This is a genomic window from Streptomyces sp. NPDC031132 (assembly GCF_055570595.1).
Genome location: NZ_JBVIGX010000043.1, coordinates 1 through 52,784, shown reverse-complemented (window position 1 = coordinate 52,784; position 52,784 = coordinate 1). Strand labels below are relative to the sequence as shown.

Here is a 52,784-nt window from a genome sequence, read left to right as displayed (position 1 = left end):
TCTAAGGCCGGCCCTTCGGGCCGGTGTCCTTCGCCTCGCTCCCGACGGGTTCGGGGTTCCGCTTCGCTCCCCCCGAACGGCCTGCTCCGCAGGCCAGGGTGACCCCGTTTCACGGGGTCCGGGCCTCCGGCCCGTTGGGCGAGTCCGCTGCGCTCCCCCGCCCTTCCGGCTCCGCCTCCAGGACTGAAGCCCGCTTCGCGGGCCTGGCTGGCAGCAAGGTGGGGTGTGTTGGACGTCTGCTGTATCGCGGCTCTCGGTCAGGGCGCGAAGTACCAGCAGTACAGAGGCTGGCGAGAGCCTTCTGCCCTGCGGGCCAGATCTGCCAGCTCCATCAGGATCTCGGCCGCTGTCTCGACTCGCACGCCCTCGTCCTTGACTGCGGCTAGTCCAGCCCATGCACCCGCAACCTCGACGAGCCGGCCACTGCTCGCCTGGACCAGAGCGGAGCACAGCCGGGCAGGAAGCTCGAACACCGTGAAGCCGTCATTCTTCATCGGCACCACATCACGCGAGCCTGTAGCTACACCCCCTGTCAGCAGGACCTCCCAGTCCTCCACCGCATCGTCGGGGTAGAAATCCGCGCACGCGAACGCAGGAAACCCATGCCGGCGCTGCCGCGGCCCGACCTGAGCAGCCACCTCATCATCCGGTGCCACGAAGAACTCGATAGTGATAGGCATAACCCGATCATGCCAGCTCACCCCCCGCAGAGATGATTCATTCTGTTCTCCAGATTGAAACTGGCCTAGGGGGTATGCCGCGCTGAGGCCCAGCTCGCAGAGCGGGCTCGCCGAGCACGGTTCCTGGTCGCGGTGCCCGATCGGCTCCAACTCTCAGCGTGGGGGGGTGGAGTTCGGGTAGGCCGTAGTCTGGTGGCAGCCACCCGTTCTTCTTCCTGGCGATGGTCTTCCGGGTGTGAGGGGGCGGGTACGGGCAGCCGCACATCAGGTCAGGTTCACGCTCGGCCCAAGCCAGTCCGTAGTGGACGGTGCACACCGGCCAGACTGTCTTCTCCTGCGGCTTCGGCCGCAGCGCTGTCGCGGCTTTTCTCTTGCGTGGTGCGGACCTGGGCGGCTGGGGAGGCCGGAGCTTGCAGCTCTCGGCGAAGGCGGTCAGGGATGGCAGGCCAGTACTGCCCAGTGGATCGGCGAAAAGGGGACCGCTGGTACCAGTCACGATGTCCCAGACGCGGCGGGCCGCCATCAGCAACGGACGTGCCCACAGCGGGACCTCGTGGGTCATGCAGCCCCGGCGGAGCCCGTCGTCGTGGAGAGTAATGGTGGCGGCAACCGGGCCCAGGTCGTGGACATGGGCCGTGCGCAGCTGAGTGGTGGACGCAGCGGTGAACACCGCGGTAGCCAGTTGGGCGGCCAGATGAGGATGGGCAGTGGCCCGGTGCAGGCGCCAGGCGACCTCGGCCTCGGTGGTGTGCGGGATCACTGGCGGGAAGAAGTCGCGGTCAGGCGCCAGTGGTGCGCTGCAGCGGCAGGGGCGGGTCGGTTCGTCGAAGGCCAGCAGGGTGGTCAGGGCCGGCAGGGCGATCCAGCGGTTGGCCAGCGGGCGCGGCAGCGGGCAGTCGGCGGTGGAAGGGCTGTCGGCGGCGGGCAGGAGGGCCGTGGCATCGGCGAGGTGGTGGCGGACGCCGGACAGGATCCGGTCCACGCCGGCGGGCAGGCGCGAGGTGTGGACGACGAGGGTCAGCCGCCAGGCCGGTGCGGCGGCGCAGGAGCAGCAGGGCGTCCAGGCGGGGTTGGGTGAGGAAGTGTGCCCGCAGGAGCAGCAGGTGCGTCGTGCCCGTCGCGAGGATCCAGGCTGCGGCGAGGGCCCAGGCCGGGCCGGTGTCGTGCCCGCGGTACCCGGCCACCGGGACGGGCTTGCCCAGAGCTGCCAGGACGTCGTATGCGAGTGCCAGCGTGGAATCGGTACCCGGCGTGGGGTGGACGGTGATCCGGCCCGCCAGCGGGTCATGTGCGGCCAGAGCAGCGCGGGTGTGCACCAGGTCATCGCCCGGGTCGACGATCACGGTCACCGGGGGTGGATCGGGGCAGGTCAGCATGATCAGGCCGCCTGCCGGGAGCTGAGCTTGCTGTAGGACCAGCGCAGGAGCTCCTCGTCCACACGGCTGCGGTCGGCCCGCTGCAGGCCGACGGTGAGATGGTGGGTAATTTTCGCCCAGGCGCGGAAGTTCCCGTGCGCGGCCTCCTGGTCGCAGAGCGCGATGAGCTCCGGATCGGCCCTCGGACCACACAGGGTGGAAGGCGGGGATGACGTCCAAGACCTCGTCCAGCGGCATCCGGCCGATCTCCTGCCACGCGTACACGCGGGACTCCAGCATCGGCTCGCTCAACAGCATCTCGAAGCAGCCGTTCCCGCCGGTGAAGACGATCGTCAACGCGGAATCGGTGTCATCCCAGAGATAGCGCAAATATTCGAAGCAGAGCTTGGAAAGCCACTGCGCTTCATCGCATACCAGCACCCGCGGCTCGACAAGAGCGCCGCGCAGCATCCGGTCGAACTCGATCGCGTGCGCCGGCGGGCGGCCCTGCAGGCCCAGGGCGTAGAACAGCTCATGGCGCAGGTCGCGGGTCGAGGGGCGGGCCCGGAACTGGATCCTGCGCGTCAGCTTCGGGGCGAGCTCGCGAAGCGAGGCGTTGACCGCGAAAGACTTGCCATGACCGGCCTGACCGTAGATGCAGATCATCGCTTGTGCCTCAATCGCGGCCCGGATGTTCTCCCTGGCCGCAAGCAGGGCCCTGGTGGAGACGACCTGGGCGTCGGCCAGACACATGAAGTGGTCCTCGCGCGCTGCGGGGAGCCGTCCCCGGCGGGTGGAAGCAGACATGCCCGACTCACTCCTTGCTGCCGGGACACTCCCCGGCCTCTGGCCCGACTGCGGGCGCAGCGGGCTCCGTGGCGGTCTTTGGGGCACCCGGACCGGACCGCTTGCGCGGACGGGCCCAGTCGGCAGGCGGCTCCCGCGGAGGAATCAAGTCCGGCAGCGCCCGCGCCGCCAGGTCCACCGCCCGGGCCCGGACGATCTCCGCCTCCGCCTCACCCGCAGTCTCACCCGCCGGCCCGGCACGACCGCGGTCGTGGTAGCCGCATAGCGGGCACGGCGCAGCTTCTCCGCCGCCTTCAAGTCCGCTTTCAGGGCATCGGCTTTCCTCTCGCGGACCCGGGACAGCGCGCGGCGCTGAGCCGGTGTCGCGGCCTGGGCGAGATAGGCGCTACCCAGATGCCGGCCCCCACCCTCGGCGGAGAAAACCTCGATCATGCCGTCGAAGTGCGGCAGGTAGCGCAACCGCACCCTGGCCCCGACATGGCCGGCCATCCACGGCGCGATGTAGGCACGCCGCCGCCACGCCACCCCGTTCGTCGTGATCTTCCGGATACGGCCGTCGTCCTCCAACGCAAAGAACGCCAACTGCTCCTCAGGGACATCCTCGAGGGGAGTCGGATCCGCCTCCCACGCCTGCGCGGGTGTCCGGCCGTCAGTGAGGCCGGCCGGACGGTGCTCGGCGTTCCACCAGGCCACCCACTCCAGCAACACCTTCACGAAGTCGGGGTACGCCAGCAGGTCCCCCACCGGGTCGGGACGGTAGGCCTCCGCGGGCCGGGCACGGCGGGTATACCCCGGCAAGGAGACCAGCAGCATCTCCTCCAGCGCACCGTTGAGGGCCTCGACCGTGCCCTTCCGATACGGCTTGTACGCCGGCAGATCATCAACCGGAACCGCGAACCCACCCAAAGCCTTCGCGACCGCCTTCGACAGGAAATCCTTGCCCCGGTCCACCCGCACCCGCCCCGGCAGACCCCCGAACGGCCCGTACGGATCGGCACGGCTGATCCCCGCCCGCAACGCCGCCAGCACCGCATCCCGCGCCGGCTGATGCGGAGTGACCGCCACACCCACGATCACCTTCGACGCCACATCGATGAACCACGTCACCCACGGACACACCGCAGAGCCTTCGAGGTCCACGCGGACCGGGATCCGCTTGTGATCACCCTCCCAACACGCATTGCGATGTGTCGGCGGGCGCTTCCCGTAAACGTCATACCGACGCCGAGCCGCCTCCCCGCCCCTCAACCCCGCCCGCTCCCCCACCGACAGATCCCGCACCACCGCCCGGTGGAACACCGACAGCGACGGCACCGGACCCAACAACGGATCCCGCGCGGCACGGGCCACGAGCTCGCGATGCACCGCGGAGACGTTCCCGCCCCACAACGCCAGCGAACGGCGCATCTCGTCGGTCACCATGAAGCGCGAACGCGTTTTCCGGCCGGTCCGTCCCTCGGAACGAGCAGCCGCCAGCCAGCTCCACACCGTCCGCTCCGACACCTGCAGAGCTCCCGCCACCAAGCGAACGTGCGCACTCGTCAACTCATCGCGCGCGTCCAGAACCAGCAGGCGTGAGACCGCTCCCTCACGTCCCCACCCAGCCGACACATCCAACCCCGCTGAACCGGATCCAAGACCTTCCTCCACCGACCTCACCCCCGAACCGCACGCTCATTACCAGGGGGACGCTGTCCAGGAACCCGAAGACCACACGGACACATCACACGAAACACCCAAACGGGGTATTGGGTCTCACGACAACGTAAGGATCGCGTTCCCAGGGCCCAGCTCAAGCAAGGTGTCTACTCACACAACTGACATGAGTTACCCGCCGCTGGGAAGCGGTGAGGAGAACGATCGACGAGTAAGCACGCCTGGGCTCAACCGGGCGATTGTCAGTGCCAGGAGGGAGGATAAGGGTGTGAAAGGAGGTCTCGTGCCCCAGTCGGATCCTGCTCAAAGCGACGTTTCTCCTGCGCCCAGCGGATGCAGATGGTGCGGCATAGAAGCCTCTGTACATGCCCGGCAATGGGTGGAAGGAGCGGGGTGGCATGCCTGGACAGCACCCACCCTCGCTCAACGCAAGGAACGCATGATCAAACGACGGCAGAGCCGCCGACCGGCGAGCCAGTAGCCAGTGCTTGGACCTCAGTAAAGAACTGTCGCAGCTGTTCGGGTACCTCATGTGCAGTCCGCAGGTTTGTCGCCAGCCCGAAGACCATATCCGGCTTGCCGTTAGGGCTCGTCTCCCCAGCTTGTTCCTTAATCATCCTGAGAATGTCTGAGCTGAACTTCCCTCCTCGATGCGCAGCGAAGTCTGACGCCTTCCAGTTCAGCGGAGCGGCACGGGGCCAGCGTGCATTGGAAGCGGCAGCCCACTGCTCGTCGCTGAACAGCTCTTCCAACTCGTTGTAACCAGCCGCCTCGCCCACATAGGAGACCTGAGTGTGCAGATCGAGGCCGGCTCGGCGGATTCGATCGGGCTTGAACAGCTTGTTGTCCCGGCTGTCGGCGTCGACCATCAGCATCACGGTTCGCTGGTGCTTGACGAGGTAGCTGGCCAGGTGCAGAGCGCCCTCGTTGTTCTCGCATCCCCAGAGAGCAACACCGGCTGCCTGGAGAGACAGCCCCTGCGACAAGCGGAAGAGTAGGGGGATGCTCTGGCGCTCGGTGTCCCCCTCCACTGCCAGGAAGCAGCGTTCATGGAGCAGCACTGAGTTTCGCAGACCGAGGGCGGAGGCGATCTGGCCGAGGTGGAAGTCGATGCCGTCGTGTGAGTCGGCGGCGAGACGTTCGACGACTGTGCGGCCATCGTGGCCGAGCCTGAGATGGACGACATCGGCGATGTCGACGCCGTCGATGAGGTTCATGGAGTGTGTCGCGACGAGCACGCTGACATGCGGCTGCGCGCACTGCTTGCGAATGATGTCCATCACGGTGCGCTGATGGCGGTAGTCGAGGTGCGTGTCGGGCTCGTCATAGACGACGATCGTCTGGGTGGGTTCTTCGACGTCTTGCTCTGAGGCTGCGGCCAGTTCGTTCTTCTCCAGCAGGTTGCTAGTCCACTCCCACACTGCGAGGGCGATACGGCGTGTGCTGCCCTGTCCGGAGCGCGCCAGGTCCACTAGCTCTCCGTCGGCCCGCGAGACGTGCAAGGGGGCCCCCTTGAATCCACCTCTGAAGGAGACCTCCGGCTTGACCTCAACGCCGACGAACTCGGCGCAGTGTTCGCGGATGTGCCGGCACAAGGAGTCAGCCTCCTTCTCCAACCGCTGAGTGATCTCTGCTTCGATCTCCTTCACCCGGCCCTGGACCGTCTCATCCTGCAAGTGCAGCTCGTAGCAGCTGCTCAGCGCCGTTCGGACGGCGTCGTCGGGACTCTCATCCTTGCCTCCGAATGCCAGCAGCCTAGGCAGCCGCTCTACCAGCTTCTTGGGGAGCGGCTGCCACATCTCAGACTGCGGCGATGCCGCCGCATGCACTGCCAGAGCAGCAAGGAGGTCGTCCTTCAGGTTGCCCCTGGCTACAAGATTGAACTCCTCGACCAGAGCTGCGAGTGCCGGTCGGAGCAACCTGCTGAGATCACGCAGGCGCGGGTCGTCGGGCTGCGTTCCCAGGTACTCCAAGGACACGGCTTCGCCCGCTCGGGCTCGACGCCGGATACGCATCACTGCCGGCAGGTCACCCTCACTGCGCTCGGCCAGGTTCAGAGCGAAGGTCCCCTCCACCCAGGTTTCCGCACACCGGCCCGACTCCGAACCACTCCCGACCTGGTACGTACGGTCTTCGTCAACCAAGCGGTAAGTGCCCAGGAGGAAACCGAGCGCTGCCAGCACGCCGCTCTTACCACCGTCGTTGTGACCCGCAAGGATCGTCGGTGAACTGACAGGGATGTCCTCAACGCGGGACAGTGAACGAAATCCGTAGACGGAGAAGCTGTTGAGGTGCACGAAGAGCTGCTCCGTATCCCCGCCCGGACCCCACCAGACGGTTGTGCCTTATGAGTTCGTGCAAGCTGCGCCACTGGGCAGTCATGCAGACCGCTAATACTAGGGTGCTCCAGCGCGGCACCTGAGGTGCTTTCAGTCAGTTCCCATGCCTCTGGGCTTCTTCTCGTCGGAGCAATCTGAGGAGCGGTCCGACTCACCTGATTGCCGGATCGGCAAGCAGGGCAGCTCTTCCAGCATCACGAGGGGGGCTGATGGCACCGAAAAGGTCGTTGACGGCGCAGCTGATGCAGGCGTACCGCGATGCACAGAAGGCCAAGGCAGCAGCTGCCAGGCAGGCAGAGGCTGAACGGGTCCGGCAGGCTCGTGCCGCGGAACGGGAAGCGGCACAGCGTGCCAAGGAGGAGGCGCGGCGGGAGCGGGAGCAGGCGCAGGCCTGGATGCGGGCCAAGAAGCAGAACGAGCGGGCTCGTGCCGAGGAGGCGCGCAAGGCCGATCAGATCGTCCGGGATCTGGAGAAGCGTGAGGCGGCCCGGGTGAGGGCTGCCGAGCAGAAGAAGAAGGCCGCGGCTCGTGAGAAGTCCGAGGCGGATCGGCACGCCAGGCAGCAGGTGAGCGAGGATCTACGCCGCGAGGCCGCGGCGAGGACAGCCGAGCTCGAAAACCAGGTCCAGCGCGTGGAATCCGTGCTCACCACCAGGACTACGGGACTGCATGCTCACCGCCTGCCAGTGGAGGAGGCCCTGGTCAGCGGCGGCCCGGACGCTATGACCGACCATGTCGAAGCCGCGCTCGTCCAGATCGTCTACCCGCCAGGGCTCCGCGGAGTGTGGCGCACCGCGTTCGCGCCGGAATCACGAGAGCTGGTGCTGGAGGTCGAGCTTCCCGGCCAGGCGGTAGTACCAGCGGTCACGCAGTACCGCTACAAGGCGTCGACCCCGCCGACGGTTGTGCCACAGCCGCGGAAGGAAGCCGACACCAAGGCCATGTACAGGGACCTCGTAGCCAGACTCGCTCTACGCGCCATTGACGAGACCCTCGCCGTGACGCCACCCGCGCTGGTCGATGTCGTGGCATTCAACGGACACGTCAACGCCAAGGACCGCGCCACCGGAAAAGCCGTCCGCCCTTGCCTGATCAGCCTGCGTGCCAGCAGAGAGACCTTCGAAGAGCTCGTCCTCGACGAACCAGAACTCGATCCCGTCCAGAGCCTGCGCTACCTCAACGCCATCGTCTCCCAGCACCCGTACGACCTCGAGCCCGTCCGCCCCGTGGTCACCTTCGACCTCACCAAATACAAACTGGCACCCGAACAGGACGTGATCGCCGGCCTCGACAGCCGCCCCGACCTCGTAGCACTCGACCCGATCGAGTTCGAACACCTCATCCGCCGACTGTTCGAAGCAATCGGGCTCAAGTCCTGGGTCACCCAGGCCTCACGTGACGACGGAATCGACGCCGTCGCCCTCAACGAAGAACCCCTCATCGGCGGACTCTGCATCATCCAGGCCAAACGCACCAAAAACGCCGTTCCCGCCGAAGCTGTCCGCGCCCTCGCCGGCGTCATGCACGACAAAGCAGCAGCCAAGGGCATCGTCGTCACCACCGCCTGGTTCGGCAAAGCCAGCCACGACTTCGCCCACCGCACCGGCCGCATGGAACTCATCGACGGCCGACACCTCAAAGCGCTCCTACTCGAACACCTCGGCATCGACGCCCTCATCGGTCTCCCCAAACTCCCACCCGGCTGGGAAACACGAGACCTCACCTAACCCCCGCACGAAGCAGGGGACCATCCACCACACAGGCTGCTCCCCGACAACACAGCAACCGCCGCACATCAGGAGGCACTCACACATCGGCCTACCCACAGACTCGGCGCCAACCCCACCCCCGCTTCAGCTCCGCTCTTCACTGGTAAATCGGCGTCAAACCGTCAGTAAAACCATCCCCGCCGCTACAAAGCAGCAGGTCACAGGGCCGCAACATCCACTGAGGACAAGACGCCGAACCACTGAAGAGCAACCGCTGAATAGCAGCTGGCTGCTCTCGAATTGCCTGCAAGGTCGTTTCTGCCCGAACGAGGGCTTCGAACGCAAGTGATCATGGCGACCGGATCCGGGAAGACGAGGGTGGCAGTCCGGAGCGCAGAGGAGCTCCACGCGGGCCGGGTGCTGGTGCTCGTGCCCTCGCTGGACCTGCTCGCCCAGACCGAGGCCGCGTGGCGCGAGGGCGGCCGTAGGGGCCCGATGATCGGGGTGTCCTCGCTCCGGGGCGAGGAGGTCTCCTTCCCCAACACCACGGACGTGAACGAGCTGGTGGAGTGGACCCGGGGCCTGGACAAGGTCACCGTCTACGCCACGTACGCCAGCCTGGGCCTGGGCACGCTCGAGAAGGCGCACAACGCCGGCCTCGCAGCCTGGGACCTGATCGTCGTGGACGAAGCTCACCGGACCTCAGGCCGAATCGGGAAGCCCTGGGCGGTCATCCACGACAACACCCGCATCCCCTCGCTGCGCCGGCTGTACATGACGGCCACACCCCGGATGTGGCAGCTCGGGGACGAGGAGGAGGTCGGCTCGCCGGGCGAGCTGGTCGCGAGCATGGACGACGACCCGGACGGGCCGTTCGGCAGCCGCTGCTACACCCTGTCCCTCTCCGAGGCCATCGACCGGGGCATCTGCGCCCCCTACCAGGTCGTCTGCGTGGACGTCACCGACACCCACCTCCAAGCCGCGCAGCTCCTGGGCGCCGAGGCCCGGTCGGACGAAATCCGCGGGGCCCGCATGGCGGCCCTGCAGACGGCACTGGTGAAGGCGTCGGCCGAGGAGGGCTTCCTCGGCTCCGTGAAGGCGTTGGGCGAGGGCGTCGACACCCGGTACTGCGACTCCGTCTACTGGGCCGACGTCCGCGGCTCCATGCCCGACCTCGTCCAGGCCGTCGGCCGGGCCCTGCGGATGCAGCCCGGCGAGGGCAAGGTCGCCTCTCTCGTGGTGCCGATCCTCCTCGGGCCCGGCGAGACCGCCGACAACATGCTCACCAGCCGCGCATACGGCGGCCTCGCCAAGCTCCTCGAAGCGCTCCGGGCGCACGACGCCCGGGTCGTGGAGACCCTCGCCGAGCAGCAAGCCCCGAGCCGCTACAAGCCCGTCAGCGAGGACGACAGCCGGAAGAGCGGTAACGCGGGGACCGGCAGCAGCTCCGGTAGCGTCAGCGCCCCCGCCAAGGCCCTCCTGAAGTTCAGCACGCCCCGAGACCCGGCCGCGCTCGCCGCGTTCATCAACCTCCGCGTCCTCAACCCCGAACACGAGTACTGGCGGCGCGGGGTGGAAGCCGCCGTCATCTACGCCCGTATGCACGGGGACCTGCGGGTCCCGTTCGTCTTCCGCGTCCCGGCCATCGAGGACGCGGAGGCGGCCGGGTGGCCGACTGCCCTGGCGGGCTTCCCGCTCGGGCAGTGGACCGCCGACGCCCGCCGCTTCTACAACCGCGGCGACATGAACCAGGAGCGCGCTGCCCAGCTGGAGAAGCTGGGCATGGTCTGGTCCCACGCCGACACCGCCTGGGCCGAGGGCCTGGCCGCCGCGCGCGGGTGGGCCGCCGAGCACGGCCACCTCCTCGCGCCGCTGGATGCCGCCTACCAGGGCGCAGCGGTGGGGATCTGGCTGAAGAACGCGCGGGCCGCCGCGCGGAAGGCACAGCAGATCGAGCGGCGGCGGGCGGAGGGGCTGCCGGTGGAGTCGTCGGCCGGGGCGATGACGCGGGCGCGGCGTGAGCAGCTGGAGGAGATCGACCCGTCCTGGTGCCCGGTGTGGCCGGTGACGTGGCAGCGGCGCTTCCATATCGTGCGCCAGCACCTGGACACCGGCCAGGCACTGCCCACTGTGGTGGGTGAGGTCGTGCGCCAGGGCGAGGACCTCGGCCGGTGGGTCACCTCCGTCCGGCAGGGGTGGGACCAGCTCACCGGCGTGCAGCAGTGGATGTGCGAGCAGATCCTCGGGATCGAGCCCGCCGGCGAGGACGAGAAGCCGAAGGCGCGCACCAGTCAAGCGGACAAGTGGGCGATGCACTACGCCGCCGCGGCACAGTTCTTCGCGCGCGAGGGCCACCTCACGGTGCCCCGCAAGCACATCGAGACGGTCACCACCGGCGACGGCCAGGCGCAGCAGGACGTGGTGCTGAAGCTCGGAACGTGGGTCGACAACCAGCGCCGCCGGGCCGCGGCGCTGGCGCCGGAGCGGGTCGAGCTGCTCTCCAAGGTGGGGATGCGTTGGGCGTAGAGCGCGTCGTCGCCCTTGTAGCCAGCGTGTCTCTCCACGGCGTCTGTCCTGATCTTCCCGTTGTACGCGCATGAAGACAGGACCTCTCGGTAGCTCAGGGATGCGAATGTGACCGAGCAGTACCGGGAGGCCCTAGTGTCCTTGTTGTGTACGTGTCCGAGCCCGTCCAGTTCAACTCGGCTGCACCATCGTGTGATTGCCTCGCGCACGTGTACGGCAAGGCGGCCGACCATCCCGTCCGGGTACGGCAGTATCCGTCGGACGTGACGGACGCGGATTGGGCGGCTGTCAGCCGTTGCTGCCGGTGCCGGCCTGGCTGAACGGGCGGGGCGGACGCCCCGAGTGCGCTGGACGCACCGGTCCATGCCAGTTGGTGGCGTCCTGCGCTGAGGGCGCCTGGGCGCTGCTCCAGGACAAGAGCTGAACCCAAGCGCCGAGGAACGCACACAGGGGTGCGGCGCGCAATGCGCTGCACCCCTGCATGTGTCCCGACTGATCGTCGGCGACTACTTGGCCTGCTTCACGATCTGCTGGATCGAGCGTGCGATCACCGCAAGGGCGGCCACTGCGGCCAGTGTCTTGACGATCACCGACACGTCACTTGTGATTGCCTTTGCGGCAAGAGTTATCACCAGGATGATTGATATCCAGGGGATCGCCCGGGTGAGGATTCCGTCGTCACCAAGTGGGTTCTTCATCGTTCCCTCTCTTACGCGCACCGGGCGAAGGTGAACCAGTTGGCTCCGGTCCAGTACACAACGTGGATGGCCAGGCACCGGTTGTAGAGGCTGGCCCAATACGCCCCCCACCCGTAGTAGACGAACGAGTAGTAGGCGATTCGTCCCACAAAGCCCATCTTCTTGAGTCCGCCAATGGCGGCGGCAGCCCAACTCCCGTGACTTGCAAGGACACCGTTTTCCCACGAGGTGAGAGTGATCGTCACCCACGACCAGCCCCAGTAGACGCGGTACATACCGGTTAGATCGTACATTCGAATCGGATCGGCCGGATAGACGTAGCTGTTCTCGTTTCCGCCGACGACCGGGTCGGTCTGCAGGAAGCGACCGGTGCTCGGGTCGTAGAGGCGCACGCCCATGAGGGTAAGGCCGGTCAGCGTCTCGTCGGAGCGCTGCTTACCGCCGAGCCAGCTGTAGCGGGCCGCCGCCTGTCCGGCACGGGCGTTGCCGTACTCGTCGGAGTCCAGGACGGTGGGTGCCAGGGCGGTGTCGGCCGGAAGGGCCAGAGCCACGTCGCCGTGAAGGTTCACCAGTTGCAGGATCGTTGCGCCCGTCTTCGCGGTGGTGGCGGCGAGGTTGCCGTCGATGCCTCGGATGGTGCGGGTGAGTGATCCGGTGGCGGTGTCCTCCACGGTCCAGCGCGGAGAGTCGCCCTCGGAGTCGTAGTGGTTGAGCCGGGAGGCGGTCTGGGACCATGTGCCGGACGCGTTGGATTCCACGGTCCACGAGCGGATCCGCAGGGCGGAGTCGAGTGCCCAGGTCTGGCGCTGCGTGCCGGCGGTCTGCTGCTGGGCCAGGTCGTTGGCGTAGTAGGCCAGGGTGGTGCCCGGCTTGGCGGTGGTGCGGCCGAAGGCGTCGTAGGTGTAGCCGGTGTTCACCAGCCGGTCGGCGCTGTCGTAGGTGTAGTTGGTGGTCGTCCCGCCGGTGGTCGTGCAGTCTGCATTCACCGCGGCACTGGCGGTGCCCAACGACCTGCGGTTGCTGTTCTTGTCGAAGGTGTAGGTGCGGGTCGTGCAGACGGCGTCGGTGCGGGTGTCCTGCGTCTGGGTGAGACGGCCCGCCTTGTCGTAGGCGTGGGCCTGGGACGCGGTGACGCCGGGGGTTCCGGTGTGGGTGGCTACCTGGCCGTGCACGGTGTCGGTCACGCTGTCGGAGAGCAGCACGGTGGCATCGCTGTCGCGCGTGTAGGTGCGGGCGACAGCCTGGCCGGTCGGGTCCTGAGCGTCCGTCATCGTGTAGCCGCCGGGCAGGCCCTGGGAGACCACCCTGCCGTCGGCGTCGTAGCGGGCACTGAACGTACCGGCGACCGAGTCGGTGACCGACGTGGCCACTCCGCGGGGATCAACAGCCGTGTCGTAGGCGTAGGTGGTGGTCGACGGCACCGAGTCGGTGACCGTAGTGGGCCGGTCGAGCGCGTCGTACTTGGTGGACGTAACGCCTCCGTCCGCGTCCGTGTACGACATGAGGCGGCCGAGCTGGTCGTACGCCTTGGTGATGGTGCCGCCGGCCGTGGAGGTCTGCTTGTAGGACTGGCCGGTGGCGGAGTCGTAACTGGTGGTCACCGCGGGTACGGTCGCACCGACGCCGCCTGTGACCGTGTTCGTCGTCTGTCGGCCGGCACTGTCATAGCCGGTGGTGACGGTGCGGGTGACGCTGTTGGCGGTCTCGGTGACCTTGGTTATCTGACCGAACTGCCCGTACTCAACGGTCTTGGTCGGTAGTTGGCTAGGGTTGGTGCCGCCACCGGTGATGGCCGCAGCCGGACCGGTCTGGCAGATTTCGTCGGCCCACTCCGGCTTCCCGCCACAGGTGCCGGTTCCATCGCCGGTGTAGTAACTCGTGAGGGTGGCGCCGGCATCAGTGCCGTCAGAGGCTGGCTGAACGGACTTGGTGACCCGGCCCTGGCTGTCGTACTCGGTCGCCCTGGTGATCGCCAGGCCGCCCGGGTCCGTAGTGCTGCTGGTGGGCAGTCCCTTGGCCCAGTCGTACGCGGCGGCGGTGACACGCGGGTCGGCGAGCAGGTCGGGCCAGGACCGTGGCTGGGCACCTACGGTTTGCTGGGTGACCTGGTTCTTGACGACGGCGGTGCCGTCGGTGGGACGGCCTTGATCGTAGGTCTTGACCGTGTGCTGCCGCGCCGTGAGCTGTTGGCCAGCGGTGGCAACGGTGGTGGCGCCGCTGGTCAGCGCGCCCGCGAGGGTGACCTCGTGTAGCGGGCCGTAGACGTCGGTGAGGCGGGAGCCGGTGGCGTCGTAGACCGAGGTGTCCGAGAGCAGCTGGGCGCGCTCGCCGGAGGGCAGGGCGTTGATGCCCAGGTCGGTCAGTCTGCTGCGCTGGGCGGTGGTGGCGCCCAGGGCCAGTTCCCGGTTGGCTGCGGTCAGCGACCGTACGGTGTTGCCGGACCTGTCGTACTCGGTGACGGACAGGTGGTTGCCCGGGGTGGCCTCGTTGACCTTGCGGCCGGAGGCGTCCAGGTAGTGGATGACCGCCCGCTGGTAGTCGCCCGCGCCCATGGAGGCGCCGTCGTTGGAGGTGGGCAGCTGATCGGCGGGGAAGACCGCGGTCCCGTCGGTCGGGATGTCGCTCTGGCCCCAGGAGCCGGCGGCCGTGGTCCCGAGGTCGTTCGGGGCGGCGCTGCCGGTCAGTGGGACGCCGTAGACAACAGTGGTGTCGGCGGTGCCGTTGGTCTGGCCCGCGGTGCCCGGAGCGAGGGTGGCGCGGGATGCCTTGAGCAGCATTCCGGGCCCGGCGGCGGGGTTGGAACCGGTCTGGCCGTAGGTGTACGTCCAGGGCAGTTGTCCGGGCGGGGCGAGCGAGGTGACGCGGCCTGAGCTGTCGTAGGCGTACGCCGTCTTCAGCGCGGGCGAGATCCTCGGGTCCCAGGATTCCCGCAGACGTCCGCTGCCGTCGTAGGCGTAGCGGGCGACGGATGTCGCGGTGGCGGCCGAGGCGCCGGGAGCGGTCGCCCACAGCTTGATCTCGCTGACTTGGCCGGCTACGTCACCGAGCACGAATGCCGTGGCGGTGGTGAAGGTTGCGTAGCCGAACTCCAGTGCCCTGCAGCCCTTGGTCGACGGGGTGGCCTCGCAGGTGGCCAGGGTGGTCGCGCTGGTGGCGGCGATGACCCGCTTGGGGCGGGCCAGGGTCTTGCCGCCCACGGTGACCGCTTCGGAGACGACCTTGGTGGTGGAGTTCGCCAGGCCGTCCGCGAGTGAGCTGGTCACGGTCCAGGTGGTCGCGGCCGGAGCGACCTTGGCGAAGGTCGTCACGGCGCCGGCGGTGTCGGACAGTGTGAAGTCACCCGAGGCGAAGGCCCCCTTGAGCGTCAGGCCCTGCGAACCGGGCTCCGGAACCCAGCCGTTGTTGGCCGAGTTCGCGGTGAAGGTGGTCGCCGAGCCCTCGGCGGTGACGAGGTCGAGCGATGTTGCGGACGTCTTGCGGATTTCGGTGTAGGCGGAGTGGACCGTTTCGGCGACGGTGCCGGACAGCCATTCCTTGCCGAAGATGGCTGCCTGTCCCGCTTGGTCTGCCGCCTGCGGGGAGCGGGAGGAGGCGGTGCGGGTGACCGACATGCCGAAGAAGGAGGCGTCGGTGCTGGTGAGGGTGTGGTCGCCGGTCAGCAGGTTCACCGAGCCGGGGCCGATGTCCTGCGACGCGGCTCCGTCGGCGTTCCGGTCCACGACAACCGTCACGGGGTCGGAGGAGGCGGTGGCGCTGCCCGGGCCGGTGAAGTCCGCGCGGACCTGCACGGTGCCGTCGGGGTTGACGGTGGACGTGGCGTTCCAGGTCAGCGCAGGGCTCTTGCCTGCCGTAAGGCCAGCCGGCCACGCGGTGAGAGCCTGGCCGCCCAGGACGACGTCGCCGGCCGGGATAGTGGTCCAGGCGTCGGCGTCACCGCGGCGCCAGGAGAAGGTGACGTTGTCGTACTTGGTGCCGTCGGCCTCGCCGGACAGGGGGACGCGCGCGGCGGTGCGGGTGCCGTCGTCCGGGAGCGTGGCACCGCCCGGTCCGGCGTGGAAGGTGTACGAGAGCGGCTCGGACTTGTTCTCCGCCTTGTCCGTGGCGCGGACCTGGAGGGTGTTCGTGCCGGCCTTGGCGGGGGTGACGGTGATGTTCACGGCGTTGGTGGTGCCGCCAGTGGCGACCTTGGTCCAGGTCGTGCCGTCGAGCGACCACTCGATGCCGTTCTGGTCACCCGTGGGCGGGGTCACCGTGAAGGTGCCGGGTTGTCCTGCCCCCTTGACCCAGGCGTTGCCCGGGTAGTCCGTCGAGGTCACGGACGCCGGGGCGGAAGGGGCAGAGGTGTCGACGGTGAACTTCGCGTACGCCGACCAGCCGGTGTTGTAGTTCGTGCCGTCATACGGTGAGGTGCGGAACTTGTACGTCTTTCCGTTCGTCAGCACACCCGCTGGCACGGTCACCGACGTGGGCTGGCCGGACGGCACGAACGGTGACACCAGGACATTGCCGACCTGCGTGCCGGTGACGTCGTCGAAGATCTGGTAGGTGCCGTCGACCTTGTCGTTGTTCGGGTCGGCGAACGTGTCGCGCAGTGTCGGCGTCGTGGTGTTCACGAACCAGGTGCCGGTGGTGTCCTTGAAGAACGGCGGACCGGCCTGCTGGTCGGTGCCGGTGCGCGGCCGATAGTTGTACGTCAACACCAGCTTCGGCGGATTCGCGGCGGCGTTGGCGGAGTTCACCCGCTTCCACTGCGGGATGACCGTCTCGCTCGCGGCGCGCAGGCCCATGCCCGAGGTGGTGTTCTTCGCCGAGGCCCAGGTCTGGGCGAGCGCAGTGACGTCCGCGTTGATCCACCCGTCCGGCGCGGCCGTGCAAGCCGGGTTCCCCTTGGTCTCGGTGGAGGTGGCGTACTTGGTGTTCCAGGCCGGCTGCGCGGTCCAACGGGAAGACGTCGAGGCCTTGCCCGCGTCCCACACTTCCCACGGGTAGGACACGCAGTCGGTGTTGCCCGAGTGGAAGTTCCACAGGCTCACCTTGGCATCGGAGACCAGCGCATCCGAGATCGGTGCCGTGTTCCAGGTGATGAAGGAACGCGCGACGCGGTAAGTTCCGTCGGCGTTCTGAGTGCCAGGGTTGCCTAGGTCCAGCTCAGTGTCCGCCGACCAGTCGACGGTCTCGCCCTGCTGGACATACGTGTCGAACACGCTGCTCAGCGACGCGGTCGAGGGGTCTACCGTGACCGGGTACTTCGTCGCCGTATCCGAGAGGAAGGCGGCGTCCGGGGTGATGACGAGGTCGGCGCCGTCCTTCGTCTTGACGACCTTCAGCGCGGCCTTGGCCCGGCGTCTGTGTTCACCTGAGAGCGGGTCGATGCTCGCGTCCCACATCACGGGAGCTGGCATCATGGCCGTCTTCTTCGACTTCTTGTCCGTGAAGAGCACGCCGCCGTCCGGTTGCTGCTCGACCCTCAAGCCCTTGGTCCTCAGCGGCAGCGTGTACGAGAAACCGGCCTCCGGCTTGGCCTTCACCTCGACGAACTGCTCGAAGCCGGTACGCGTCGCCTCGACGACTACATCCGCGCCCGGCACCACATCGGTGTATGTAGCCCGAGTGCCGTTCAGTGTCGGCGTCGGCAGCCCGCCACGCCACTGCAGTGTGATCGCCTCGTCGCCTGAGCCCAGGGTCACCAGATCGGTGGCCGCAGCCGACTGAGCGTCCTTCAGCGACGCGGCTTTCGTTCCCGCCTTCCCAGACAGCCGCAGGCCTTGCGGATGTGCCTTCGAGGCGACCGAACCGTCCGGGGCAGCAGCGAAGTCCACATCGACGTCCCGCCATTCGCCGGTGGCCGCGTCCTTAAAACGGATCGGTCCGGCCGCCACCTCAGTGGTCAACGACCCGTTTTTGTTCACCCACGTCGTCGTCGTCTCCGAACGCTCCGACAGTGCCTCCACCCGCTTGCCGGACAGCCGAGCGGTGACACGGGCGGACGCAATGTCGGCGGCCGCAGTCGGATACCGGTCCGCTGTCTTCTGCTGTGGGGCGCCCGCCGCGGTGGTGCCGTACAGCAGCGTGACGGACATGGTCAATGCGACGGAGGTGGCCATGCGCCGAGTCCAGACGCCACTGGGGTTGGGCCAGGTGCGCCCGCGCCAAGCCCGAGTTCTTGTTGCTCTCATGAATCCCTACAGCTCTTGCCGGCCCAGGAGTCGGGCCAGCTCAGCAGAACCGTATCTGCGCAGAAAAGAGCCTCTTTTCAGCCAATTCGGACTCTCGGTGATCTTTACATCTTACGTACATGCGGAATCGTTATGCGCCGGACGGAACGAGACGTTCATGATGCCCTTCATGGCAGTGACCAGGGCATATCGCGTGCGGGAGCGACGTACACGGCCCACATGCGGAAGATGGCAACCGGTGCGCAGGCGAAATGTGCCAACACGAGGCGGCTGCCGTCGTTCCAGGGTCAGGGGTGGCTTGCAGATCCCGGCCGGTCTGCAAAGCACGGACGGCAGATCGTCCTCAAACTTCGGCTTCGCCGGTTCAACTGGTCGGCCCAATCGTGCCCACGGCGCACCTTTCGTCGAGCAAGTTGCTGAGCAGGCGCCCCCGACGCCAGTCCTGCCCGCTCGGATCGAGCCCGGTCAGCGCCCGCAGAGGGACAGCTTCAGCATCACGGCGCCGCTCGCACGGGCGGCGTCGATCGGCGCAGGTTGGTCGTCGCGAACCGCTTCCGGCTCGGAGAACGCGCGACGGCTCGCCTCACGACGGACTCGGCTCTGCCGCTCGACCGCGGCCGCGATGCCGGGTCTACCCTGGCGCTGTGTGTGGACATGCTGGTGGGCTTCGAGTACACCGTGGTAGCCAGCCGCCGCCGTCTCACGGGTGCACACCATGCCCGGCGGGGCCGCCGACCTGACCGGGTCCAGGTCGGCGGCCGCGCTGGGGAGGGATAGAGGACCGAGTGACAGCACGAGGGTCCTTCCGACCGCGTCGGTACGTGCGGACCAGTTGGCATGGGCCGGGATCCCCCACGTTTCCGCTGGCGGCAGCTCGCGCAAGGACGGCAGACCCGCATAGCGAGCACCGGTGACCCGGCACACCCGAGGATTCGCGACGCGGCCGGGCCGTGATGAGATTCAGCCGATGATGGCGACAGGTCCGTCCCAGGCGTCCTGATCGACGGTGATGGTGTAGCCACCGCGGCTTTCCTTGCTGTTGACCAGGTACTGGTGGCCGCGGCTGTGGTCGGTGTACTGAGTGGGGTTCCACGGCCAGTCGGCAGTGGTGGTGTTCTGGTTGTCCCACAGCGCGTACCAGAGGTTGCCCGGCAGGTCGGTGCGGTCGGTCGCCGTGGCGATCGCCTTGGCGCTGGAGCTGGTGAAGCCGTAGAAGCCAGCGCGGTACGTCTTTGCGCGCAGCGTTTTGGTGAAGGACCTCACGTACGTCAGCACGGCGTCATTGCAGGCCTTGTTGGTGATGTCGTACGGCTCCATGTCCAGGAAGATCGGGCTGCCCGGCTTCATACCGAGCGCCGCAGCCTTGGCCACCGCGTCGTTGGCGTCCGTGACGCCGAGGGACGCCGCGGTCGAGGCAGTGAGCTTCTCGGGGTTGGCGCTGGTCTGGCACGACGGCTGGGCGCCGACGTAGAGGGGGATGAGTTTCCAGCCCACCGCTTTGACCGACTTCACCCAGGACGCGGTGAGGTTGGGCTGGGAGCAGCCGCGGTTCTGGCCCCCGATGTATACCGCGGCACCGCCGTAGAAGCCGGTGTTCCATGCTTTCATCGCTGCCAGAGAAGGGGCCGCGCACGTGTCGAAGGCCCGACCGGTGAACGTCTGCTGTGCAGGCCACACCGTGGCTGCCATCGTGGTCTGCGCCGCGACCATGGAGCCCGCAACAGCGACGGCACCTCCGGTCGCCGCGGCGATGTACAGACGCTTCTTCGACAGCCGATGTCTGGCCATACCCCACCCATTTCACGAAGCGGCAATCTGCCGCAGTCAGTGCACCGACCAAGGGAAACGGGTTTACGAAACGGAAAAACTGAGCCGTTGACGCCGTGAGCGTCGCCACATGGAGAGATGCAGTGTTGCCACGCTCCACACATGCGGAGCAGACCGCACTGTAGTGGACGGCTCTCAGGCGGTTTCAGTCCGCTCCTGGTAGCGCCTGAGGAGTTCCTTGCGGCCGATGCGCCCTAGGCGGGAGCGCCTGACGTTGGTTGAAGCCTCTCGGTTGGCAAGCCGAGATACTCATGCAGATCGCGGACGCGGAGCACCTCCCCGGGGTGCCGTTGAACACGGTCACATGAGCTGGTGGACGGGGCGGTGGCGGCCTCCGCGGGGGTGAGGCTGCTGATGACGTTCTATGTGGCGGCGAGCTCGGCCAAGCGGGCTTCGGCCATAGTAAGGGTGGCAGTCTCATCGAGTTCGGTCTGCAGCCGCCGCAGAAATTCGGCGGCTACCTGTCCCCCGCTGTCCCGGGCGCCGGGCAGCTGGCCCGGGCCCGCTCCTCAGTCACCTTGCGGAGGAGAGCCCGCAGCCTCCGTCGGCTTGAGCTCGACAACAGGAGTGATCTCCGGCGCCGCAAGGGACCACCAGTACTGAGGCGGCCGGACCCCTGCGGCCCAGGGGCCAGGTGGTCACGAAGGCATCAACCTCGTTCTTCATACGGGGCTCGTCATCTTCCAACCGCTCGTCAATCCAGGCTGCGACCTCCGCTGGTACAGCCTTCGGTTCAATCCACTCCTGAAGCGCCTCGGCCAGGGAGTCAGGCAGTCCAGGGATCGGATCGGCTTCGGGGAGCACCGTCTGCTCTGAGAGGTTGTCCACCAAGATCCAGCAGTCGTCCGGATCAGCCTTCGCCACGGAGGCCGAGCAGCCCTCGCAGTCGTCGCAACCCGAGGCCAGCACGGCCCCCGTGCGCCAGTCGGTTTCCGCCACCCTATGTGCGAACTGCTCTTGCACGTGCTCGTTGGCATCGAGCCACTTACGGACGAAGAGTCTTGTCAGGCCGTCAGACCACCGTTCTTACTCCAGAACAGTAGGAGTTGGTCCGCGTGGCCAGCCAGCAGATCGGACCCATGAACTCATCGTCCTCGGACGCCGCCTGACCGCGTCAGGTAGCAGTATGGCGGCTCACTCGATGAGGCGAACCCTGCTTGGGAAGTCAGCACTGCCGAGACAGGCTTGCCCAGGGTCACCTTCGGCTTGCCCACGCTGTCGGCGGGAGGCTTTCCCAGCCATCAGAGGGCTTGCCCAGGGCGGAAGCGGGAGCGCCAGCCGCGTGCCTTGTCGACGGTCGCGGCGGCCTCCGCCTCCAGGCGGTCGCGCTCGGCCTGGTCCGCGGCCGCGACCGTCTTGTCCCCGCACGGATCGCACAGCGTCGGGTGCCACCGGTGGCCCGGATCCGGGGACAGCTGGGTGTTCTCCCACCGGTCGTTGTCGAACTTCGTCCCGCAGCCGGCGCAGGCAGGGCGGGCGGCCTCGCGCTCGGCCCTCTTCTGCTCGGCCGCGCGGCGCAGCTGCTCCTGGTACTCCGCCTGTTGCGCCTTCATCTGCTCTGCCCGGCGGGCGAGGACGGCGTCCCGGCGGGGGTTGCCGATCGCCTCGCGCAGCGGCTGCATGTCGGTACGGCCGAAGCGGAGGAAGACCGGGCCGCCCGGGCCGTGCTCGCGCAGGTTGCGCAGGCCGGTCGCGATGATCGGGATCTTGCGGTCGTAGCTGCTGAACCCGTCGGCCGGTTCGCCCGCCCACAGCGGCCGGGTCAGCTCCTGCAGCCTGGGGACGGTGCGGTTGGGGTCGCGGGCGCCGATGTGGTTGAAGACGATCAGCACGGGCGGGTGCGGGGCCTCCCCGCGCTCCGTGACGCGGGCCATCCAGCGGGTGCGCCGCATCGGCTTGTCCTTGCCGTCGGTGTCCTTGATCTGCCGCTTGAAGAACCTGGAGTACTTCAACAGCTTTGCCGCGATCTCCTCGGCGGTCTCGTGGCAGTTGTCGACCTCGATGAACAACAGCGGGATCTGGTCCTGCGGGGCGGTGAGCACGATGTCGGCCTGGGCGCCGCCCTTGCCCGGCGCACCCCACGTCCCGGTCGCCGGGAGCGGGACCTCGGTCGCGTACGAGGCGATCGTGCCGACACCGGCCGGGGCGTCGACAGCGGCCTGCGCGGCCGCCTTGGCTTCGGCCGGCTCCTCGGTGAGCAGCCGCAGGTCGGGCTTGGGCCGGAGCATCGCGATGACGGTCTCGTTGACGGCCATGGGGTGGCTGGCCCAGCTGGAGCCCGCGCCGCGCGCAGTCGAGCCCATCTCCGACGGGGGGGGCGCCCGAGCTCGTAGGAGGCGGCCTCCAGGCCCTTGGTGGTCAGGTTGCGCAGCGACTCCCCCGCCCGGGTGGTGCCGCAGTTCTCGGCGAGACCGTGCTTGCGCAGATCGGAGAGCGCACCCGCGTGCGAGGCGGTACGGGCAGTCTTCCGCTCAGAGGCGGTCGCCTTCGTGGTGTGCCGGTAGGTCAGGTGCGGTGAGGCGATGCGCTGGATCTGGTCGGCCGTGGCCACCTTCAGCACCCCGAGCGCGCAACACGTCGCCCCGCAGGTCGTTCGAGGATCCCGCCGGATTCGTCAGCCGCTTGCCTGCCATCAGCTCCACCCCTTCGCCGCTCGCGACCAGCTGCACCGGTCGGCCGCAAGCCGGACCTGCCTGGTCGGGGAGGGCGCCGGGCCCCCCTGGAACCCGATGATCTCCTCCCATACGGACAACAAGAGGGGAGAAGAGGGGTGTGACGACGGGTCTTTCACGCTGATTCGCGGGCTGACCTGCATGTTTTCGACCCTCACCGGTGTCGGCCCCCCAAGTGGGTACCGAAGGAGGGACTGAAGTGCCCTCTCAAGGAGCCCACTTCGGCTTGCCCAACCAGTGCGGGGCTTGCCCGCGTCCAGCTCGGCGCCCGGCGGGGCCAGCGGCCGCGTGCCGTCTGCCAGGTGGCAGTGGATCGTCGCCATCGTCGTGTCTCCTTCTCGTCATTCACCGCCCCACACCGGGACCTTGGAGGGAGAGCGTGCAGGGGTACCCCTTGACCGCCGTCTAACGGTCGCCCGTCGCGAAGCAGGTCAAGGGGAAATGCGGGCGTACGTGGCAGTGCGGCCGAACCTGGTCCAGCTGTCCCCTCGGCACTGTCACTGAGGCATACGGTCAACGTGGCTACTTGAGTGCTGATACCCCGGCTGGGAGCGAGATTTCGAACCAGACCAACTTTCCGCTGCTCAGTCGGGTCGCACCCCAGCGGCGGGCTATTTGACTCACCACGAGCAAGCCGCGGCCGCCCTCGTCGGTGTCCCGCGCCCGGCGCTGGCGCGGCAGCTGCGGGGAGTCGTCGCCGACCTCGCAGCGCAGTACGTCCGTGCGCAGCAGGCGCAACGTCACGGGCCGCTCCGCGTACCGGACGGCGTTGGTGACCACCTCGCTGACCAGCAGCTCGAGGGAGTCCTGGAGCTCTTCCAGGCCCCACCGGGTCAGCGCGCGGCGGGCGTACCGGCGGGCCCGGCCCGGAGCGGTCTTCTCCGGGTCCAGGAACCAGTACGCCACGTCACGCTGATCATGTAGGCCCGCCGCGCGCGTTCCATCTCCTCGTAGGCCCGGATGGTGCGGTCCTGCGCGTCGAGCAGCACCGAGGCGGAAACCGTCTCTGCCGGAAGGCCGCCTACGGGTGTCGGAGTGTCCTTGGCGCGGTTCCACAGTTCGCGCGCCTGGTCAAGCTGCACTGCAGCGGCGTCACGGTCCTCATGAGGAAAGCAGAGATCAGAAACCGCCTCGACGAGGTCCCAGCTGATCACGCAGCTGTCGCAGGAGCGGTACCCGCCCATCGACGAAGTGCTCGGGAGTCAGCCTCTGATGAAGCTGCGGTACGGAGACGGAAGCGCCGTCCAGCCACCCCCGGACCATGTCCACGAGGCTGTTGATCTCCTGACACTCACCCCGCGCTGGTGCCCACGGGCGTCCCGGACGCTTTGCCCCCACCGGCGGCCCCCTCCGTGTTGTACGCCGGACAACCCCGTGTTGTGCGGCGTACAACATCCAACCGCTTCGGACTCCTCCGTCGCAGGTAGATCCTCGACAAAACCCCACGACAACCGTCCCGTCCGAAGAAGTCAGGTGGTCTATCCATGGTCCTCAGCCCCACTCTCATGCTCGTGGCCGCTCTCGCCGTCTCGATCCTGCTCTCCATGATCGTTAGTGGGCTCGCCATCGCCCTCGTCCGATGGGACGGCGGAACCCTCCCCGCCGCGCTCACCCGTGGCGGCGTCGCGTTCGGGGGAACCCTCACCCTTTGCTGCGTCATCATCGCGATCCTGGTCAGCACCACACGCTAGAGACGTCCAACGTCAGCCGACGCACCTGCGACACCCCACCCGGGCGTCATGTCCGCCTTGCCCTAACTGCTGGGAGGCTTGCGGTTGCGGTCGGTCGGCTCCGGCCGGTCGTCGGCGTCAGGCGAGTTCGGTGACGTGGGTCCGGAGTCGAACGCCCGCTCACCGACCCAGCGTTCATCCGTTCACTCAACATGGGTGAACGGTGGGGTGGTGGGGGGAGAAGTGGGCTCCGGGGTTCGTCAGGGGGCGAGGACGTCAGTTGCGTCCCAGTACGAACATGGGAGAACCACGCACATGACACGGTCGTGGGAGTGGACCGGGTAGATCCCGGCCGCCGTGCACGCGGCACACGCGCTGCGTGCGCTGGCGCGCTGGTGGAGGAAGCGCAGCCCTGCCGGGGCGAAGGCCTTGCGGATCCGGGCGGCGGGAACACTGCGCGAGGAGCGGTGCCTGTGCGGCACGGTGGCGCAGCAGGTGCTCGTGGAGGTTGCTGCAGTTGGGCCGGTCACGGTGCGTGTGGCCGTGGGCGCCGTGCCGTGCGCGGGTGAGGGCCGTGCGGCCGTTGGGGAGCCGGGCCTGTGGTAGGCGAAGGCGTGTCGGGCGACGCTTTCTCTTTCGGGCAGGACGTTGCGCAGCGGTTCTTGGAAGCGGTGCCGGGGTTCCTGGTGACGGAGCCTCATGTGCTGCGTCGCAAGACCGGGCAGGCGTTGTCGCTTGCTGCCTGCGAGGACGTGGCGGCCGAGGTCTGCGAGCGGGTTGGCAAGAAGATCCAGGAGGGCGTGCTCCCTGCGGATACGAACGTGCCGGCGTATCTGCGGGCTGCGGCCCGCAACCTCGCGGTCGACAGATGCCGTCAGCAGCAGCGGGCGAGCAAGCACCTCAGGGTCATGGGCCGCAATGCCCGGAATCAGAGCGAGGCGGCTGACTTCCCGGATCTGGCGGCCTCGGACCGGGCCGCGCTGGACGACCTGGTGAAGCCGGCGATTGAGGAGATGCCGCAGAGCCAGCGGCGGCGGGTCGTCGACCTGCAGAGCCAGGGTCTCAGTGATGAGGAGATCGCTGCGGAGATCGGCATACCGCTGCGCCGCCTGCACAACCTCCGCAACAAGGCGGTTGCATATCTACGGCACAAGCTGGCTGGGCACTGCTCTGCCTGACCTGTGGAGGAAGACCAGGATCGGGTCCGGTCGATCACGTAGCGGCTCCATGCCGACCGCGCCGGCGACCTGTGGAGGCAGCGGCGCCCCGCACCGGTGAGGGGCAGGCGCGCCTCACACGACTCACGGCGCCGGGGACTAATCTTCCCCGACATGACGACGGGCCAAGGATCAGAGTCGGGCGACAGTACACTCACTGCAAAATTCGACCGGCTCACCGGGCGCAACCTCACCCTGAAAGTAATGATTTTCCTTGCCGGGCTGGTCACGGCGATCAGCACACTTATCACTGCCGTCGTGTCCGTGGTCGAATGGAATAACTCCAGGGCCGACTGGCGGCCGGCGGAGTACGCGAAGCTGAGGCGGCTACGCGCAGGTCATACCCTCGAGCACTTCCGAGCGACGCTCGGAGTACCTCTGTACCGCTATACGCCCCAAGGGGAAAAATTCACGCACAATACGTTCGCGCCGCGGCCAGACTACTGGGTCGATGTCGTGACAGACAGCGATGGCGTCAGCCTGGCATTCGCCGTCACCTCGTGCGACTCAGGCTTCCGGCCAACGTTCGCCTTCCGGGATGGACCCACACGAACCCCCGTCACCCTGCACACGACCCAGATGCAAGACGTGCCGCAGAGCGCGCGTGCGACAGTCAAGGCTTTTGACGGGATCACGACGTCCGGTTACGCCTTCCACGTCTACTACGGCGGCAACCCGACAAGCTATCGGACCGTCGCCTGGGGCGTGAACGAAACCTGCTCGGCATGGAGGGAAGACCAGGAAGAACCGTCGCTGCGCCCTTGGGAAGAGTGGTATGCCAGGAACCGTCTGAATCGCGAGGCCAACATGCCCTGGATGGAATTGAGTTCCGCAGATCGGGCGCGCCTCGGGCAATCGGAGGTCAACACATACGCAGAGACCTCCCCTTCCACAGAGATCGGCAAGGTGTATCCCCTGCAGATCGGCGTCGACCGCATCACGGTCCGGCCGTAACGGTTTACCTGCGCTGGCGGCGGACCAACGCACTTGCCACACACCGTCCCGGCCCACCACCCGTGCGGGTGGAGCCGACGACCGGCCCCGAACCATCACCCCGGTACGGCCGTCAGGACGGGCATGGAACGCATCGACAAGCAGCACGTAGCGGAGCCGGGCCTGGCCGTCCTGGACATCACCGGCGCCGACGAGGACACCGTGCTCGCCGTGATGCGGGCGCTGGAGAAACAGTGGGCGACCTCCGGCATCACGCCCGTCCGCCGCGCGCCCGGCGAGCCAGGCGTACGCGCGCGGGTGTACGCCGACGTCCTACGCCCCGGGACCGAGCAGCCAGGCCACCTCGAGTCTGGGTAGACCGGCCCTGAGACGGCCTGCACTAGGGTCCGTAGCCACGGCCAGATGCTCACTCACCTCCTGCGGAGCCGCGGCCATCGGAGTGCTGACTGACCGAGCGTGAGCGCGCCGTAGACGTCGCCCTCGAGCCACGGGAGCACCCGCAGGTAGCGCGGCTGCGCAAGCACGCCGGGCACCGGCGGCGACAACGCGGTGGTCAGTCCTTCACATGTCGGGCGTAGCGTTCATGGGCTGACTGCCGTGTGCAGCCCAGGGCGGTGCCGACCGTCTCCCAGGACACCATCGCGGTACGGGCTGCGCGGACCGTTTCGATCGCGAGGGGCGGGGTGGCGTCCTGGACCCGGGCGACGGCTCGCAAGGCCGTTACCGGCTGTGTCTGCGCCAATTCGCCGATCCGGTCGAGGAGCGCGGCGATCATCCCCTCGACATCCCGCGGGATAAGGCCCTCGACCGTGGTGACGTGGTAGTCCCAGTCCGCGGCGGGCCCGTCCTTGCCCCATGCCCCTCGGTCGCCTCGACCTCACCCCACACCACCGGATGGATACCGCTCGCCCGCCATCCGCATCCGCAGGCGGCCTTCACGCCGGCTGCCCGTTCGGACACCGTCCCGTCGCTGTCCCACCAGGCCGTACTTCCGCCCAGCGCCACTACGGGTGGGGCTTCGCTCCCGTCCGCCAATACAGCTACCACGGACCCTTCGTGACGGCCGCTCTCATCGACCCAGCCCATCGCTACACCTCCACAGGCCAGCTACGGGGCCCCTGCCGGAAGTCCGCGGCCCCTAGCGTCCGGGGTCTGCCCCGCCGGCCCGACGGCGGCCCCTTTCAGACAGGACGTGCCCTCTCGTGCTCATGCCCCGCACCCGCCACCTCACCGCCGGCGCCGCCATCACCGCCGCGACCGTGCTCCTTCTCCCCGGCCAGGCCCACGCCGCCGGAACCCTGCGGATCTCGAAGATCTGGTACGACTCCCCCGGCAGCGACACCGGGGCCAACGCCTCAATCAACGGCGAGTGGGTCCAGATCACCAACGCCACCGCGGCCGCCGTCAGCCTCAAGGGCTGGACGCTGACCGACGCCTCCCGCCACGCCTACACCTTCCCCACCTTCACGCTCAAGCCCGGCAAGAGCGTCACCGTCGAAACCGGACACGGCACCAACACCACCACCACGCTCTACCAGCAGCGCGCCGCCTACGTCTGGAACAACGACAAGGACACCGCCACCCTCCGCCGCGCAGGCGGAACCCTCCACCACACCTGCGCCTACAACTCCACCCGCTACGACTACAAAACCTGCTGAACCCGGAAGCTGGCCCCCACCGGCGGCCGCCAACCCCGAGCCACCCTTGCCACCGCAGGCGACGGCACGAGCTGGTATAGCCCTGGCGAAAACGCCCCTCGGCGCCACACTCGGTACCGGCCGGGCACCACAGGCAGCGGCTGATGCGGAGAAGGCCCCGCCCAGCCGGGGCGGGATGGCTGGGCGGGGCGGCCCTGACCGGCCGGGGGGATGGCGGGTCAGGGCGTATGGGGTGTGGGCCGAGCCCCGCCCGCGCCAGCGCTGGGCCACGCGGGCTTATAGAACGACCTCCCCGACAGCTAAGCGGCACCGGAGCCATTCCCGGGGCCCCGCCGACACCGGACGCGGCGTAGGCAGCCGCGAGCATGGGCAGAGGAACCGGCGAGCGGTACCCCGCCTCACGGGCTCGAGGGTCACGCACTCAGCGTGGCCGATCTGCCGAAGACCAACTCGAAGGGATGCGCGCGGCGGGTGGCGACCAGGATCCAGGCGCCACTTCGGTGCGGTTGGGCACGGGCGGAGTAGTGGTGGATCTGGGGGGTCAGGACCTTCATGTCGCCGAAGACATAGAACAGCGGTGTGGGTGCGTGGGTGGCGGTGAAGACGAGGCCGGCGGTCAGGGCGGGGGTGGTGCAGGGCATCGAGTGCTGAGCAGCCGATGCCCTGCACCAGGAACTCTCAGCGGCCAGCGGCCGGACCGTGGTGCGGTCCGGGCTGCTGGAGATCGTGCGCCCGCTGGTCTTCCTCGCGCACCGGATACAGCGCGGGGTCCTCATCCTGGACGGCATACCGCTGCCTGAACATTCGACCTCTGTCGACCATCTCGCTGACGGAGTCCGTGAGGTGACGCATCTGCTCAGCGGTGTACCCCAGGGCCTCCTCGTCGATGCGGGACTTCTGCAGGGCCCGCACTGCCGTCACGTCGAGCACCGGCCGCGGGGCTTCGTCCAGGCGGTCCGACTCGGCATCGGGGTCGGCGTCCGGGAACGGCACGAGGAGCTGCTCGGTCATCGCGGCCTGCTGGTGCGCGGTGACGTCGTACACGGCCCGGCCGGTGCGGCGGCCGGTACGCAGCTGGGCGGCGAGCATGGGGGAGGAAATGACTGCGCGGTCGTAGCGCAGCGGGACGCGGGGGATGTCCCACTCCCCCATCTCCAGCTGATATAGGGACTCACATCAAGTGCAGCAGCTGCCAGATTGACTTCGTGCTGTGGTCCTGAATCGGGCCAGTTGTCATCCGCGCTGCCCGTAGAGCACCCCCGCGCTCACTCCACGGCCCTGGTGTCCTAGCCCGGACACCAGCCGCAAGGTAGCGGGGTGATCCCGGGGGTTGAGACTGGTGAGGTCGCATGTTCAGGTCGCGTATTCCGCAGGCGGTTCTCCCGTATCGTCACAGTGAGTAGTGGCTCGACGAAGCGCCTGAGACAGGCCGCGTGATTGGCAATCGGTTGGTGAGGTGCTGGTCTGCCTCTCCGCCGAGCGAGTGTTGTTGAGACCGGTGATGCACACTCGGACGGGGGCGTTAGCCCATATTTGACCCGCCCCTGAAATCGCTCCAATGAGGCGTAGCGCGACAGCACACCGGAGGAGGCTCGATGGACCAGGGCTTAGCGGCCGTGCTCGGTGCCGCAGTCGGCGCAGTGGCCACTGGGGCAGCCGGATACCTCACCGGCAGGTCGGCGGAGCGGCTGCACCGCCGACAATCCCGGCGTCAGATGTTCCGAACCTTCCTGCGGGTGGCTGGAGATTGGACGCGCGCCCTGACCAACGTGGACACCGCTCTTATCGGAGGGGGAGTCCTCCACGAGGGAACCATCCTCGAAGGCGATGCCGCGGTTCAGCGCGCGCGAGATGTCGCCCGCTCGCTTGCTTCCGATTTCAATCGGGTGTGGATCGATCTGCAATTGGAAGCTCCTGTTAGAACACTGAACCGAGCAGCGCAAATCCACCTGAATCTGTGGGCTGCGATGGAAAGCATGGAGCGGACGGGTTTGCGCTACTGTACCGAGGACGCACTGGAAGTGGAACGGAAAAAGATCACTGTGCAGCTAGCAGCTGCCCGGGAAGGGCTGATGGATTTCACCCGTCTCGCCCGCCGGTATCTCTAACCTTCGAGCAGTTGATGGCCGCAGAAGGTTCGGTCGAACCACTTCCTGGACGCCCGTTCAGGCGGGGCGGGGGCAACGTCTCGCCCGAACGGCGCCCATCTGTGCGACATCCCGTTCTCCCGAAGCTGCCGCGAAGTGACAAGTAGCTCTCTGTAGCGGTTCAAGGGTTCATGGCGAGTGTGAGGCGCCTACCCCGCAGCCGCGCCCCGGAGGGCGGGCTGCGGGCAGCCTGTGCTGCAGCGGCCTCAAATCCGGCACTACGCGACGCACCGACGTGCCCCGATTGGCCGTGCATCAGTAACAATTTCGGCTCCCAAGCGTTCACCCGGCGTGCCGACGACACCAGAAGGTTGGACGGTCCTGGCCCATTGGGTGACAGTGGCGGGGGCGCTGTTCGCGATGCTTGGCTCCGGGCTGCGAGCGTGGTTCTCGATCGCGGAATACCGGGACCTGATCAAGAACCTGCGTCTCACCAAGGTGGCCAAGGAGGTGCTCGTTGCCAGCATTTCCCCTTTACGCCTTCTCTTCAAGCTTCCCCACCTGGTGCGACTGCAACTGGAAGTTGTGCGTCGCATGGAGGAGATCCGCAAAGAGGGCGGAGAGCAGGCGCAAAGATTGACCGACCTGAGTAACCAATACGTCGCGTGGTCCCTGGTACTGCTGGGAGCAGCGCTTGCCCTCGCGGCCTCAGTGATCAAAGCCCTCAATGCGCCGTAGCTCGGGGCAAGTCCCGGTGAGATTGATCCTGGTCGACTAGCACACCGGCCACAGGTCGCCCCGGTAGAGCGGCGAACCAGATGCTGTAACCGCACACTGAGTTACTTCGGCCGCGGAGACTGGGGGGCTCGCATGTTCAGGTATCGCGTATTCGCATCGCCAGCCAGCCAATGACTACTGATTGTCACGGACCGCGAGGGGGCCGACGCCCACCCCGTCCGCACTCAGCTTGGCTTCCCCTGCCCGCTTCCCGGCTTGGCTTTTCGGATCCCGAATACACCCTTCATCTCGGCTGAGCCTCCACCGACGAGCTGTTGAGCGGCGGACTCAGACGACATCCCGTCAATTACCGCCAAGACCAAAGTTCCAACTCCAACGAGCACACTCACAATGAAGAAGGAGATACCCAAACATCGATAGGCCTTCAGATGGAACGCGACCGCACCCGAAATAGCGTAAGCGGAGACGATGAGCATCAAGAAGATGACTTGAATTCCCAGAATGCTCAGATAGCGACGCTTGTGCATAATGTCGTTGTATGCAAGCTTGATGCCGGTTCCCTCCAGGCTCTCGTTAAGCTTGCTTTGCAGGGTCTCGATGTAGACCCCAAGAGCCAGAGCATCGCCAAACAGCTGCATCATGAAGGCCAGGACGACGCACAATGCTGGCGGCGCGGCCAGCAGGATCACCCCTCCTCCACCGCTCTTGGAAATCCCCGCTACCGCACCCAATACCAAGACTGCCAGCAATCCGAACTGCCCGAAGCTTGTATTTTTGGCCTGGATTGCAGCGGCTGTTTGCTTTACTTCCTCAGTTAGAATTTTTTCTTGATCGCTGGTGAGTGCCATGCGTTGTTAATCCCACCGGATGTTCGACGCGGGTTCATGGAGGGTGAGCAATTCCCCCGGATGGCGCACTATTCGGATAGTCGTGACCTGCCCCACACCGATCAGCGGTCTCACCGAGCATGGTCGCCGGGAGCGTATCTGCTCCAGGTTCCGCCGGCCTCGGTGACGAGGCGGGTGGCTGTCTTGTCGTGGTAGCCGAGGGCCTTCGCGATGACGGGGGCCGGGGCTTGGAGGACGAGTTGGCGGATCGCGGAGGTCCTGCCGCGCTGTGGTAGGACGCCGATCTTTCGCAGGTGGACTTGGAGGCTGACCGGGTTCATCGGCTGTCCGGGCTGGCGGCCGGGGAAGAGCCAGCGGGAGCTTCTGCTGCTGGCGTAGGGCAGGTGCTGGCAGGACTGGACGTATGCCCGCATGAGGTCAGCGACGGGCTCCGGAAGCGGGGACGGCGGGTCTCCCAGCCGGACGGTGACGGTGGCCCCGTCGTCGATGACGTCGTTCCTCGATGGCCCGCCGGATGATAGCGAGTCGGCGGTGCTGGTGCAGCGGCGCTTGATCCTGGTTGATGACCTGCGGTGGCAGGGTGAGGCAGGGCATCCGGCCCGTCTTCATGCACCAGCGCAGGAACGTCTGGGCCGGGCGACGAATGGCCAGCTTCTCCGTATGCCAGGCGTCGAGGTCAGCCTGCTGGCAGTGTTCGATGGTGCGGCCTCGGTAAGCGAGCTGAGCGAGGAAAGCGCCGGCCTGGGTGATCTCCTGTTTCGCCTGGCTCGTCTGGGAGCGTCCCAGAGGCCCCCTCTCCGCCTTACTCCGCAGGCGCCGGATCTGGTGCCAGGTGGCGAAGTGCTGAAGACATCGACAGTGTTCGGGGTCCTCAATGGTGGCGAGCCGCTCGGTCAGCCAGCGCTGATAGAGCAGGATCTGCCGGTCGACGCGTGGCAGGACGCCGCTGTCCATCAGCAGGTCACGCAGGTGAGTGACGGTTCGCCAGGGTGTTCCTGGTGCAGACCGTCATGGGTGAGCGGGATGGTGCCGGTGGCCAGGCCCCGGAGCAGGCAGACCACGTTTGGGTTGCGGAGCCAGATCAGTCGGCTCTTGGGCCGGTCCATCTCCAGCAGGGCGGTGACCAGTGGTTGTAGCGAATGAGCGACCCGGCCCGTGCCGTCGTTGAGGAGTCGACCGAGGGTGTCGGCGAGGGTGCAGTGTTCGCAGAGGCGCCCGCCAAGGAGCAACCCCTCGAAGCCGCAACGGTCGCAAGAGAAGTCACGGGTGATGCCCGCGCAATCGCGGCAGATCGGCGTGCCGGCGGTGTCCCGTCCGGGCAGCAGCCGGTCGGCTCGGCAGCCGGGGCAGCAGCCGCGGACGCGCATCGCGCGTTCATAGCAGGTCCGGCAGATCGGACCGTCCGACCACAGCTTCGGGACGCGCACCTTGTACCGTTCCTCGCGGCCGAGCAGATGCCCCGCGCCGGAAGGACGGAGACCTTCAGCCTGGCCCGGATCGACGCACTAACCGTGCTCGACATGGTGCAGGAGACGGTGGTCCGGGCGGAGTGCGAGGAGACTGCTGAGCTGACATTGTTCTGACCGTCGCTGCGCGGCATGGATCAGTGCCGGGGGCCCCGCTACTTTGCGGCTGGTGTCTGGGCTAGGACACCGGGGCCTTCCCCGAGGCCGGGGCATCCCCGGGACCACTACCAGCGGTCACCTGCTGCGGACTCCCACCAGCCGGGAGCTCTCTCACGTAGGGGTCCCGCTGGTGCGGGGCCCGGTCGGGCGGCCTGCCGGGCAGTGTCTACGGCCCGTACGCGCTCGTTGGCGGATGGCATGCGGCAGCAGCCGCGTGATGGCGGCTGCAGCGGACGGCCCGCTGGTAGGCATAGGTACCGGTGGCTTCGGCATTCCGGGCCGCTGGTTCAGTGACGCCGTACGCCCGAGTGGCATCGAAGCGCAGACAGGCATTGTCGGCTCGTGGAATGGCGATGCTTATGGCGTCGCCGGTGGCCACCTTCTCGCAGGATGGTCGACAGGCGGCACGTTCGGCGCTCCGAACGCTCCGCTGTGGTCGGTGCACGATGTGCGAACGGGCCAGCTCCAGGCCAGCATGACCTGCGCCCACGCCGTCGCGGACACCAATAAGGCTCGCGACTACCCCGTGATTGCTTCACCAGACGGCCGCTACCTGGCAGCCGGGCCTGTTGCCTTTGATCTGAAGCGCGGCAATGGCATCTGCCTGGAGGGTGACGGCGACCGCAAGACAATCGCGCTCGCCTCGATCCGCGACGACGGCACGGCGTACGGGGCGGTCCAGGACAAGTCGGCGGCCGGCGGCGCGGAAACAGTCGTCGCGGAGCTGAATCTGACGACCAGCACGGGTGAGCCGAAGGTTCTCGGCGTAGGTGTGGGTGTTCCGTACCTCTCCAGCGTGAACGGGTCGGGCCTGTTCCTTGATCGTGATGAGGATAAGAATGTACGGGTTTCGCTGAGGCGTGAACGCTGACCCTTTTCCTCAACTGGGGCGAACGGCCGGCGAGAACGGACTTTCGGCACCGCCCGGCAGGTCAAGGGAAAGTGAGAAGCAGATGTGTGATTCCTCCTGCCATGGCCCCCGCCAGGCGTCATGGCGATCATCATCGCCATCCTCCTCGGGGTCATTGCCGCCTTCGTCGCCTGCATGCTCTCCCGCCACCTCGGCGGCACCCCGCTCGCGGGGGTCGGCTTCTGCGGCGGCTCCTTCACCACGACCCTGGGGATCGTCGCGGGCATCGAGAAGGAGCTCGGCCTCCTCTGCCCCCCACGCACCCAGCGGCGCTCGACACCCCCTTCGGGAGGGTCCCGAGCACCGTTGTCCGTCTCCGGGCACCGGCAGGCCGTTACAGGGCATGCCGGGGCTGCCAAGGCCCGGCCCCCGCAGAGAGTGGCCGGGCCAGCACCGCCCCTTACCGCATTGACGACCTTAGGAGCGCAGGCAACTGACTGAGTCGGTCATCTGTTTCTTAGCTCCGCGGTGGGGCGCCCAGGCGTACGACCTGGGGGTCGTGGGTGCTCTTGCGGTTGCCGGTTTGCGGGTCGATGCGGAAGATGCCGCTGGCTCCTCTGATGACGTTGGTGGTGTCGAACAGGTAGAGCTGGGCTGCTACTGCGTGCACGCTGGGCGGGGTCTGGGGTGTGTCGACGGCCTTGCGGATCGCGAGGCTCGCGGTGAGGACGGCGTCGTGTGCCATGACAGCCCATCCGCTGAGCAGGTGGCCATTGTAGAACTGCCGCTGCCGGAAATCGTCGACGAAGTCCTGGAAGAGGCCGCGGTCGGGGTTGCTGCTGTCGCCGAGCTGGGCCGGGTCGGCGAGAGGCACATAGAGGACGGAGATGGGGGCTTCGGGGTCTTTCAGGGCGTCCAGGTCGCGGTTCAGGGTGGCCGCGTCGGAGCCGGTGACCACGGTGATCGGGGTGGTGTGGCACGGCCGCTGGCGCAGGTCTTCGAGGAAGTCGCCCAGGTGGTTCGCGCGGCCGGCGTAGAACACCAGGTCGGGCTCGACCTTGCCGCAGAGGTTGTTGCTGATGGTGTTCAGGCCGGTCCGCACGGCGTCGTCCCGGGCATCGAATCTGAAGAAGATGCTTCCCGCCTGCAGGTAGGGCAACAGTCCGATTGCCGGGTTCCGGAAGGCCGCTTCCTGGGACTGCGTGTAGAAGTCGGTCGTTCCGTTGGGGGTGTTCGGCGCGCTGACGAGGGCTGCGGTCTTCAGCTCGGGGTGCTTGCGGATCTCCTGAGCTATGGCCTGCATCTGTGTGCTGGTGTTGGGGGCGATGCGTACCAGTCCGTCGATGCCGCCGCCGCCGTCGATGGCGCCGGTGGTGTCGAACCCGTCCGCGGTGACGAGGTCGCCGACCATCGGGATGGATGCCTTGGACAGGGACCGTGCGGCGTCGATCGACTCCTTCTGGCTCAGGCCCATGCCCGTCACCGCGACGAGCCGGTCGTTTCCGCCGGTCATCGTCTTGAGGTGGTCGACGACGGTGGACCAGCTCGTCTCGTCGGTGCCCATGTTGGCCAGCACCAGCCGGATCCTGGGGTAGGTTCCGCCTTGGTTCACCTTGTGCTGGGCGACCGCGGCTCCCTCGGCCTGATGGACGGCGCGATCGCCCGTCAGGCTCTTGTCGCCCGTGGTCAGGGGCCCCATCACGGCCACCGTGACGTAGCGGCCGCTCTTCACCGCGGCCTGGTTCTCGGCGTCGATCACGGCCAGCGCCGGTGCGAGACCCTTGCCGAACACCTCGTGGCCGTCACTGCCGTCGGTGATCCCAGCGCACCAGGCCGGCATGGTGGTCAGCGCGGCGTTGTTGGTGCCGCAGTGAGACGCCGCCGCAGCCCTCTCCTGGCGCTCCGCGTGCCACCACAGGCCGCCGGCGACCATGGCGCCGGCCACCGCCACCGAGGCCAGCCCGATCAGCCAGCGCCGACGCGCCGACCCGGAAGACCGAGCCGAGGGCCCCGTGGCCGGGTCGGCTGAGGAGCCCGGCTCGGAGGAGCCAATATCTCCGCGCTCCCCAGCCTCAAGCGCCGAATGTGCCTCCTGCGAGGGCCCAGTGGCGCCGGGACCGGCCGTCGGGACCGCAACGCCCTGCCCGGAGGCCCCCGTGCCCCCAGGTTCCGTGGCCGGGATCGCCGAAGGGCCCTGGCTGGATGGGTTCACGACTCCGAGATCGATCGTCGCGGCTACGGGAGGGGGCGGCGGCGAGGGCACGGCGTCCTGCGGCTGCCCGAGAGGGGCCCGGCCGTCGTCCAGGGCCTGCCACACCTCGATCCAGAGGCTCCGGTCCTCTTCGCTCACCCCGCAGACCTTGAGGAGCTGCTGCACGAACACGAGCTTCGGGAGCTTGTCCCGGGTCAGCGTCGCAGTCACGGTGGCCTTCGGCAGCGGCAGGCCTCCCAGCTCTGCGGCCTTGCTGGCGACCTGGTCGCCCGTCAGTCCCGTGGACCTCTGGAGGCTGGTCAGATGCCCGCGGAACTCCTTGTCGGTGGCGGCCGCGTACAGCTTGTCCCGCCAGACGGCACCGCCGCCGGGCCCTGTCAGGCCCGTCACGCCGCTCCTCCGGGCAGTGCGGCGGCGGGCTGCTCAAGCCACGAGCTGATCTGGGCCGCCGTACCGGCCGCGACGGTCACGAGCCCGAACGCGTCGAGCATCGAGTGGCCGGACTTCAAGAGCGCGGCGACCACGACCACGACCACCACGAACACCAGCACCCGCTGGCCGCCCGACAGCGCACCCGTCCCGCAAGACGGGGCGTCGGGAGCCGGCCGGGAGCTGTGGCGCCTCAAAAATCGACGAGCTTGCATGGATGCCTCCTGGGCAGTGGGCGTACGGGACAAGCCCGAAAGCGCTTACCGGGCGCCGAGTACGGGCTGTGATGGAAGGTAAGCCTGCTGTGGTCGAAGGACGGGGGCAACCCTTGTTCCTGCTCGGAATACAACCGCCCCGATCCGCTCAGAACACGCCCCGTTCCACGCCCGCCCGCCGAGGTTTCCGGCCCGGAACACAACCGGTGCGGCCCGTGCTGCGACCTGCGGCCCGCCGTTCCGAACTGCCCTTCATGCCCCGCGTGCAATGGACGCTGACCTGGGCATCAAGCGTTCGGAACGCGCCGGAACTGCTATTCGATCTTGACTATTGCCTGCGAACCGTGGTGAAACTGGACGCAGGCAGCCCACCTTGGGGCAGCCGCGACGGTGGCTCCCTCGTCAAGTCCTCCTGGGCACGACGCGGACAGCACACGGACCGTCAGAGGGCCCCTGTTACCGGCAGGGGCCCTCTTCCGCACACGCTCCGCGACGGCCGCCGGCGTTCCGAACAAGCCTTGCGAATCCCGGCGATCGTACCGACCGGCACATGCCCCGTGCAGACGAAGACGCGAAACGCCATCCGCCCAGCCGCGGCAGCCCAGTGGCGAGCCCGTGAGGTCCCGCACCTACTGCGAACGCCAACGTCCGGGGCGGGGATGGGTGGTAGATCGTCTTGCCATACGTGCAAAAGGCCGCCACCCCCGAAAACGTGGAGCAGCGGCCCTTGACCCGGCACCCAAAGGGCGCGCCTACGGGGCAGGGGTGAACTCCACCTCCGTAGCGCCGCAGCCGGCCGCGATGTCCAGCAACCGCTCCCGCTCCGCCCCGTCCGCCGCCAGCCCCCAGCGGAGCTTGGTCGCCGTCCACTCCGCCCCGTACCGGCACAGCGCGTCCGGCGCCGGCGGCAGCCACTGCGCCGGATCCTTATCCCCCTTGCCCCGGTTCGTGGCCGCTGTCACCGCCACCAGAGACGACAACTGCCCCTGGTCATTCGCGTACGCCTCGCGCCTCTTCGCGGTCCACGAACTGGCGCCCGAATCCCAGGCCTCAGCGAGCGGGACCATGTGGTCGATGTCGAGGCGGGAAGCGTCGGTGACGGTGACCTCGTCGTAGTACGACCACCAGACGCCCCCGGTCAGCGCGCAGCCCGGCCCGATCTCCGGGTACTCGACCGCCTCGGAGAGCAGGACCTCCTGGCGGGTGTTGCAGCCGTCGTTCGGGATGTCGCCGGCGTTCCAGTGCTTGAAGCTCGAGCGCTGGTAACCGGTCCGGGCCTCGAGGGCGAGCGGGAGCGCGGATACCGCGGCCCCGAGCGGCAGGACCTGCGGCAGCGGCCGCGAACCGCACCCCGGTCCATGGGTGTCCGGGCCGGCCGCGGCCAGGTACTCGCCGACCTGGCGGGCCGCGTCCGGGCGTAGCGGGACCGTGCGGCCGACTGCGCGGAGGCGGCCGTGTGCGTCGTGGCGGCCGAGGACGAGGAGCTGCGGTCGGGTGAGGGTGCCGATGATGGCGCCGATGCCGGCTTCGGTGGTGTCTCTGCGTCTGATCTTGGTCCAGCCTCTCGCGGCCGTGCGGTAGGTCTGGTCCATGCCCTTGACCACAATGCCTTCGACGCCGGACACATCGGTCCAGGACTCCAGCCACTCCCGAGCCTTGGCCAGGTCCGTCGTCATCGGACACAACGTCCACGGTGCCGTCAGCCCGTACTGCGCGAACAGTTCCTCGAGCCGGGCGCGGCGCTCGCGATACGGGCGCTTCAGCAGCTCCTCACCGTCCTGCTGCAGCACGTCGAACGCCACGAAGTACGCCAGCCACCGCACGCCGAGGGCGGCCGCGCCTCGGCTGCGCGCAGCGGCACGGCGCTGCAACGCCTCGAAGCTCAGGCGGCCCGCCTCCAACGTCCCAGACGAGGAGTTCACCATCGAGGACCAGGCCGGCGGGCAACTGCCCGGCGGCGGCCACCAGATCGGGAACCGGTCTTGAACCAAAGAGCCGCGCCGGGTCTGCAGCAGCACCCGTCTGCCCGGGTCGGCCGGGTGAACAGCAGCGCCCGGTGACCATCGAACTTCTGTTATGCACTGTTGGACAGTCCGCGTCTGCGGCCCTCGCGGCTACGCGTCCGTGGCGCCCCGTGCCGCCGCCGGATCGAGGGAGTCGATGTCCTCCATGAAGCCCAGCATCCGGGCGTTGACCAGGTCGGGGTGGTCGATCTGCGGGCCGTGGCCGGTCGCGGCGACGATCTCGGCGCGAGCGCCGTGAATCAGGCGCGGTACGCGCTCCAGCTGCCGCTTGGGGTGTACGAGCAGGCTGCGCTTGCCCATGACCAGGTAGAACGGCGTCCGGATGGAACCCAGTTCCGCGTCCGACAGCGGCAGCGGCGCGGGGCGGCGGATCCGAAAGGCCTTCACGCTGGCCTGGATGCACGTACGCAGCTCGGGAACGGTGATCACCGGCTGCTCCAGCCACTTGGCGAGGCGGGGGCGCCAGGCCTTGGGGGCGTAGGTGGCGAAGAGGCTGGCGAAGATCCATACGAAGAAGCGCAGCCCCACCTTCTCCAGGCCGCCCGGATCGAGGGCGGTGACCGAGGCGAGGCGTTCGGGCCGGAGGTGGGCCTGGTTGATGACCAGCCAGCCGCCGTACGAGGAGCCGACGAGGTGGACCTTGTCGAGGCCCAGCGAGTCGAGGGCCTCGTCCATCCACTGCGCCGCGCGCTCGGGCTGCCACATGGGCTCGCGCTGGACGCTGCGGCCGGGGTCGCCGGGAGTGTCGAGGGCGTAGACGGGGCGCTCGGCGCTCAGCGCGCGGGTGTTGGGGTACCACTGCGCGGAGCAGCCGCCCGAACCATGGATCAGGACCACGGGCGTGCGTGACTCGGCTGCCGGGTCGGCGGGGCCGTAGCGGTAGACGTGGGTGGTGCCGAAGCTCGTCTCGACGTCCGTCTCGGAGCGGACGGGTGCTCCCTTCGCGTAGAGGACGTCGCAAGTGGCGAAGTAGAGGTCGCGCAGCTCGTCACTCACGTAGCGGCCTATGTCTCGTCGCACTCGGGTCGTGTTCTCGGGCACGGGGCACCTCCAGGAAGATCCGTTCTTCGTGATACGAACGTACCATATTGTTGATACGACGGTACCATGAAGATGTTCGGACCGAGCCGGACTGTGAGCCCCGCACCACCCACCCCACCCACAGCCGGAGACAGCACTGATGCCCAAGCGCGTGGACCACGAGGAACGGCGCACCCAGATCGCCGAAGCGCTCATCCAAGTCGCGGGCCGGCGAGGGCTGCACGCCGTCGGCATGCGCGACGTCGCCGCCGAGGCCGGCGTATCCCTCCGGCTCGTGCAGTACTACTTCGAGACCAAAGAGAAGCTGCTCTTCTACGGACTCCAGCACCTGACCGACCGCTTCACCACCCGCGTGAGCGCCCGCCTGGCCGCCGCCGGCCCGGACCCGGGCCCACGCGCGACGATCGAGGCGCTGCTGCTGGCATCCCTGCCGACCGACCAGGAGAGCCGGACCTTCCACCTCCTGTACAGCTCCTACTCGATCCTGTCCGTGACCGACGGCGCACTCGCCGCCCAGCCCTTCATCGACAACCCCGACGCGGCCGAGAACGCTCTCACCGGCCTGATCGAAGGAGCCCAGGCGGCAGGCCTGGCCGATCCCGGCGCCGACGCACGCACCGAGGCCATCAGCCTGCTCGCCATGACCGCGACCATGGGCACCAGCATCCTCGTCGCCCAACGAACACCAGAGTCAGCCATCGCCGTACTGCACCACCACCTCGACCGCATCTTCCCCGCCAGCGGCCACACCACCCCGGACACCGGACAGGGGACAGACGCCAATACCTGTACATAACTTCTGCTCAAACGCCAGCACACCCGCCAGCACACCAGGCCCCGGCACCGACTCCACAGCCTGCGCCAGCATCGGCTCCACCGGCGGTCGCAACACCACCCCGGCCCCTCCCCTCACGGTCGCAGCCCCCACCATCAGCCTGCCCCCAGCAGGCGGCCCCGGCCCGCCGCACGCCGCCGGACGGACCAGCACAGCGGGGTGCCCTTGTTGTGACTGAGCGTCGTAGTTGGCCAGATCGGCCAACCACGACGCTCACCTTTCAAGGACGTCCCAGCCGGAGGTTTTAGAGCGGAAGGAGGCCGGTGACCGGAGCGAGTAGGCCGAGAGCGGGGTCGGCGGCTTTGGCGGCCTGGCCCACCTGACTAATCTGACCAAGCTGATTCAGCCTGCCGAGGATGCTGGCGCCAGTGGCGATCGGCTGATCGTCCGCGTTGGCAGGGACCGCAGTCAAGGCGAGGGCACCGAGGGCAAGTGCCGCGGCAGTGGTCAGGGTGCGCGTGTGCATCATGCCTTGATCAACGAGTGCAGCCCGCACATGGATACCTTTGAGCAGCCGCCACTCGGGTGGGCCAGCCGCTCTGGCCAACTGAAACGCTCAGCGGCCAACTGCGGCGCTCAGTCACACTTGTTGTGACTGAGCGTCGTAGTTGGCCACCCTGAGCATCACAGCTGGCCACACCCCCTGACCTGCGCAGATACCCGCTTCAGGGCGGTCGGGGCACGTGCAGCCTGGCATACCGTCGTGCGGCCACAGAGAAGAGATAGCCCTCTGGCCTGCATGAATGCCTCACGCTCAGGCTGGCCAACTATCGCGCTCACCGGACAACTACGACGCTCAGTCACGGAGACTGCCCCGCGCGCGGCGGGTCGCTAGGCCATAAAATCGAACACGTGATGCAATTGGGTGTCCCCCTCCCCAGGAGCGCACCATGACCTCCCTCGCCCCCACCACCAGACCGCAGCCTGTCACCTGGGCGCCGAGCCAGACCGGGCCCTGCACGAAATGCCATCAGCCCTGCTGCCGCTACGGGGTCGGCGGGAACCCCCTCTGCCCCGCCTGCCGGGCCGCGCGTGAACAGCCCCCACGCCCCTGACCGTGCCCGATCCCGAACCACCGCCCGTACCGATCACGCTGCTCCTCCCCGACGGCCAGGAAATCGAGCGCGTACGACTCTACGAGCGCCAGCAGCTCGACACCGGCCTGTGGATGTACCGCATCGGCGTACCCCTGTGGCAGACCTCCGAAAATGGGCGGAATGGCATCTGATGCAACACTCCGCTCTGCTGCGCAATCAGCGTCGCAGCCGGTCCGACGGCCGGAGGTGTTCCCTTCCAGGCGCTCACTCCTGGGGGTGACCTGCAACGGGAACGCCGGATCTCACATTGTTGCGTCAACTACAACAGGCTCGTGGCTGATGAGGCGCCCGGTTCGGCGCGGCTAGTACTGGCACGCAACGTGGTCCATCTGGACGCTGCGCCTGCGGTGTTCCAGGCGATGAAGGAGGGATGGGCCCGGCAGCAGCTGTCCCGGTTCCTCAAGCCCCAGACGATCGCTCCGCGCCTGCGGTTGATCGAGCGTCTGTGGGAGTTCACCGGCTTGTATCCATGGCAGTGGAGTCCGGCGGACGGAGAGGCGTTCATTGCCGCTCTGCGCGGCGGGCCGGGGCCGGTGCGGATGTCGACCGCCCGCTCGTACGAGGTGATGGTCACGCTGTTCACCGAGTACCTGCTCGATGCGCGCTACGGCTGGGCCGAAGTCTGTCTCGACCGGTTCGGCGAGGTCCCGCAGGAGGTCTTCCACGAGGGCAACTCAGTGCTGCACACCGTGGAGTACGAGGGGGACCCACGGCGGCGGCCGCTGACCTACGACGAGGTCCAGGCTCTGTTCGACGCAGCCGACGCCCGGCCGTCGCGGATCCGGGGACAGGGCCGCAAGGGCGGGCTGACGGCGATGCGGGATGCTGCGGTCCTCAAGACGATCTACGCGTTCGGCACGCGCAGGACGGAGTCCTCGCGCGTGGACCTGGTGGATCTGCGGCGGAACCGCAAGGCGCCGCAGTACGGAAGCTTCGGCAGCATGATGGTGCGGTTCGGGAAGTCGACCCGGGGCGCCCCGCCGAAACGGCGAACAGTGCTGACCGTGCCTGAGATGGACTGGGTGGTCGGTGTCCTGGAGGACTACGTCGGCTCGGTCCGGCCTCATCTGTCGCCGGGGAGGCATCCGGCGCTGTGGGTGACCGAGCGGGTAGGGCGGTTGGCTCCGCGGTCGATCAACGAGGCGTTCGTCGCGGCGCGGGAGGACGCCGACCTGGATCGGGAGCTGGACCTGCACTGCCTTCGGCACTCGTACATCACGCACCTGACGGAGTTCGGGTATCCGGCACGGTTCGTTCAGGAGCAGGTGGGGCATTCGCACGCGGCCACGACGGCGATCTACATGGGGGTGTCGAACGAATACCGCAACACGCTGCTGGAGGCGTCGTTGCGTGGCCGGCTGGGCGACGACTGGGACGAGGTTTGATGATCAAGAAGATGGGCTACCAGTGGCGGCTGATGGCGGAGCGGGAGATGTACCAGACCTCCGACCTGGTGCCGTTGCTGGCCGAGCGGGGCATCACCTTGTCGCGGGAGCAGGTCTACCGGCTGGTGACCCAGCCGCCGCAGCGCCTCAGCATGGATACCTTGGTCGCGCTGTGCGACATCCTGTCCTGCACCCCGAACGATCTGATCAAGCCGGAGGTCGTCAACACGCAACTACGCAAGACAGCTGAAGAGACTGCCGGTCCCGTGCCGCTGACCGCGCGGCGGACGGTGGTCCGCAGGCCCGGCCAGAGCCCGTCATGAGGCGACGACCCCGGGTAGAGGCAGAAGCGGCCGCGGACTTGGAGCGGACTCGCCGGAGCGTGATCGCGTACCTGAGGCGAGGTGTCGGCGACGGGCTGACGGAAGGGGAGGCCGAGCGGCTGCTGACCGAGGCCAAGGGCTGGGGCCCACAGGCCGTACGCAGTCTCGCCCAGCACTTCGCCGAGTTCCCCGAGTCGTTGACCTCACCTTCCCGACATGCCCTCGTTCCCCTGGTCCGGCTTCTGCATCTTCTGCATGCTGCGGGTCACCAGGACGCGGTGGCCAAGCTGGCGTGCGTGTCGTGCGGGCGGACCGGTCCGCTGCCTCTGACCAGTTCACCATCCGGGCGATGCTGCGGCTGGTGCTTGGCCAAGGCCGCCTTCCGTACCTGCGGCCGGTGCGGACAGGTGGACCACATCGTCACCAGCCGAGGCGGAGTGGCGGTATGTCGGCGTTGCTACCGCCAGGACGGAGTCGAGGAATGCGCCGGACGCGGGCGCCTGCGCTATCCGGGCCGCCGACTCCCGGACGGCGGGGCCCTGTGCACGAACTGCACGCCGCGGAAGCCGGAAGCGTGCTCGGGGTGCGGCAAGGTCGAGAAGGTCAGTGCCCGTACTCCGGCCGGACCGGTGTGTTCCGCCTGCTACCGCAGCCCGCCCCGCCTCTGCGGAAAGTGCGGACAGCTCCAGCCAATCCAGGTCCGGGCGGCAGGAGACCAGCCGGACATCTGCATTCGCTGCTACCGCGGCCCGAAAGGCGAATGCACGGTATGCGGCCGACTCCGGCACGGCGGCCACGTCGGCGCACGGGACGGTGATTTCCACTGCCGTACCTGCTGGCCCCTGCCCCGCCGCACCTGCTCCATCTGCCACCGGGAATCCCGCGCCCAAGCAATCTGGCCGCTCGGGCCGGTCTGCGAAACCTGCTACAAGAAACGGCGGACCAACCCGGCACCCTGCTCCTCGTGCGGCAACACCCGCATCATGATCGGTGTCGGCACCGAGAGCGCCGGTCTGTGCGCCGCATGCTGCGGCCGGGACGATCCCGCCGCACGCTGCACGGTGTGCCGAAACCCCGGCGACCTCACCGAAGACGGAAAGTGCCCGCGCTGCCGCCTCACTGACAAAGTCCGCGATCTCCTCACTCCAGCCGGCGCCCCAATGCCCGACGAGCTCACCCCTCTCGCCACCGTTCTCTCCGAGGCCGCCAACCCCTACCCAGTACTGGCGTGGCTCCGCCGCAGCCGCGCCGCCAAGACCCTGGCGAACCTGGCGGAACAACCGGAGCCGCTCACCCACCAGCTTCTCGACAAGCTCCCACAGAACGCCTCCACCCACCACGTCCGCGGCCTACTGGTCACCGCCGGCATCCTCCCCGCCGCGACGAACATCTCGCCCGCCTCCAGCTGTGGATCAACCACAACCTGCCGGGCATGCCCTCCTACCAGGCCACCCTCATCCGCCCCTTCGCCGAGTGGCACGTCCTGCGCGACGCCCGCCACCGCTCCGCCCGCGGCCGCTACACCCTCGCCGCGTCGAAGACAGACATCCGCGAGATCCGCACCGCGATCCACTTCCTGACCTGGCTCGACCAGCAGCAGCTCACCGCCACAACCACACGCCAAGCCGACCTCGACCTGTGGATCACGCGCCACCCCGCCAAGCGTCGGCCACTCGCCTCCTTCATCCGCTGGCTGCGCGCACGCCGCATCAATGTCGGCCTCGACCTCCAGCCGGAGCAGCGGGCCTTCGCGGCCACCTTTCTCACCGAGGACGACTACACCGGGCACCTGCACCGCTGCCTGGCCGACGAGACCCTGCCCCGGGACGTACGCATCCTCGGCGCTCTCACCCTCCTGTACGCCCTGCCGGTCAGCCGGATCACCGAGCTAACCACCGACCGCTACCACCGCGACGACACCGGCGCCTACTTCACCCTCGGCCGCCACCCCGTCCTGCTCCCACCCCGTCTCGCACAACTCATCGAAGCCCAAATCCACCAGCCAGCCAGCGGGTACTTCCGCGCCCTCATCAACGACGGCACCCACTACCTGCTCCCTGGGCAGGCACCCACCCGCTCCCGCAACTCCCTCGGCGCCACCGCCCTCCTGCGCCGCCACGGCATCCCTGTCCTCGCCGGACGCAATACCGCGATACTCGAAGCCGTCACCCAACTGCCGCCGATCATCGTTGCCGACCTATTCGGCCTTCACCCCCAAACCGCAACCATCTGGGCACGCCACGCCAACGACAGCTGGACCCACTACCTCGCAGCCCGTCAATAGGAGCAGGGTCGCCAACCAGCTCTCTTTGTGTCCTCCAATGGCGCACCCCCCGCCCGTTTCTCGAAACACCTCCGGCCCCGGAAAGAGTGGTTCGTTTGCGATTGTGGAACTGGTGAGACGCCCTCCGTCGTCACGATCAGGCCCCATCCGGCGCCACCGCTTGTGTCGCCCCCCGCTTCTGCCTTTGCCTGAGATCGAGCGTCGGGCGCAATAGCGAAATGATCAAAAATAGGCCAGAGACGCCGACTGCTGAAACCAGTTGCCAGGCATAATTCCCGTCAATCCCCCAGAAGAGGGCAGGCACGGTAGCGGCGCATGTTGCTACTACCATAGCCACAGCCTTCCATATCTTCCACTTTTCTTCCTTCACCGAGGAGCAAAACGCCACGATACTCACCACAGCAGATACAGCTACAAGGAGGATCCAGATCCAATCGGGAAGGCCCGGATGAGCCAAGATCGCCCCCACCAAAATTGCAGCAGAAACCGCATAGCGCAACTTCCAGCGATTCTTGCCCCACTGCCTACGTTCTCCATCCATCACCGCTGGCGCTATCGACTGCATGGCATGCCTTGCCGGGATTCCTATCTGAACCAACACGTAGGAAGCAAAAAGCACACTCAAGGTGTAGCGATGGAGCGCATCAAGCGTTACGGGTACAGACTTGCAGGAGGTTCCGTCTGCCGGACAGAAACTTGCAGCCGCTGCCGTGAAAACGACGGAGACAGCGAAAGCAAGGAGCGATATGGAGAGGATCGAAACCGCCTCTCGTATCCTGTCATGCTTAAAAGTTGCCCGACGCGCAAGGTTCTGAGTCTCGCTGATCAGATCACCTTCCCGTTTCTTTACCCGATCCTCCGATGCCCACTCATCCTCCCATTCCTTCCGCGTGGCTTCGGCTATCCTCAGAAACCAAAGCTGCGAGATCCGCCTCTCACCGGACGGCGACCTAACAACGGAGTTTTTTCGGACTCCACCCCCGTACTCGGTCGAGGGTCCTGCGCTGGATCCCCTGTAAGCCCCGGCACGCCGATGGGCGCCGTGAGGCCAGCGAGCAGCAGCATGACGGCAATGAACACGCCGAGGAGAAAAACAGTTATCGAAATCAGAGCCATCGGGGGATCGAACGGGGTGATGTCAAAGTCGTGGCCCAAATACTTCGCCGCAGCAAGGGATGCCAGTGCAAGTGTCGCGGCCGTCAAGAACGCCACGCTTGTCAGGAGTCGGCCTATCTTGTCATCCATATGCTTTATGGCATCTAGGACTTCGTCGAAGCTCGCCTGCAATAGCTCTAGCTTTGGGGGAGGTTGACTTTCTGGGGGCACCACACCAACCTGCGAGGGAGGTGGAACTCCTGGAGGAATTCCTTCCGCCGAAGAAGTTGATTCCCTTTCAACATCCCTCCACCACACAGCAAGGAGGCGCGCAATTAGGGAGACCAGGAAACCGCCGCCTACCACCAATCTCCAGCGCAGCTGTGGCACCGCTAAAGAATTAGTCTTCTTGTAGGCAGGGGTCTCTCTGCTCATGACTCAAGCGTGCGCCGAGCTGGGGTGGAATGCATCTTGGGTCCGCTCTCACGATGCTCTAACGCGCTTGCCCAAATGCCCTGCGGTCGACGGAGGCGAGTGAGGCGTCGTCGCCGGCCTCTGTCCGCTGATGTCGTGCCCGGAGCCATTATGGTAGGCCGACGTCAAACGGCCATTTACCTCGGCCCGGACGGCTTCGACCCTCGGGCCCGGCCAAGCGGCCTGAGCGCAAGCGGCCCCGGCTAAGGGCCGTAAATGATCTTCGGGTCGCCTCAGGCATGGTTGGCCGCCGTGCGGCCCGCTTGCCTATCCGGCGAGGGCGAGGTTGTGCATCCGGGCGATGCCGAGCATGGCTTGGTGAACGCCGTCGCCCTTGAGGCGGCAGTCGCGGAGGATCTTCCAGGTCTTCATCCGGGCGAAGACGTGCTCGACCCGGGCTCGGACCTTCTTGGCACGCCCAGGAACTTCCCCAGCGACGCCCCGAAGGTGCTGGGCCTGAGCGACCGCATCGCCTGATCGACAACTCAGAGGGCGCTCAGGTGATGCCCGTTTTGGTGGAGCAAGCCCGCTGGTGGAGGTCCGTCAGCTATTGCTTCCTGGCGAAGTTGCCGGTGTCAGCCTCGGTGAGGATGCCGAGTTTGACCAGGCGTTTCAGCTTGGCGCGGGTGCCTTCGACGTTCTTCGGCAGCAGTTCGTGGCCGAGGGCTTCGCAGACGTCCTTGGCTGGTAGCGGCCCGGTCGCGTGGTTGAAGGCGTCGAGGATACGGGGGTAGTCCGGGTGTTCGGGCAGGACCGGCGCGGCGGCCGGAAGCCGGCCCAGGCCCGGCACAGGTCCGGCCGGCTGCCGTCGCCGCGCCGCTGGATCGGTCCGACGGTTCCGCAGCCCCCGCACGGGCGCTGCGGCGTCTGGTAGCAGCCACGGCAGACCGGCCCTTGCGTTGTCCGCATGTGCACTTCCCCGCTCTCCCCGCACCTGGTGCAGAGCTCGGCCGGGCGGGGCCAGCAGCTGTGGCACAGGGACCCCTCGGCGGTCCTCATGGCCGGCGGCCGCCGCTGGCCGCACCGGCCGCAGTCGCGTTGCCGCCGCGGATCGCGGCTGTAGCAGAGACCGCACACCGGTCCGTCCTCCCACACCGCGGCGACGTGTGCCTCCCGGCCGCACCGTGCACACGTCCGCAGCGGCCGCGTGCATGGTGTGCAGGCCCGGCCCTCGGGTGTGGGCTCCTCCACCTTGCGGTCCGTCCGCCCGCAGCGGGCGCAGGCCAGTTCCCCGACGAGGCGGCCGTGACCGGCCTGCCGAAGGACGCGGAGCAGCCGAGGCAGAGCCAGCGGGCATTGCGAGGTCGGGGCGGCGAGTCCGGCCGGGGTGAAGTTGCGGTCAGAGGGGCAGCGCAGGCCGATAGCATCCAACCGATGGCGGGGTGCCGCAGCCTGAGCGAGGCGCGGCAGAAGTTGGGGAGTGGGCGCATGGGCAATGTCTGGACGAGGCTGACTCAGGAAGCCGGCGAACTGGGTGGCCCTGACGCTCTGAGGCAGCACTACCGGACGCAGGGGCACAAGGAGGCGGTCACGTACGCGGCCCTCGCCGCTGCGGCGACGGGGGTGGCGTACGGGGTGAACCGGTACCGCAAGTACGCCCAGGACAAGAAGATGGATCGCCGGATCGCCGAATCGGAAGCCTCAGGAGCCCCGGCCGAGGTCGACCGGGGGCACTCGACCGTGTAGAAGGTGAGCCTCCGAGAAGGCCTGTGGAGCGACGGGCCCGTCCCTGCGCGTCGCTAGGGCGGGTGGAGGTCAGGTCGTCCGTAGCGCGAGGGTCTCGTCGTGAGCGGCGGCCACTGGGACGACGCAGGGCGGAGCCGGGGTGCAGTGTTCTAGCCCGGCCTCGAGGCGGTCCGGTCCCGTCGATTTCGCGGTTGCGGGGGCTGGTTGCCGATGGCCCGACGGGAGCCGAGGGAGCCGGGTTGCGGCGCGCTGGAAGGCCCGGGTGGTCGAGCAGCGCCGCTCGTCTCGCCCGCACCTGCGCCCCTGGCTGCATCGAACGCTCTTGGTGGCTCCGGCGGTGGGACTGTTCCGCCCGTACCCCGAAACAAGGAGGGCCCCCTCCGGCCGCCGGCCGGAGGGGCTTCGAGTGGGCGCAGGCTACTGGCGCCAGCGGTTCTGACCTGGTCCCTTGCAGGTGTACGTCTTCCCGTTCGCCGTGCCGACCGCTCCGGCCGGCGAGCAGAACGCCCCCGGATGCACGGTCTTCGCACCGCCCCCCGTCGACCCGCCCTGGCTCGACGAGTCGTCATCGCCTCCCGAGGGCTCGGGACGCTTGTAGTCGGGATCGTTCGCCGGAATCTGGTAGGTGGTGCCCTTCGCAGCGGGGCACGTCTTCACCAGGGATGCGTCGCTCCACCGGCCCAGGTCCAGACGGACCGTCGTGGTCGAGGTGACCTTGCCGCCCTTGCCCGGGTCCTGGAAGCAGACGTGCCACTCCTCGCCGTCCTTCGCGGCCTGCTCAGCGGTGGGCGTGTCAGTGTCCAGGTAGACGTCCTCGAGCTTCACCCGCTCGAGCGGCACACCTGCCGCCTTGAGGTCCGCCACCGCCTTGTTGTAGGTGGCGCCCACCACGTTCGGCATCACGGGCCAGGGCAGGGCGCCGCCGTCCTCCTTCGGACACGGCTCGCCCTCCTTCACCACGGAGAAGTCGACGCCCTTCTTTCCTTCGGCCAGGTCGGAGATCTTCTGGAAGCACACGGTCCAGTTCCCTGCCAGGACGACCTCACGGGACTCGTTCGAAGCATCACGGTTGCCGACCGTGTACCCGGCCGCCTCGGCGCCCTTGCGTGCCTCGCTCAGCGCCTTGCCCGCGTAGTCCCCCAGCTGTGGCGCAGCCGCAGGTGCGGGAGTCGCCGGTGCTTTCGACGTGGCAGCCGCCGTTGGTGCCGCCGCCGGCTTCGCATCGTCCTTCTTCTTCACCGGGTGCGCGATGCCGGCCACGATCAGGCAGAGCAGCAGGGTGCCGACCGTTGCGGCGATCCGCTGCCACACCTTCCACGGATGCCGCAGCCCGCCCGTGCTGATCCAGATCAGAGCGATGGAGGCGAACATGAGGAGGATGCCGAGTCCCTCGACGATCGCCATGGTGACGGCCGCCATGCCAATGAACGCGAGACGGGCTTTCGAGGTCTGCCACCAGGGGCGTATCGGGGCAGGTGGAGGCGCGTAAGGGTAGGGCGGCTGGCCGTAGGCCACTGCAGACTCCTCAGTAACAGAAAGTATCGATGTAACTGCCGGATCGTAGCGAGAAAGACGAACCGCTTCCGCGCCGACCGACATACGAACCCTCCGCCCAGGACGGGCGTGGACCCGCCAGGACGTCGAGACCGGCGAGCAAGCGCCGTGATTCAACCCTGACGCCCCTTGCAAACAGACAGGTCAGGACTCAACGGTGCTCGGTCACCCGGGTCTGCCCGGCCGCGTCTGCCTGCTCTCCGCTTCGGGGATGGCCCGATGCGCCGCTGCTGAACTTCTGCGGCGAACGGCGAACAGCGAGGCCGACTGAGCCCGCCGGGGCTGCGGCCTCCCTTGTGAGCAGAGAGTCCAGGCGCGGCGTGGCCGCTGAGCCGGAATCCGCACAGCTGGCATTCGGCGAACATCGCCGCGGCCGCCCCGGTGCGGGGTGGCCGCGGCGCCGTGCAGGTGGCTCGGCCGGGCGGTTCAGCTGTGGTGGTTAAGGGCAGGCCTCGCCGAACTTGACCACGCCTACGGAGATCTTTTCGGTGACGGGGACGGCCTTGTTCTTCGGGTCCTGCTCGCAGATCTTCCAGTTGGTCAGGAGCAGTACCGTGCGGCCCTGGCCGCTGACGTCGTGGAACGAGGTGGCCTTGTAACCGTCAGCGAAGCCTGCCGTCTTGAGGGCTTCCACGAGCAGGTCACCGGACTTACCGGTCATGTCAGGGACTTGCGCCGTCTGCGGCGCTGTTTCCTGCGTCGGCGAGGGCGACGGCTCGGGGGCCTTGACCGCCACGGGCGGAGGTGCGGTGACCGTGACGGTTGCGGTAACAGTGACAGTGACGGTGGGAGCGGGCTTGGCCTCGGCCGACTTGGCCTCGGAGGGTGACACAACAGCAGCGACCACCGCGGCTATCAGGAAGAAGGCAACCATGCCTCCGCACCCGAGGACGGTCTTCTGCTTGGCGTTGAGCTGCCCATCGACCTTGCCGGGGCCGGCCTCCGGCCGCGGAGCAAAGGGAGGGTGGGCTCCCGGTGCTGTGGGGGCGGGAGCAGCGTCGAGCTGCTGCGGGTAGCCGGGCTCAGGGGTGGGCACAGTCATGGATTGCTCCAGTGGCAAGCGAGAGGTGGCCCCAACTTGGTGCGGTGAAGTGGGGTTCTCACACTGACGCCGGGAGCTGGCGGCGCTCAACATACACGTTGAAAGCCGAACAACACCAGAGCCCACGATCAAGGCCCTGCAGCAGCGTAAAGGGCCGCTGACCTGCGTTCGCGTGCCTTCGCCTCCCCGGACGACTGCCTCTGCCGACCCGTAGGACGATGCCGGACCCATCCTGCCCGCCCGGCGCGTCGGCGCCTGCCACGCCGGGTCTTCGGGGAGAGACTGCTTGGCGTCCGGGACGAGCAGATGCAGCGCCCCGGCGCATCCGCAAGGCGATTGTGCCGACCGGTACTTGTGGGCCTCGTTGCTGGACTCCGCCACGCATGGAGCCGGGGAGCAGTGGACGACACCTCGACACTTCACCGGACGCCCAGCGGCGAGGGCCATGCTGTCGAACAGTGACCCGACGCAGTGCGCCCCCGCCCCGATGGAGTCAGTCCCAGCAGCAGAAATAGCGCAGGTTCGGAATACCGCATCTCCACCAGTGGGGCGGCGGCGCCGAGCCGGCCGAGTACAGCACATGGGTGACCTCCGCGCAGCTGCGCCCGATCCCCGGCGTAGACCTGGACGCCGTACCCAGCCACCGCACCGCCATCACGGCCCCTGCCGTCCGGTGGGCCTGGCTCCTGGATGGCCCTACCCGAGGACGGGCCGCAACCATCCATGCCGAGGGCTGCAAGCTCGCCACCGGTCATGCGCACCCGCTGAACACCACCGCGGCGCTCGAGGCACTGGCACGACCCGGCACGGCGGCATGCCCCGGATGCGACGCCGCCGAGACCCTCCTCCCGATCCTCCACCACGGCCAGAACGGGGACGAACGGGAGGAGATCGGCTAGGACTTGTCCGGCCGATCATGTTCGGAGCCAGATGCTGAGGGCTGCGGCGGTTGCGGTGCCAAGGTAGACGTAGCGGCGTTTGATGCCCCTATGGATG

41 protein-coding genes and 5 pseudogenes are annotated in these 52,784 nt (G+C 67.7%); 18 read left to right on the top strand and 28 right to left on the bottom strand.

Annotated elements, in window-relative coordinates:
• Window positions 1–257: 257 nt before the first annotated feature.
• The 4 genes and pseudogenes from ACZ49B_RS35040 to ACZ49B_RS35025 form a co-directional block, all read right to left on the bottom strand.
• Entirely contained in the window at window positions 258–680 is a 423-nt protein-coding gene (locus ACZ49B_RS35040; protein WP_468314167.1) for a hypothetical protein, read from the bottom strand.
• A 779-nt stretch (window positions 681–1,459) separates the two neighbouring features.
• Window positions 1,460–2,842, bottom strand: a complete 1,383-nt coding sequence (locus ACZ49B_RS35035) for an AAA family ATPase (protein WP_468314165.1) — start codon at window positions 2,840–2,842, stop codon at window positions 1,460–1,462.
• 7 nt (window positions 2,843–2,849) lie between these two features.
• Window positions 2,850–4,453, bottom strand: a pseudogene (locus ACZ49B_RS35030) (Mu transposase C-terminal domain-containing protein).
• 488 nt (window positions 4,454–4,941) lie between these two features.
• Window positions 4,942–6,795 (bottom strand): ATP-dependent nuclease, encoded by a 1,854-nt coding sequence (locus tag ACZ49B_RS35025; protein ID WP_468314162.1) that lies wholly within the window; start codon window positions 6,793–6,795, stop codon window positions 4,942–4,944.
• Between the two features lie 251 nt (window positions 6,796–7,046).
• Here ACZ49B_RS35025 and ACZ49B_RS35020 point away from each other — a divergent pair, with 251 nt between their 5' ends.
• Window positions 7,047–8,564, top strand: a complete 1,518-nt coding sequence (locus ACZ49B_RS35020; RefSeq protein WP_468314160.1) for a restriction endonuclease — start codon at window positions 7,047–7,049, stop codon at window positions 8,562–8,564.
• A 267-nt stretch (window positions 8,565–8,831) separates the two neighbouring features.
• Window positions 8,832–11,072: a helicase associated domain-containing protein gene (locus tag ACZ49B_RS35015; RefSeq protein WP_468314179.1), complete on the top strand. Its 2,241-nt coding sequence runs from the start codon at window positions 8,832–8,834 to the stop codon at window positions 11,070–11,072.
• Window positions 11,073–11,578: 506 nt separating this feature from the next.
• Here ACZ49B_RS35015 and ACZ49B_RS35010 read toward each other — a convergent pair.
• The 6 genes and pseudogenes from ACZ49B_RS35010 to ACZ49B_RS34985 all read right to left on the bottom strand — a co-directional run bounded on the left by ACZ49B_RS35010 (window position 11,579) and on the right by ACZ49B_RS34985 (window position 23,599).
• Window positions 11,579–11,770: a hypothetical protein gene (locus ACZ49B_RS35010; protein WP_468314158.1), complete on the bottom strand. Its 192-nt coding sequence runs from the start codon at window positions 11,768–11,770 to the stop codon at window positions 11,579–11,581.
• A gap of 11 nt (window positions 11,771–11,781) precedes the next feature.
• Window positions 11,782–17,850, bottom strand: a complete 6,069-nt coding sequence (locus tag ACZ49B_RS35005) for a DNRLRE domain-containing protein (RefSeq protein ID WP_468314177.1) — start codon at window positions 17,848–17,850, stop codon at window positions 11,782–11,784.
• 1,056 nt (window positions 17,851–18,906) lie between these two features.
• Entirely contained in the window at window positions 18,907–19,734 is an 828-nt protein-coding gene (locus tag ACZ49B_RS35000) for a glycoside hydrolase domain-containing protein (protein WP_468314155.1), read from the bottom strand.
• A 1,280-nt stretch (window positions 19,735–21,014) separates the two neighbouring features.
• Complete coding sequence (locus ACZ49B_RS34995; RefSeq protein WP_468314153.1) at window positions 21,015–22,076, bottom strand: hypothetical protein; 1,062 nt, start codon at window positions 22,074–22,076, stop codon at window positions 21,015–21,017.
• A gap of 891 nt (window positions 22,077–22,967) precedes the next feature.
• Window positions 22,968–23,354: pseudogene (locus ACZ49B_RS34990) on the bottom strand (ATP-binding protein); the annotation flags it as partial.
• The gene (locus tag ACZ49B_RS34985) at window positions 23,279–23,599 is read right to left on the bottom strand and encodes a hypothetical protein (protein ID WP_468314181.1); all 321 of its coding nucleotides are present in this window, start codon (window positions 23,597–23,599) and stop codon (window positions 23,279–23,281) included. The pseudogene ACZ49B_RS34990 and the gene ACZ49B_RS34985, both read right to left, overlap by 76 nt.
• 330 nt (window positions 23,600–23,929) lie before the next feature.
• Here ACZ49B_RS34985 and ACZ49B_RS34980 point away from each other — a divergent pair, with 330 nt between their 5' ends.
• From ACZ49B_RS34980 to ACZ49B_RS34960, 5 genes are all read left to right on the top strand, one after another.
• On the top strand, window positions 23,930–24,136 hold the full coding sequence (locus tag ACZ49B_RS34980) for a hypothetical protein (RefSeq protein WP_468314150.1): 207 nt from the start codon (window positions 23,930–23,932) through the stop codon (window positions 24,134–24,136).
• Window positions 24,137–24,472: 336 nt separating this feature from the next.
• A complete protein-coding gene (locus tag ACZ49B_RS34975; protein WP_468314148.1) occupies window positions 24,473–24,721 on the top strand; it encodes a hypothetical protein in 249 nt (82 codons plus the stop codon).
• An 8-nt stretch (window positions 24,722–24,729) separates the two neighbouring features.
• Entirely contained in the window at window positions 24,730–25,293 is a 564-nt protein-coding gene (locus tag ACZ49B_RS34970; protein ID WP_468314146.1) for an RNA polymerase sigma factor, read from the top strand.
• Between the two features lie 153 nt (window positions 25,294–25,446).
• Complete coding sequence (locus ACZ49B_RS34965; RefSeq protein WP_468314144.1) at window positions 25,447–26,286, top strand: ETEC_3214 domain-containing protein; 840 nt, start codon at window positions 25,447–25,449, stop codon at window positions 26,284–26,286.
• Window positions 26,287–26,409: 123 nt separating this feature from the next.
• Window positions 26,410–26,643: a DUF6207 family protein gene (locus ACZ49B_RS34960; protein WP_468314141.1), complete on the top strand. Its 234-nt coding sequence runs from the start codon at window positions 26,410–26,412 to the stop codon at window positions 26,641–26,643.
• A 196-nt stretch (window positions 26,644–26,839) separates the two neighbouring features.
• On the opposite strand, the gene ACZ49B_RS34955 is transcribed toward ACZ49B_RS34960, so the two are convergent.
• Window positions 26,840–27,061: a helix-turn-helix domain-containing protein gene (locus ACZ49B_RS34955; RefSeq protein WP_468314139.1), complete on the bottom strand. Its 222-nt coding sequence runs from the start codon at window positions 27,059–27,061 to the stop codon at window positions 26,840–26,842.
• 433 nt (window positions 27,062–27,494) lie between these two features.
• Here ACZ49B_RS34955 and ACZ49B_RS34950 point away from each other — a divergent pair, with 433 nt between their 5' ends.
• Complete coding sequence (locus ACZ49B_RS34950) at window positions 27,495–27,944, top strand: lamin tail domain-containing protein (protein WP_468314174.1); 450 nt, start codon at window positions 27,495–27,497, stop codon at window positions 27,942–27,944.
• 413 nt (window positions 27,945–28,357) lie between these two features.
• Here ACZ49B_RS34950 and ACZ49B_RS34945 read toward each other — a convergent pair whose 3' ends face one another.
• A complete protein-coding gene (locus tag ACZ49B_RS34945) occupies window positions 28,358–28,585 on the bottom strand; it encodes a hypothetical protein (RefSeq protein WP_468314136.1) in 228 nt (75 codons plus the stop codon).
• Between the two features lie 37 nt (window positions 28,586–28,622).
• Window positions 28,623–29,096, bottom strand: a complete 474-nt coding sequence (locus ACZ49B_RS34940) for a hypothetical protein (protein WP_468314133.1) — start codon at window positions 29,094–29,096, stop codon at window positions 28,623–28,625.
• 443 nt (window positions 29,097–29,539) lie between these two features.
• Here ACZ49B_RS34940 and ACZ49B_RS34935 point away from each other — a divergent pair, with 443 nt between their 5' ends.
• A complete protein-coding gene (locus ACZ49B_RS34935; RefSeq protein ID WP_468314130.1) occupies window positions 29,540–30,052 on the top strand; it encodes a hypothetical protein in 513 nt (170 codons plus the stop codon).
• 330 nt (window positions 30,053–30,382) lie between these two features.
• Complete coding sequence (locus ACZ49B_RS34930) at window positions 30,383–30,769, top strand: hypothetical protein (RefSeq protein ID WP_468314127.1); 387 nt, start codon at window positions 30,383–30,385, stop codon at window positions 30,767–30,769.
• 224 nt (window positions 30,770–30,993) lie between these two features.
• Here ACZ49B_RS34930 and ACZ49B_RS34925 read toward each other — a convergent pair whose 3' ends face one another.
• From ACZ49B_RS34925 to ACZ49B_RS34910, 4 genes are all read right to left on the bottom strand, one after another.
• Window positions 30,994–31,617, bottom strand: coding sequence for a hypothetical protein (locus ACZ49B_RS34925; protein ID WP_468314125.1), 624 nt, complete (start codon window positions 31,615–31,617; stop codon window positions 30,994–30,996).
• Between the two features lie 110 nt (window positions 31,618–31,727).
• Window positions 31,728–32,030, bottom strand: coding sequence for a hypothetical protein (locus ACZ49B_RS34920; RefSeq protein WP_468314122.1), 303 nt, complete (start codon window positions 32,028–32,030; stop codon window positions 31,728–31,730).
• A gap of 4 nt (window positions 32,031–32,034) precedes the next feature.
• Window positions 32,035–32,571, bottom strand: a complete 537-nt coding sequence (locus ACZ49B_RS34915; protein WP_468314119.1) for a hypothetical protein — start codon at window positions 32,569–32,571, stop codon at window positions 32,035–32,037.
• Window positions 32,571–33,044, bottom strand: coding sequence for a hypothetical protein (locus ACZ49B_RS34910; RefSeq protein ID WP_468314117.1), 474 nt, complete (start codon window positions 33,042–33,044; stop codon window positions 32,571–32,573). Before ACZ49B_RS34910 ends, ACZ49B_RS34915 begins: the two co-directional genes overlap by 1 nt.
• 415 nt (window positions 33,045–33,459) lie before the next feature.
• Here ACZ49B_RS34910 and ACZ49B_RS34905 point away from each other — a divergent pair, with 415 nt between their 5' ends.
• Window positions 33,460–34,113: a hypothetical protein gene (locus tag ACZ49B_RS34905; RefSeq protein ID WP_468314114.1), complete on the top strand. Its 654-nt coding sequence runs from the start codon at window positions 33,460–33,462 to the stop codon at window positions 34,111–34,113.
• 496 nt (window positions 34,114–34,609) lie between these two features.
• Here ACZ49B_RS34905 and ACZ49B_RS34900 read toward each other — a convergent pair whose 3' ends face one another.
• From ACZ49B_RS34900 to ACZ49B_RS34880, 5 genes and pseudogenes are all read right to left on the bottom strand, one after another.
• Window positions 34,610–36,694, bottom strand: a complete 2,085-nt coding sequence (locus tag ACZ49B_RS34900) for a type 1 periplasmic-binding domain-containing protein (protein ID WP_468314113.1) — start codon at window positions 36,692–36,694, stop codon at window positions 34,610–34,612.
• On the bottom strand, window positions 36,691–36,948 hold the full coding sequence (locus ACZ49B_RS34895) for a hypothetical protein (RefSeq protein ID WP_468314110.1): 258 nt from the start codon (window positions 36,946–36,948) through the stop codon (window positions 36,691–36,693). The genes ACZ49B_RS34900 and ACZ49B_RS34895 overlap by 4 nt, the downstream gene beginning before the upstream one ends.
• A 752-nt stretch (window positions 36,949–37,700) precedes the next feature.
• A complete protein-coding gene (locus ACZ49B_RS34890; RefSeq protein WP_468314172.1) occupies window positions 37,701–38,333 on the bottom strand; it encodes an HNH endonuclease family protein in 633 nt (210 codons plus the stop codon).
• Between the two features lie 222 nt (window positions 38,334–38,555).
• Window positions 38,556–38,873: pseudogene (locus tag ACZ49B_RS34885) on the bottom strand (ATP-dependent DNA ligase); the annotation flags it as partial.
• A 189-nt stretch (window positions 38,874–39,062) separates the two neighbouring features.
• The gene (locus ACZ49B_RS34880; protein ID WP_468314109.1) at window positions 39,063–40,013 is read right to left on the bottom strand and encodes an alpha/beta fold hydrolase; all 951 of its coding nucleotides are present in this window, start codon (window positions 40,011–40,013) and stop codon (window positions 39,063–39,065) included.
• 139 nt (window positions 40,014–40,152) lie between these two features.
• On the opposite strand from ACZ49B_RS34880, the gene ACZ49B_RS34875 reads away from it, so the two are divergent.
• From ACZ49B_RS34875 to ACZ49B_RS34855, 5 genes are all read left to right on the top strand, one after another.
• A complete protein-coding gene (locus ACZ49B_RS34875; RefSeq protein ID WP_468314106.1) occupies window positions 40,153–40,809 on the top strand; it encodes a TetR/AcrR family transcriptional regulator in 657 nt (218 codons plus the stop codon).
• A 1,096-nt stretch (window positions 40,810–41,905) separates the two neighbouring features.
• Window positions 41,906–42,076 carry a hypothetical protein gene (locus ACZ49B_RS34870; RefSeq protein WP_468314104.1) on the top strand — a complete coding sequence of 57 codons (171 nt, stop codon included), beginning with the start codon at window positions 41,906–41,908 and terminating at the stop codon, window positions 42,074–42,076.
• Between the two features lie 228 nt (window positions 42,077–42,304).
• Window positions 42,305–43,330, top strand: coding sequence for a tyrosine-type recombinase/integrase (locus ACZ49B_RS34865; protein ID WP_468314169.1), 1,026 nt, complete (start codon window positions 42,305–42,307; stop codon window positions 43,328–43,330).
• Window positions 43,330–43,653 (top strand): helix-turn-helix domain-containing protein, encoded by a 324-nt coding sequence (locus ACZ49B_RS34860; RefSeq protein WP_468314102.1) that lies wholly within the window; start codon window positions 43,330–43,332, stop codon window positions 43,651–43,653. Before ACZ49B_RS34865 ends, ACZ49B_RS34860 begins: the two co-directional genes overlap by 1 nt.
• Before the next feature lie 1,432 nt (window positions 43,654–45,085).
• The gene (locus ACZ49B_RS34855; RefSeq protein WP_468314099.1) at window positions 45,086–45,937 is read left to right on the top strand and encodes a hypothetical protein; all 852 of its coding nucleotides are present in this window, start codon (window positions 45,086–45,088) and stop codon (window positions 45,935–45,937) included.
• A gap of 136 nt (window positions 45,938–46,073) precedes the next feature.
• Here the strand turns inward: ACZ49B_RS34855 and ACZ49B_RS34850 are convergent, their stop codons facing one another.
• The 4 genes and pseudogenes from ACZ49B_RS34850 to ACZ49B_RS34835 all read right to left on the bottom strand — a co-directional run.
• A complete protein-coding gene (locus tag ACZ49B_RS34850; RefSeq protein ID WP_468314096.1) occupies window positions 46,074–46,556 on the bottom strand; it encodes a hypothetical protein in 483 nt (160 codons plus the stop codon).
• Window positions 46,557–46,843: 287 nt separating this feature from the next.
• Window positions 46,844–47,467 carry a hypothetical protein gene (locus tag ACZ49B_RS34845; RefSeq protein WP_468314093.1) on the bottom strand — a complete coding sequence of 208 codons (624 nt, stop codon included), beginning with the start codon at window positions 47,465–47,467 and terminating at the stop codon, window positions 46,844–46,846.
• Between the two features lie 306 nt (window positions 47,468–47,773).
• Window positions 47,774–47,917 (bottom strand): annotated as a pseudogene (locus ACZ49B_RS34840) (transposase); the annotation flags it as partial.
• Window positions 47,918–48,053: 136 nt separating this feature from the next.
• Window positions 48,054–48,296: pseudogene (locus ACZ49B_RS34835) on the bottom strand (hypothetical protein); the annotation flags it as partial.
• A gap of 638 nt (window positions 48,297–48,934) precedes the next feature.
• Here ACZ49B_RS34835 and ACZ49B_RS34830 point away from each other — a divergent pair.
• Complete coding sequence (locus ACZ49B_RS34830) at window positions 48,935–49,192, top strand: hypothetical protein (protein ID WP_468314090.1); 258 nt, start codon at window positions 48,935–48,937, stop codon at window positions 49,190–49,192.
• A 417-nt stretch (window positions 49,193–49,609) separates the two neighbouring features.
• Here the strand turns inward: ACZ49B_RS34830 and ACZ49B_RS34825 are convergent, their stop codons facing one another.
• Window positions 49,610–50,611 (bottom strand): PASTA domain-containing protein, encoded by a 1,002-nt coding sequence (locus ACZ49B_RS34825; RefSeq protein ID WP_468314088.1) that lies wholly within the window; start codon window positions 50,609–50,611, stop codon window positions 49,610–49,612.
• Window positions 50,612–51,185: 574 nt separating this feature from the next.
• Window positions 51,186–51,788, bottom strand: a complete 603-nt coding sequence (locus ACZ49B_RS34820; protein WP_468314086.1) for a hypothetical protein — start codon at window positions 51,786–51,788, stop codon at window positions 51,186–51,188.
• 584 nt (window positions 51,789–52,372) lie between these two features.
• Here ACZ49B_RS34820 and ACZ49B_RS34815 point away from each other — a divergent pair.
• Complete coding sequence (locus ACZ49B_RS34815; protein ID WP_468314083.1) at window positions 52,373–52,687, top strand: DUF6233 domain-containing protein; 315 nt, start codon at window positions 52,373–52,375, stop codon at window positions 52,685–52,687.
• The last annotated feature ends 97 nt before the right edge of the window (window positions 52,688–52,784 follow it).

Coding starts and splice junctions, on each gene's coding strand:
- ACZ49B_RS34980 (WP_468314150.1), top strand. CDS start 23,930: ATGGTCCTCAGCCCCACTCTCATGCTCGTGGCCGCTCTCGCCGTCTCG.
- ACZ49B_RS35035 (WP_468314165.1), bottom strand. CDS start 2,842: ATGTCTGCTTCCACCCGCCGGGGACGGCTCCCCGCAGCGCGCGAGGAC.
- ACZ49B_RS34925 (WP_468314125.1), bottom strand. CDS start 31,617: ATGGCACTCACCAGCGATCAAGAAAAAATTCTAACTGAGGAAGTAAAG.
- ACZ49B_RS35010 (WP_468314158.1), bottom strand. CDS start 11,770: ATGAAGAACCCACTTGGTGACGACGGAATCCTCACCCGGGCGATCCCC.
- ACZ49B_RS34825 (WP_468314088.1), bottom strand. CDS start 50,611: ATGGCGGCCGTCACCATGGCGATCGTCGAGGGACTCGGCATCCTCCTC.
- ACZ49B_RS34920 (WP_468314122.1), bottom strand. CDS start 32,030: ATGCGGGCATACGTCCAGTCCTGCCAGCACCTGCCCTACGCCAGCAGC.
- ACZ49B_RS34955 (WP_468314139.1), bottom strand. CDS start 27,061: ATGATCGCCGCGCTCCTCGACCGGATCGGCGAATTGGCGCAGACACAG.
- ACZ49B_RS34845 (WP_468314093.1), bottom strand. CDS start 47,467: ATGAGCAGAGAGACCCCTGCCTACAAGAAGACTAATTCTTTAGCGGTG.
- ACZ49B_RS34860 (WP_468314102.1), top strand. CDS start 43,330: ATGATCAAGAAGATGGGCTACCAGTGGCGGCTGATGGCGGAGCGGGAG.
- ACZ49B_RS34915 (WP_468314119.1), bottom strand. CDS start 32,571: ATGGACAGCGGCGTCCTGCCACGCGTCGACCGGCAGATCCTGCTCTAT.
- ACZ49B_RS34905 (WP_468314114.1), top strand. CDS start 33,460: ATGGCGGCTGCAGCGGACGGCCCGCTGGTAGGCATAGGTACCGGTGGC.
- ACZ49B_RS34945 (WP_468314136.1), bottom strand. CDS start 28,585: ATGCCCTGCACCACCCCCGCCCTGACCGCCGGCCTCGTCTTCACCGCC.
- ACZ49B_RS34820 (WP_468314086.1), bottom strand. CDS start 51,788: ATGACTGTGCCCACCCCTGAGCCCGGCTACCCGCAGCAGCTCGACGCT.
- ACZ49B_RS34895 (WP_468314110.1), bottom strand. CDS start 36,948: ATGCAAGCTCGTCGATTTTTGAGGCGCCACAGCTCCCGGCCGGCTCCC.
- ACZ49B_RS34960 (WP_468314141.1), top strand. CDS start 26,410: ATGGAACGCATCGACAAGCAGCACGTAGCGGAGCCGGGCCTGGCCGTC.
- ACZ49B_RS34855 (WP_468314099.1), top strand. CDS start 45,086: ATGCCCTCCTACCAGGCCACCCTCATCCGCCCCTTCGCCGAGTGGCAC.
- ACZ49B_RS34965 (WP_468314144.1), top strand. CDS start 25,447: ATGACGACGGGCCAAGGATCAGAGTCGGGCGACAGTACACTCACTGCA.
- ACZ49B_RS34995 (WP_468314153.1), bottom strand. CDS start 22,076: ATGGGCTCGACTGCGCGCGGCGCGGGCTCCAGCTGGGCCAGCCACCCC.
- ACZ49B_RS34875 (WP_468314106.1), top strand. CDS start 40,153: ATGCCCAAGCGCGTGGACCACGAGGAACGGCGCACCCAGATCGCCGAA.
- ACZ49B_RS35000 (WP_468314155.1), bottom strand. CDS start 19,734: ATGGCCAGACATCGGCTGTCGAAGAAGCGTCTGTACATCGCCGCGGCG.
- ACZ49B_RS34950 (WP_468314174.1), top strand. CDS start 27,495: ATGCCCCGCACCCGCCACCTCACCGCCGGCGCCGCCATCACCGCCGCG.
- ACZ49B_RS35020 (WP_468314160.1), top strand. CDS start 7,047: ATGGCACCGAAAAGGTCGTTGACGGCGCAGCTGATGCAGGCGTACCGC.
- ACZ49B_RS35005 (WP_468314177.1), bottom strand. CDS start 17,850: ATGTCCGTCACGCTGCTGTACGGCACCACCGCGGCGGGCGCCCCACAG.
- ACZ49B_RS34935 (WP_468314130.1), top strand. CDS start 29,540: ATGGACCAGGGCTTAGCGGCCGTGCTCGGTGCCGCAGTCGGCGCAGTG.
- ACZ49B_RS34940 (WP_468314133.1), bottom strand. CDS start 29,096: ATGGGGGAGTGGGACATCCCCCGCGTCCCGCTGCGCTACGACCGCGCA.
- ACZ49B_RS34830 (WP_468314090.1), top strand. CDS start 48,935: ATGGGCAATGTCTGGACGAGGCTGACTCAGGAAGCCGGCGAACTGGGT.
- ACZ49B_RS34865 (WP_468314169.1), top strand. CDS start 42,305: ATGAAGGAGGGATGGGCCCGGCAGCAGCTGTCCCGGTTCCTCAAGCCC.
- ACZ49B_RS35040 (WP_468314167.1), bottom strand. CDS start 680: ATGCCTATCACTATCGAGTTCTTCGTGGCACCGGATGATGAGGTGGCT.